Origin of the sequence: Campylobacter sp. RM19073 (genome assembly GCF_024723495.1) — a bacterium.
Lineage (GTDB): Bacteria > Campylobacterota > Campylobacteria > Campylobacterales > Campylobacteraceae > Campylobacter > Campylobacter porcelli.
This window is the reverse complement of sequence record NZ_JANQCT010000006.1, coordinates 1-53,266: the sequence shown is the minus strand read 5'-3', so window position 1 is coordinate 53,266 and position 53,266 is coordinate 1. Positions and strand designations below refer to the sequence as shown.

General features: G+C 34.9%; 74 protein-coding genes, 1 tRNA gene and 2 pseudogenes (1 of these 77 cut by a window edge). 58 read left to right on the top strand and 19 right to left on the bottom strand.

Going from position 1 to position 53,266, the window contains the following annotated elements; genetic code table 11:
* A protein-coding gene (locus tag CSUIS19073_RS03740) for a bifunctional chorismate-binding protein/class IV aminotransferase (RefSeq protein WP_086242395.1) crosses the window boundary here: on the top strand, positions 1–649 show its end. 1,097 nt of this gene lie to the left of the window's left edge; 649 of the gene's 1,746 nt are visible here — the last part of the coding sequence; the start codon falls outside the window, past its left edge; it ends in the stop codon at positions 647–649.
* Positions 646–1,218, top strand: a complete 573-nt coding sequence (locus tag CSUIS19073_RS03735; RefSeq protein WP_086242394.1) for an anthranilate synthase component II — start codon at positions 646–648, stop codon at positions 1,216–1,218. The genes CSUIS19073_RS03740 and CSUIS19073_RS03735 overlap by 4 nt, the downstream gene beginning before the upstream one ends.
* Positions 1,219–1,220: 2 nt before the next feature.
* Here CSUIS19073_RS03735 and CSUIS19073_RS03730 read toward each other — a convergent pair whose 3' ends face one another.
* Both CSUIS19073_RS03730 and thiC read right to left on the bottom strand, forming a co-directional pair.
* The gene (locus CSUIS19073_RS03730) at positions 1,221–2,207 is read right to left on the bottom strand and encodes a YeiH family protein (protein ID WP_086237517.1); all 987 of its coding nucleotides are present in this window, start codon (positions 2,205–2,207) and stop codon (positions 1,221–1,223) included.
* The gene (thiC, locus tag CSUIS19073_RS03725) at positions 2,188–3,552 is read right to left on the bottom strand and encodes a phosphomethylpyrimidine synthase ThiC (protein ID WP_086242393.1); all 1,365 of its coding nucleotides are present in this window, start codon (positions 3,550–3,552) and stop codon (positions 2,188–2,190) included. Before thiC ends, CSUIS19073_RS03730 begins: the two co-directional genes overlap by 20 nt.
* 367 nt (positions 3,553–3,919) lie before the next feature.
* Here thiC and CSUIS19073_RS03720 point away from each other — a divergent pair, with 367 nt between their 5' ends.
* The 9 genes from CSUIS19073_RS03720 to sodB all read left to right on the top strand — a co-directional run bounded on the left by CSUIS19073_RS03720 (position 3,920) and on the right by sodB (position 12,354).
* Positions 3,920–5,035, top strand: a complete 1,116-nt coding sequence (locus CSUIS19073_RS03720; RefSeq protein ID WP_086237515.1) for a bifunctional 2-C-methyl-D-erythritol 4-phosphate cytidylyltransferase/2-C-methyl-D-erythritol 2,4-cyclodiphosphate synthase — start codon at positions 3,920–3,922, stop codon at positions 5,033–5,035.
* Positions 5,032–5,904: a response regulator gene (locus CSUIS19073_RS03715; protein ID WP_086237514.1), complete on the top strand. Its 873-nt coding sequence runs from the start codon at positions 5,032–5,034 to the stop codon at positions 5,902–5,904. Before CSUIS19073_RS03720 ends, CSUIS19073_RS03715 begins: the two co-directional genes overlap by 4 nt.
* Positions 5,882–7,060, top strand: a complete 1,179-nt coding sequence (locus CSUIS19073_RS03710) for a sulfate adenylyltransferase (protein WP_086237513.1) — start codon at positions 5,882–5,884, stop codon at positions 7,058–7,060. Before CSUIS19073_RS03715 ends, CSUIS19073_RS03710 begins: the two co-directional genes overlap by 23 nt.
* Before the next feature lie 8 nt (positions 7,061–7,068).
* Complete coding sequence (locus tag CSUIS19073_RS03705) at positions 7,069–7,563, top strand: phosphatidylglycerophosphatase A family protein (protein WP_086242392.1); 495 nt, start codon at positions 7,069–7,071, stop codon at positions 7,561–7,563.
* 54 nt (positions 7,564–7,617) lie between these two features.
* Entirely contained in the window at positions 7,618–9,117 is a 1,500-nt protein-coding gene (locus tag CSUIS19073_RS03700; RefSeq protein WP_236845285.1) for a nicotinate phosphoribosyltransferase, read from the top strand.
* Positions 9,118–9,176: 59 nt separating this feature from the next.
* The gene (locus tag CSUIS19073_RS03695) at positions 9,177–10,199 is read left to right on the top strand and encodes a ribonucleotide-diphosphate reductase subunit beta (RefSeq protein ID WP_086237511.1); all 1,023 of its coding nucleotides are present in this window, start codon (positions 9,177–9,179) and stop codon (positions 10,197–10,199) included.
* Positions 10,189–10,857, top strand: coding sequence for a carbon-nitrogen hydrolase family protein (locus CSUIS19073_RS03690; protein WP_086237510.1), 669 nt, complete (start codon positions 10,189–10,191; stop codon positions 10,855–10,857). The genes CSUIS19073_RS03695 and CSUIS19073_RS03690 overlap by 11 nt, the downstream gene beginning before the upstream one ends.
* A complete protein-coding gene (locus tag CSUIS19073_RS03685; RefSeq protein WP_086237509.1) occupies positions 10,850–11,485 on the top strand; it encodes a protein-L-isoaspartate(D-aspartate) O-methyltransferase in 636 nt (211 codons plus the stop codon). The genes CSUIS19073_RS03690 and CSUIS19073_RS03685 overlap by 8 nt, the downstream gene beginning before the upstream one ends.
* Positions 11,486–11,697: 212 nt before the next feature.
* Positions 11,698–12,354 carry a superoxide dismutase [Fe] gene (gene sodB, locus CSUIS19073_RS03680; protein ID WP_086237508.1) on the top strand — a complete coding sequence of 219 codons (657 nt, stop codon included), beginning with the start codon at positions 11,698–11,700 and terminating at the stop codon, positions 12,352–12,354.
* Positions 12,355–12,396: 42 nt separating this feature from the next.
* Here sodB and CSUIS19073_RS03675 read toward each other — a convergent pair whose 3' ends face one another.
* Positions 12,397–13,467: a PepSY-associated TM helix domain-containing protein gene (locus tag CSUIS19073_RS03675; protein ID WP_086237507.1), complete on the bottom strand. Its 1,071-nt coding sequence runs from the start codon at positions 13,465–13,467 to the stop codon at positions 12,397–12,399.
* A 188-nt stretch (positions 13,468–13,655) separates the two neighbouring features.
* Here CSUIS19073_RS03675 and CSUIS19073_RS03670 point away from each other — a divergent pair, with 188 nt between their 5' ends.
* From CSUIS19073_RS03670 to CSUIS19073_RS03660, 3 genes are all read left to right on the top strand, one after another.
* Positions 13,656–14,225, top strand: coding sequence for a cytochrome C (locus CSUIS19073_RS03670; protein WP_086237506.1), 570 nt, complete (start codon positions 13,656–13,658; stop codon positions 14,223–14,225).
* Positions 14,222–16,738, top strand: coding sequence for a molybdopterin guanine dinucleotide-containing S/N-oxide reductase (locus CSUIS19073_RS03665; RefSeq protein WP_086237505.1), 2,517 nt, complete (start codon positions 14,222–14,224; stop codon positions 16,736–16,738). Before CSUIS19073_RS03670 ends, CSUIS19073_RS03665 begins: the two co-directional genes overlap by 4 nt.
* A gap of 85 nt (positions 16,739–16,823) precedes the next feature.
* Entirely contained in the window at positions 16,824–17,432 is a 609-nt protein-coding gene (locus CSUIS19073_RS03660) for a Crp/Fnr family transcriptional regulator (protein WP_180379380.1), read from the top strand.
* Between the two features lie 12 nt (positions 17,433–17,444).
* Here the strand turns inward: CSUIS19073_RS03660 and CSUIS19073_RS03655 are convergent, their stop codons facing one another.
* Both CSUIS19073_RS03655 and CSUIS19073_RS03650 read right to left on the bottom strand, forming a co-directional pair.
* Positions 17,445–17,981: a methyltransferase gene (locus CSUIS19073_RS03655; RefSeq protein ID WP_236845284.1), complete on the bottom strand. Its 537-nt coding sequence runs from the start codon at positions 17,979–17,981 to the stop codon at positions 17,445–17,447.
* Positions 17,932–18,135 (bottom strand): hypothetical protein, encoded by a 204-nt coding sequence (locus CSUIS19073_RS03650; protein ID WP_086237503.1) that lies wholly within the window; start codon positions 18,133–18,135, stop codon positions 17,932–17,934. Before CSUIS19073_RS03650 ends, CSUIS19073_RS03655 begins: the two co-directional genes overlap by 50 nt.
* Before the next feature lie 304 nt (positions 18,136–18,439).
* Between CSUIS19073_RS03650 and rpsJ the strand changes: the two genes are divergently transcribed.
* The 42 genes and pseudogenes from rpsJ (at position 18,440) to tkt (ending at position 42,320) form a co-directional block, all read left to right on the top strand.
* Positions 18,440–18,751 (top strand): 30S ribosomal protein S10, encoded by a 312-nt coding sequence (rpsJ, locus tag CSUIS19073_RS03645; RefSeq protein ID WP_002847957.1) that lies wholly within the window; start codon positions 18,440–18,442, stop codon positions 18,749–18,751.
* An 18-nt stretch (positions 18,752–18,769) separates the two neighbouring features.
* Complete coding sequence (gene rplC / locus CSUIS19073_RS03640; protein WP_086237502.1) at positions 18,770–19,348, top strand: 50S ribosomal protein L3; 579 nt, start codon at positions 18,770–18,772, stop codon at positions 19,346–19,348.
* A complete protein-coding gene (rplD, locus tag CSUIS19073_RS03635; RefSeq protein ID WP_086237501.1) occupies positions 19,345–19,959 on the top strand; it encodes a 50S ribosomal protein L4 in 615 nt (204 codons plus the stop codon). The genes rplC and rplD overlap by 4 nt, the downstream gene beginning before the upstream one ends.
* Before the next feature lie 2 nt (positions 19,960–19,961).
* Entirely contained in the window at positions 19,962–20,243 is a 282-nt protein-coding gene (locus CSUIS19073_RS03630) for a 50S ribosomal protein L23 (protein ID WP_086237500.1), read from the top strand.
* A gap of 1 nt (position 20,244) precedes the next feature.
* Complete coding sequence (gene rplB / locus CSUIS19073_RS03625; protein ID WP_086237499.1) at positions 20,245–21,075, top strand: 50S ribosomal protein L2; 831 nt, start codon at positions 20,245–20,247, stop codon at positions 21,073–21,075.
* Between the two features lie 2 nt (positions 21,076–21,077).
* Entirely contained in the window at positions 21,078–21,359 is a 282-nt protein-coding gene (rpsS, locus tag CSUIS19073_RS03620; protein WP_063997500.1) for a 30S ribosomal protein S19, read from the top strand.
* Between the two features lie 9 nt (positions 21,360–21,368).
* Positions 21,369–21,701, top strand: a pseudogene (gene rplV / locus CSUIS19073_RS03615) (50S ribosomal protein L22); the annotation flags it as partial.
* A gap of 7 nt (positions 21,702–21,708) precedes the next feature.
* Complete coding sequence (rpsC, locus tag CSUIS19073_RS03610; protein ID WP_086237497.1) at positions 21,709–22,407, top strand: 30S ribosomal protein S3; 699 nt, start codon at positions 21,709–21,711, stop codon at positions 22,405–22,407.
* Positions 22,407–22,832, top strand: a complete 426-nt coding sequence (gene rplP, locus CSUIS19073_RS03605; RefSeq protein ID WP_086225391.1) for a 50S ribosomal protein L16 — start codon at positions 22,407–22,409, stop codon at positions 22,830–22,832. The genes rpsC and rplP overlap by 1 nt, the downstream gene beginning before the upstream one ends.
* Positions 22,819–23,004, top strand: a complete 186-nt coding sequence (rpmC, locus tag CSUIS19073_RS03600) for a 50S ribosomal protein L29 (protein WP_086225392.1) — start codon at positions 22,819–22,821, stop codon at positions 23,002–23,004. The genes rplP and rpmC overlap by 14 nt, the downstream gene beginning before the upstream one ends.
* A gap of 22 nt (positions 23,005–23,026) precedes the next feature.
* Positions 23,027–23,272 (top strand): 30S ribosomal protein S17, encoded by a 246-nt coding sequence (gene rpsQ, locus CSUIS19073_RS03595; RefSeq protein WP_418229014.1) that lies wholly within the window; start codon positions 23,027–23,029, stop codon positions 23,270–23,272.
* Positions 23,272–23,640 (top strand): 50S ribosomal protein L14, encoded by a 369-nt coding sequence (gene rplN / locus CSUIS19073_RS03590; RefSeq protein WP_086237495.1) that lies wholly within the window; start codon positions 23,272–23,274, stop codon positions 23,638–23,640. Before rpsQ ends, rplN begins: the two co-directional genes overlap by 1 nt.
* On the top strand, positions 23,640–23,873 hold the full coding sequence (rplX, locus tag CSUIS19073_RS03585) for a 50S ribosomal protein L24 (protein ID WP_002847984.1): 234 nt from the start codon (positions 23,640–23,642) through the stop codon (positions 23,871–23,873). The genes rplN and rplX overlap by 1 nt, the downstream gene beginning before the upstream one ends.
* A gap of 2 nt (positions 23,874–23,875) precedes the next feature.
* Positions 23,876–24,418 carry a 50S ribosomal protein L5 gene (gene rplE, locus CSUIS19073_RS03580; protein WP_086242391.1) on the top strand — a complete coding sequence of 181 codons (543 nt, stop codon included), beginning with the start codon at positions 23,876–23,878 and terminating at the stop codon, positions 24,416–24,418.
* 1 nt (position 24,419) lies between these two features.
* Positions 24,420–24,605 carry a type Z 30S ribosomal protein S14 gene (locus tag CSUIS19073_RS03575; RefSeq protein ID WP_038452543.1) on the top strand — a complete coding sequence of 62 codons (186 nt, stop codon included), beginning with the start codon at positions 24,420–24,422 and terminating at the stop codon, positions 24,603–24,605.
* Positions 24,606–24,615: 10 nt separating this feature from the next.
* Positions 24,616–25,011: a 30S ribosomal protein S8 gene (gene rpsH, locus CSUIS19073_RS03570; protein ID WP_086237492.1), complete on the top strand. Its 396-nt coding sequence runs from the start codon at positions 24,616–24,618 to the stop codon at positions 25,009–25,011.
* 106 nt (positions 25,012–25,117) lie between these two features.
* Positions 25,118–25,654, top strand: coding sequence for a 50S ribosomal protein L6 (gene rplF, locus CSUIS19073_RS03565; protein ID WP_086237491.1), 537 nt, complete (start codon positions 25,118–25,120; stop codon positions 25,652–25,654).
* Between the two features lie 9 nt (positions 25,655–25,663).
* Entirely contained in the window at positions 25,664–26,020 is a 357-nt protein-coding gene (rplR, locus tag CSUIS19073_RS03560) for a 50S ribosomal protein L18 (protein WP_086237490.1), read from the top strand.
* A 14-nt stretch (positions 26,021–26,034) separates the two neighbouring features.
* The gene (gene rpsE, locus CSUIS19073_RS03555; RefSeq protein ID WP_086237489.1) at positions 26,035–26,478 is read left to right on the top strand and encodes a 30S ribosomal protein S5; all 444 of its coding nucleotides are present in this window, start codon (positions 26,035–26,037) and stop codon (positions 26,476–26,478) included.
* 9 nt (positions 26,479–26,487) lie between these two features.
* Positions 26,488–26,889, top strand: a complete 402-nt coding sequence (rplO, locus tag CSUIS19073_RS03550) for a 50S ribosomal protein L15 (protein WP_086237488.1) — start codon at positions 26,488–26,490, stop codon at positions 26,887–26,889.
* Positions 26,889–28,151, top strand: coding sequence for a preprotein translocase subunit SecY (gene secY / locus CSUIS19073_RS03545; RefSeq protein WP_086242390.1), 1,263 nt, complete (start codon positions 26,889–26,891; stop codon positions 28,149–28,151). The genes rplO and secY overlap by 1 nt, the downstream gene beginning before the upstream one ends.
* 1 nt (position 28,152) lies before the next feature.
* Entirely contained in the window at positions 28,153–28,914 is a 762-nt protein-coding gene (map, locus tag CSUIS19073_RS03540) for a type I methionyl aminopeptidase (RefSeq protein WP_086242389.1), read from the top strand.
* A 28-nt stretch (positions 28,915–28,942) separates the two neighbouring features.
* Positions 28,943–29,161 carry a translation initiation factor IF-1 gene (gene infA, locus CSUIS19073_RS03535; protein ID WP_009649712.1) on the top strand — a complete coding sequence of 73 codons (219 nt, stop codon included), beginning with the start codon at positions 28,943–28,945 and terminating at the stop codon, positions 29,159–29,161.
* A 3-nt stretch (positions 29,162–29,164) separates the two neighbouring features.
* Positions 29,165–29,776, top strand: coding sequence for a Crp/Fnr family transcriptional regulator (locus CSUIS19073_RS03530; RefSeq protein WP_086237485.1), 612 nt, complete (start codon positions 29,165–29,167; stop codon positions 29,774–29,776).
* A 67-nt stretch (positions 29,777–29,843) separates the two neighbouring features.
* On the top strand, positions 29,844–31,169 hold the full coding sequence (gene hcp / locus CSUIS19073_RS03525) for a hydroxylamine reductase (protein ID WP_086237484.1): 1,326 nt from the start codon (positions 29,844–29,846) through the stop codon (positions 31,167–31,169).
* Between the two features lie 198 nt (positions 31,170–31,367).
* Positions 31,368–31,481, top strand: a complete 114-nt coding sequence (rpmJ, locus tag CSUIS19073_RS03520; protein ID WP_002848032.1) for a 50S ribosomal protein L36 — start codon at positions 31,368–31,370, stop codon at positions 31,479–31,481.
* Positions 31,482–31,484: 3 nt separating this feature from the next.
* Entirely contained in the window at positions 31,485–31,853 is a 369-nt protein-coding gene (rpsM, locus tag CSUIS19073_RS03515) for a 30S ribosomal protein S13 (RefSeq protein ID WP_086237483.1), read from the top strand.
* A 9-nt stretch (positions 31,854–31,862) separates the two neighbouring features.
* Positions 31,863–32,255 carry a 30S ribosomal protein S11 gene (gene rpsK, locus CSUIS19073_RS03510; protein WP_086225407.1) on the top strand — a complete coding sequence of 131 codons (393 nt, stop codon included), beginning with the start codon at positions 31,863–31,865 and terminating at the stop codon, positions 32,253–32,255.
* 27 nt (positions 32,256–32,282) lie between these two features.
* A complete protein-coding gene (rpsD, locus tag CSUIS19073_RS03505; RefSeq protein WP_086237482.1) occupies positions 32,283–32,909 on the top strand; it encodes a 30S ribosomal protein S4 in 627 nt (208 codons plus the stop codon).
* 13 nt (positions 32,910–32,922) lie between these two features.
* Positions 32,923–33,921, top strand: coding sequence for a DNA-directed RNA polymerase subunit alpha (locus CSUIS19073_RS03500; protein ID WP_086237481.1), 999 nt, complete (start codon positions 32,923–32,925; stop codon positions 33,919–33,921).
* Positions 33,922–33,937: 16 nt separating this feature from the next.
* Positions 33,938–34,294, top strand: coding sequence for a 50S ribosomal protein L17 (gene rplQ / locus CSUIS19073_RS03495; protein ID WP_086237480.1), 357 nt, complete (start codon positions 33,938–33,940; stop codon positions 34,292–34,294).
* A 130-nt stretch (positions 34,295–34,424) separates the two neighbouring features.
* Positions 34,425–34,700 (top strand): NifU family protein, encoded by a 276-nt coding sequence (locus CSUIS19073_RS03490; protein WP_086237479.1) that lies wholly within the window; start codon positions 34,425–34,427, stop codon positions 34,698–34,700.
* A gap of 206 nt (positions 34,701–34,906) precedes the next feature.
* A complete protein-coding gene (locus CSUIS19073_RS03485; protein ID WP_257789240.1) occupies positions 34,907–35,035 on the top strand; it encodes a hypothetical protein in 129 nt (42 codons plus the stop codon).
* A gap of 64 nt (positions 35,036–35,099) precedes the next feature.
* A complete protein-coding gene (locus tag CSUIS19073_RS03480; protein WP_180379379.1) occupies positions 35,100–35,621 on the top strand; it encodes an autotransporter outer membrane beta-barrel domain-containing protein in 522 nt (173 codons plus the stop codon).
* A 66-nt stretch (positions 35,622–35,687) separates the two neighbouring features.
* Positions 35,688–35,891, top strand: coding sequence for a transporter (locus tag CSUIS19073_RS03475; RefSeq protein WP_086242387.1), 204 nt, complete (start codon positions 35,688–35,690; stop codon positions 35,889–35,891).
* 114 nt (positions 35,892–36,005) lie between these two features.
* Positions 36,006–36,551, top strand: a complete 546-nt coding sequence (locus tag CSUIS19073_RS03470) for a hypothetical protein (RefSeq protein WP_086242386.1) — start codon at positions 36,006–36,008, stop codon at positions 36,549–36,551.
* A complete protein-coding gene (locus tag CSUIS19073_RS03465; RefSeq protein ID WP_086242385.1) occupies positions 36,532–37,821 on the top strand; it encodes a UDP-N-acetylmuramoyl-L-alanyl-D-glutamate--2,6-diaminopimelate ligase in 1,290 nt (429 codons plus the stop codon). The genes CSUIS19073_RS03470 and CSUIS19073_RS03465 overlap by 20 nt, the downstream gene beginning before the upstream one ends.
* Entirely contained in the window at positions 37,811–38,158 is a 348-nt protein-coding gene (gene panD / locus CSUIS19073_RS03460; protein WP_086242384.1) for an aspartate 1-decarboxylase, read from the top strand. The genes CSUIS19073_RS03465 and panD overlap by 11 nt, the downstream gene beginning before the upstream one ends.
* A 55-nt stretch (positions 38,159–38,213) precedes the next feature.
* Positions 38,214–38,531: a YbaB/EbfC family nucleoid-associated protein gene (locus CSUIS19073_RS03455; RefSeq protein WP_086237474.1), complete on the top strand. Its 318-nt coding sequence runs from the start codon at positions 38,214–38,216 to the stop codon at positions 38,529–38,531.
* On the top strand, positions 38,528–39,589 hold the full coding sequence (locus CSUIS19073_RS03450; protein WP_086242383.1) for a DUF7488 domain-containing protein: 1,062 nt from the start codon (positions 38,528–38,530) through the stop codon (positions 39,587–39,589). Before CSUIS19073_RS03455 ends, CSUIS19073_RS03450 begins: the two co-directional genes overlap by 4 nt.
* Positions 39,586–40,413 (top strand): polyprenyl synthetase family protein, encoded by an 828-nt coding sequence (locus CSUIS19073_RS03445; RefSeq protein ID WP_086242382.1) that lies wholly within the window; start codon positions 39,586–39,588, stop codon positions 40,411–40,413. The genes CSUIS19073_RS03450 and CSUIS19073_RS03445 overlap by 4 nt, the downstream gene beginning before the upstream one ends.
* Before the next feature lie 2 nt (positions 40,414–40,415).
* A complete protein-coding gene (gene tkt, locus CSUIS19073_RS03440) occupies positions 40,416–42,320 on the top strand; it encodes a transketolase (protein ID WP_086242381.1) in 1,905 nt (634 codons plus the stop codon).
* A gap of 7 nt (positions 42,321–42,327) precedes the next feature.
* On the opposite strand, the gene CSUIS19073_RS03435 is transcribed toward tkt, so the two are convergent.
* Entirely contained in the window at positions 42,328–42,594 is a 267-nt protein-coding gene (locus CSUIS19073_RS03435) for an HP0495 family protein (RefSeq protein ID WP_086237470.1), read from the bottom strand.
* Entirely contained in the window at positions 42,578–43,063 is a 486-nt protein-coding gene (gene moaC, locus CSUIS19073_RS03430; protein WP_086237469.1) for a cyclic pyranopterin monophosphate synthase MoaC, read from the bottom strand. The genes CSUIS19073_RS03435 and moaC overlap by 17 nt, the downstream gene beginning before the upstream one ends.
* 186 nt (positions 43,064–43,249) lie before the next feature.
* Here moaC and CSUIS19073_RS03425 point away from each other — a divergent pair.
* Positions 43,250–43,337, top strand: a tRNA-Ser gene (locus CSUIS19073_RS03425).
* 211 nt (positions 43,338–43,548) lie between these two features.
* Here the strand turns inward: CSUIS19073_RS03425 and CSUIS19073_RS03420 are convergent.
* From CSUIS19073_RS03420 to CSUIS19073_RS03365, 12 genes and pseudogenes are all read right to left on the bottom strand, one after another.
* Positions 43,549–44,355 carry an ABC transporter substrate-binding protein gene (locus tag CSUIS19073_RS03420; RefSeq protein WP_086237468.1) on the bottom strand — a complete coding sequence of 269 codons (807 nt, stop codon included), beginning with the start codon at positions 44,353–44,355 and terminating at the stop codon, positions 43,549–43,551.
* A 1-nt stretch (position 44,356) separates the two neighbouring features.
* On the bottom strand, positions 44,357–45,124 hold the full coding sequence (locus CSUIS19073_RS03415) for an ABC transporter ATP-binding protein (RefSeq protein ID WP_086237588.1): 768 nt from the start codon (positions 45,122–45,124) through the stop codon (positions 44,357–44,359).
* A 1-nt stretch (position 45,125) separates the two neighbouring features.
* A pseudogene (locus tag CSUIS19073_RS03410) lies at positions 45,126–46,113 on the bottom strand (FecCD family ABC transporter permease).
* Position 46,114: 1 nt separating this feature from the next.
* Positions 46,115–46,876 carry a HugZ family heme oxygenase gene (locus CSUIS19073_RS03405; protein WP_086237467.1) on the bottom strand — a complete coding sequence of 254 codons (762 nt, stop codon included), beginning with the start codon at positions 46,874–46,876 and terminating at the stop codon, positions 46,115–46,117.
* A 49-nt stretch (positions 46,877–46,925) separates the two neighbouring features.
* Complete coding sequence (locus CSUIS19073_RS03400; RefSeq protein WP_086237466.1) at positions 46,926–47,465, bottom strand: hypothetical protein; 540 nt, start codon at positions 47,463–47,465, stop codon at positions 46,926–46,928.
* The gene (locus tag CSUIS19073_RS03395; RefSeq protein ID WP_180379378.1) at positions 47,452–47,607 is read right to left on the bottom strand and encodes a hypothetical protein; all 156 of its coding nucleotides are present in this window, start codon (positions 47,605–47,607) and stop codon (positions 47,452–47,454) included. Before CSUIS19073_RS03395 ends, CSUIS19073_RS03400 begins: the two co-directional genes overlap by 14 nt.
* Before the next feature lie 9 nt (positions 47,608–47,616).
* Positions 47,617–48,132 carry a flavodoxin family protein gene (locus tag CSUIS19073_RS03390; RefSeq protein WP_086242380.1) on the bottom strand — a complete coding sequence of 172 codons (516 nt, stop codon included), beginning with the start codon at positions 48,130–48,132 and terminating at the stop codon, positions 47,617–47,619.
* A complete protein-coding gene (locus tag CSUIS19073_RS03385; RefSeq protein WP_086237464.1) occupies positions 48,129–48,311 on the bottom strand; it encodes a hypothetical protein in 183 nt (60 codons plus the stop codon). The genes CSUIS19073_RS03390 and CSUIS19073_RS03385 overlap by 4 nt, the downstream gene beginning before the upstream one ends.
* Before the next feature lie 3 nt (positions 48,312–48,314).
* Complete coding sequence (locus CSUIS19073_RS03380; protein ID WP_086237463.1) at positions 48,315–48,992, bottom strand: hypothetical protein; 678 nt, start codon at positions 48,990–48,992, stop codon at positions 48,315–48,317.
* Between the two features lie 8 nt (positions 48,993–49,000).
* Positions 49,001–51,019 (bottom strand): TonB-dependent receptor, encoded by a 2,019-nt coding sequence (locus CSUIS19073_RS03375; protein WP_086292847.1) that lies wholly within the window; start codon positions 51,017–51,019, stop codon positions 49,001–49,003.
* Positions 51,020–51,040: 21 nt separating this feature from the next.
* A complete protein-coding gene (locus CSUIS19073_RS03370; RefSeq protein ID WP_086237461.1) occupies positions 51,041–51,454 on the bottom strand; it encodes an ExbD/TolR family protein in 414 nt (137 codons plus the stop codon).
* The gene (locus CSUIS19073_RS03365) at positions 51,451–52,053 is read right to left on the bottom strand and encodes a MotA/TolQ/ExbB proton channel family protein (RefSeq protein ID WP_086242379.1); all 603 of its coding nucleotides are present in this window, start codon (positions 52,051–52,053) and stop codon (positions 51,451–51,453) included. The genes CSUIS19073_RS03370 and CSUIS19073_RS03365 overlap by 4 nt, the downstream gene beginning before the upstream one ends.
* Before the next feature lie 327 nt (positions 52,054–52,380).
* On the opposite strand from CSUIS19073_RS03365, the gene CSUIS19073_RS03360 reads away from it, so the two are divergent.
* Positions 52,381–52,893: a hypothetical protein gene (locus tag CSUIS19073_RS03360; RefSeq protein WP_180379376.1), complete on the top strand. Its 513-nt coding sequence runs from the start codon at positions 52,381–52,383 to the stop codon at positions 52,891–52,893.
* Positions 52,894–53,266 lie beyond the last annotated feature (373 nt).

Below are 53,266 nucleotides of genomic sequence, written 5' to 3'. Positions count from 1 at the left end.
TTTGCGTGATGATGGGATTTTTTTACTTCAAAGGCATTTGGGGAGAATTTTAAATAGTGCTAAATTACTAGGCTTTAAAATACCAAAAGAGCTTGATATGGAGTTTAAAAAAGATGATAGCAAGATTGAATTAAGCGATATTATCGGCGTGGTAAGTGGTAAAAATGGGTTTGAGAGTATTGCTGATTTTAAAGAGATTTTTGCTGGGTTAAGCCCTAGTGGCGGTAGTCTTGTGAGATTAAAATTAAGCCAAAATGGAGTATTAAGCCTTACTCAAGCTCAAATCCAACCCATCAATTCTAATAAAATTGCCATTAGCCAAAGGCGTTTAAACTCTCAAAATGATCTATTGTATCACAAAACCACCTTAAGAGATGAGCGAATTATAAGCGATGGGCTTTTTGATATTTTTTATCTAAATGAAAAAGATGAACTTTGCGAAGGAAATCGCTCAAATATCGTGCTAAATTTAAATAATAAACTCTTAACGCCAAGATTACAAAGTGGTATGTTAGCTGGGACTTTACGGGGTAAATTGCTAGATTTAGGCATTATCCAAGAGAGTATTTTGGGCTTAGAAGATCTATATAAAGCTAAGGAAATTTATGCTATAAACTCACTTCGTGGGGCTATAAAGGTAGAGCTATGAGGGTGCTTTTGATAGATAATTATGACTCATTTACTTATAATATAGTCTATTATTTAAAAGAGCTTGGTGCTAAGGTTAAGGTAGTAAAAAATGATTTTGCCAAAGCTAGAAAAGCCATAAAATACGCAAAAAAATTTGATAGAATTATCATCTCGCCTGGATTTGGCACGCCTGATGATTCTGGAGTTTGTATGGATATTATAAAAGCTCTTGGGGATAAAAAGAAAATTTTAGGCATTTGTCTAGGTCAGCAGTGTATAGCCAAAGCTTTTGGTGCTGATATTATCCGTATGCCTCGCCCTTTTCACGGTGTAAAAGTGGAGTGTGAATTTAAAAAATCCCCACTTTTTAAAGGGGTGAAAAAGCCACTAAAAATCGCTTTGTATAACTCCTTATGCGTAGAAAACATATCTGAATTTGATACCTTAGCGTATATAAAAGCGGAGAATAAAAGGGTTATTATGGCTATAAAACATAAAAAATATAGTTGTTATGGAGTGCAGTTTCACCCTGAGTCTATATTACAAGAGCAGGGCAAAAGGATACTAAAAAATTTTTTAGATATTTAGGGTTAAAATAGCAAATTTGCTAAAACAAAAGCCAAAATAATAAGCCATAAAAATATCAAGCTAGAGGCTATAAATACCTTTAAATTCGCATTTTTCAGTGCTTTTTTGGTGATTGTAAGTCCTAGTGCGCTCATAGCAACGCTAAGTAAGAAATTATCAACCAAAGATATAAATTCCTTAATTTGCGGATTTATAAATCCAGAACAAAACAGAGCTACAAAAAACCATAGAGCAAAATATGGAAAATTCGATTTTACACTAGATTTTTCTCCTAAGAAAAAGCCGCTTGCAAGGCTTAAGATTATCAAAAATGGGGCTAACATAAGCACTCTTAGCATTTTGATGATTATTGCGTTATTGGCAGCTACTACATCATACGCACTAGCCCCTGCTACATGTGCTACTTCATGTAAGCTAGCACCGATTATAAAACCAGCCTTTATATTATCAATCCCACTAAGTATAAATGGATAGATAAACATACCCAAACTACCAAATACCACAACCGAGCAAAGTGCGATAGCAACAGCATTTGGCGATGCTTTTACTATGCTTTGAGTAGCCATTAAAGCAGCCGCTCCACAAATGCTAGATCCAGAGCTTATCAATACAGAAAGTTTCTTATCAATGCCAAAAATACGGCATATAAAATATCCAAAAACAAAGCTACTAAAAACAATGATAAAAGCACTCAAAACACCAGCATAACCGATACTAAGCACATCATCAAGGCTGATTTTAAAGCCATATAAGATAATTCCAAGTCTTAGAATTTGCTTTGTAGATATGCCTAAAATACCGCTTCTAGCTACTAAATTTACACTTTTTTTGCTGGTATTGGCTAAAAGCGCTCCTAAAATCACAGCAATTATCAAAGCACTGATACCAAAATCAGCTAAAAAAGTGGCTAAAAAAATTGAGATCGCCGCTAAAATGATTAAGATAGTAGCGGCGTAAATTTTCCTTGTTTTATATATTTTTTGTATCATCTTCTTTTGGATAGCTCTCACAGCTACTTTTGGCTATCTCTTGACTTATTTTATAAGCGCAAAATTTCGGCCCACACATAGAGCAAAACTCAGCTTCTTTAAAGACATCTTGAGGCAAACTCTCATCGTGAAGTTCTCTTGCTTTATCTGGATCAAGTGCTAACTCAAACTGTTTATTCCACTCAAATTTATATCTAGCGTCGCTCATAGCGTGATCTCTATCTATTGCCCCTGGTCTATTCAGGGCTATATCGGCTGAGTGGGCAGCGATTTTGTGAGCTATGATACCATCTCTTACATCTTTGGCATTTGGCAGACCTAAATGCTCTTTTGGTGTTACATAGCATAGCATACTAGCGCCGTGATACGCAGCCATAGTCCCACCAATAGCACTTGTGATATGATCATATCCAGCACCTATATCAGTTGGAAGCGGCCCAAGGATATAAAATGGAGCGTCGTCGCAAAGCCTTTGCTCCTTTTTCATATTAAATTCAATCTGATTAAATGGCACATGACCAGGGCCTTCTACCATTACTTGGACATTTTTAGCCCATGCTCTTCTAGTTAGGTTTCCAAGCTCTTTAAGCTCTGCCATTTGTGCTGCGTCACTTGCATCAGCTAAACAACCAGGACGCAAACTATCGCCTAAGGATAAAGAGACATCGTATTTAGCACATATATCGCATATATCATCAAAGGCGGTGTGGAATGGATTTTCTTTATGATGTTTCATCATCCAGCTAGCCATCAAGCTTCCACCACGACTGACAATCCCCATTTTTCGTTTAGCCACTAATGGCATAAACTCAAGCAAAAATCCAGCGTGAATAGTGAAGTAGCTTACGCCTTGTTTGGCTTGTTTTTCGATACAATCAAGCATAATTTGCGGTGTGAGATTGTCTAAATCTTTAATATCGTGAATGATTTGGTATATTGGCACAGTGCCAATTGGAACGGTTGAATTTGCTATTATAGCTTTTCTGATAGCATCTAAATCCCCGCCAGTGCTTAGATCCATAACGGTATCGGCTCCATATTTTAAGCATACATTTAGCTTTTCTATCTCTTCGTTTATATTGCTAATTATCGCACTTGAGCCGATATTGGCGTTGATTTTACAAGTTACGGCTCTACCTATTGCCATTGGGATTAGATGATGATGATTGATATTAGCTGGGATTATGAGTTTTCCACTTGCGACTAGATCTCTAACCTTACTAGCTTCGAGCCTCTCTATTTTTGCTACATACTCCATCTCTTTGGTGATTATGCCGTTTTTAGCATAATACATCTGTGTTGGAGTAGGGTCATTTTGGCGTTCTTGACACCACTCTTTTCTCATTTTTTATCCTTTTTAAGCTTTTGAAAGTGAAATTTTACAATATATAATTAAATACAAAACAACTCTTAAATATATTTATTTAAATTTTCTTTATTTTAGTTTGCTATTTTAATCTAAGTGTTACAAATTTATCCTTAAGAGTATAGACTGGGAAGAGATTACACATTTCAAAGCGTTAAATTTAATATATCTTAAACATATCTTTTAAGTAAGATATATAAGCAAATTTAACCTATTTATAGATGATAATATCTAAATTTTGGCTATTAAATGGCTAAATTTGGATTAAATTTTCTTCTCATTTCAGTCAAATGAAATTAAAAAAAATGTATAATTTCGTAACATAATTTTAAATTTAGGATCTATTTTGATTGATATATCTTTAATAATGCTAGGTGCGGGAGGCTCTACAAGGTTTGGACTGCCTGTTAAAAAGCAGTGGCTACGCAGCGGCGATACCCCATTGTGGCTAAAAGCGACTAGAAACATAAGCTCAAATTATAATTTCAAAGAGATTATTGTAGTTAGTAATGAGTGCGAATATATGTCCAAATTCGCTACTAATATTAAATTCATCCAAGGTGGCGCCACTAGGCAAGAGAGCCTTAAAAACGCTCTTAATCATATAAATAGCGATTATGTTATGGTAAGTGATATAGCTAGAGTGGATATAAGCCAAGCTTTGATAAAGCGGTTGATAGATAATGCGAATTTGGCTGATTGTATCGTGCCAGTTCTAAAAGTCAGCGACACAGTTGCTTATGGTAGTGAGTATATAAATAGAGATGAGTTAAAGCGAATTCAAACCCCGCAACTTTCTAAAACCAAGCTATTAAAACAGGCTTTAAATAGCGATAAAATTTACACAGATGATAGCTCAGCTATAGCTGCTATTGGCGGTAAGGTTTGGTATGTTAGTGGTGATGAGAGAGCTAGAAAGCTTACTTATAAAGATGATTTGAAGCTTATTAATCTTAAGCCGCCTTCACCTGATATTTTTTGCGGAAATGGCTTTGATGTGCATGCTTTTTGCGATGGGGATTATTTGAGTTTAGGTGGGATTAAGGTGCCATTTAATAAGGCTTTTAAGGCTCATAGCGATGGCGATGTGGCTATCCACGCACTTTGTGATGCGATTTTAGGGGCGGCTAGTGCGCCTGATATTGGTCAGCTCTTTCCAGATAATGATATGAAATTTAAAGGCATTGACTCTAAAATTTTGCTTGAGCGTAGCGTGGAGTTTGTGCGTTCTGTTGGATTTGATATTGTAAATGTGGATTTGACTATTATTTGCGAACAACCTAAAATATCGCCATATAAAGATGAGATGGCAAAAATTTTAGCAGATGTGATGAAACTAAGCAGATTTAGAGTAAATATCAAAGCCACTACAAGCGAGAAATTAGGATTTACAGGGCGTGGAGAGGGTGTAGCAGTCATAGCAAATGCGAATTTAAAATATTTTGATTGGACTAGACTATGAGAGTTTTAATAGTAGAAAATGAGATTTATCTAGCTCAAAGTATCGCCAGTAAGCTATCTGAATTTGGCTATAGCTGTGAGATTGCTACTCATACCTTTGAGGCATTAAGAGAAGATAGATATGATGTGGTATTGCTATCAGCAAGCTTTAACTCAAATGAATTTTATAAAGTTATAGAAAATCACAAAAGCTCAATTATAATTTTATTAATTAGCTATATTAGCTCTGATACTGTATCTAATCCTATTAAGGCTGGGGTGAGTGATTATATCCAAAAGCCATTTATGATAGAAGAGTTAGTTAGAAAGATTAAATTTTTTGAATCATTTAAGCGTTATGAGATGCTAAATCAAACCTATGATATTATGCTAGAATCCGCAATGCTAAGCAATAAACCAGCAAATTTGGATTATAAAAAGATAAAGCTCCCACTAATTATTAGCTCTAGTAAAATTCAAATTAGCGATGGATTTGCCTTTTCATATGCTAAGGAGAGTGGGTTTAATTGTAAGATTGTAGATGCTAGGGTTGGATTTGATGTTAAGACCTTGTTGCCAAAGAGCTTTTTATATATTAGAAATATAGATGAACTTGATATAAAACTTCAAGAGAGCTTACTTGATTACTTTAAAAACTCGCCAGTTATTATCCATGGCAAAAAGGAGTATGCAGGATATAATTTTATGGTATTAAGCCACTCTAGAGCTGCTACTATGAGTGATATTTTATCAATTGATGAGTATGTTAAGCAGATGATTTTATTATATCAAGATATATTGCCAGATACTGAAATTTCAAAAAAGCTTGGAATATCACGCAAATCAATATGGGAAAGAAGAAAAAAGCATGGTATCTATAGACAAAAATAACATTATAAATATAAATCAAGATACATATGGCACACTAAGCCTAATCAAAAACCAAATTCTAGGCAAATTCAAAAGGCTTATGGATGAAAATGAGGCTAAAATCGTCCATCAAACGGGTTATTTTAGAGGTGAGCCTATGCCGTATGCTTATACATTTGCACCATTTGGCAGACGCAATCAAGCTATAATTAGATCAGTTAAGCAAGGTCAAAAGCTAGAATTTGCTCTAAATGGTAATATAGTGGGGCATATGATAGTCTCATCAGTTTATAAGCTAGAAAATTCGCATAATAGCATCTTTGCTGCTAGGGAGATTGAGTTTAGCGATGATAATAAAACAGGCAAATATGCTATAAGTGGGGAATTTGAAATTTATGATAACTCACTAGCTAATATTAAACAAAGAGTTCTAGATACCATAAAAGAGAAGAATTATCAAAAGGTAACGGCTCTAATGCTCACAGCAGATCCATTTAATAGACTTCATGAAAGATTAGTTAGAATGACTATTGATAAGGCGGATATTACTATAATTTTCTTAATTTGCACGCTTGAAAATAGGCGAAATTTGGATTTTAAATTAAGGCTAAAGACGCTAGAGTATTTTATAAGCAACTTCTTGCCTAGTGAGCGTGTTATAGTGGTGCCATTTGAAAATACATATCTATTTAGCAATCATATAAATCCGGTTTTAGAGTGCTTAGCTGCTTATAATTTTGGTGCGACAAAGCTAGTAGTAGGGCAAAATCATGGCGGTATTGGAATGTTTTATGACCATAATCAGCCAAATACAATCTTAGATAGCGTAACAAAAAATTTAGATATAGAGCTTATAGTTATGCCTGAATTAGTCTATTGTAACCAGTGTCGCACGATTGTAAGCACTAAGACTTGTCCGCATGGTCAGCACCACCATATTAAGTATAAATCCGATACTTTAAAAGAGCTTTTATTTAGTGGGATTTTGCCTCCTGCTATTTTAATGCGAAAGGAGATTTCAGCTATGATATTAAGCACCTTATTTCCAAATAGATTTGAAAATTTCCAAAAAATTTGTAATGATCTATTCCCAAATGTTGGGCTATTAGAAGAGCGCACCCAAAATGATTTTTATCTAGATCTAATGGGATTATATCAGACAACTTCACTTACATAAGGATGAAAATGCAAAAGCTATTTGTAACATTTTTTTACTCTGGATTGTTGCGGCCAGCACCTGGGACTTGGGGGAGCTTAGCTGGGGCTATAGTTGGAGTGGCGATATATTATTATATTGGGCTTGAGACGCTATTTTTAGCTAGTATATTGCTATTTTTAGCTAGTATTAGCATAATTGACTCTTATGAGGCTAAAAGTGGCACCCACGATGATAGCTCTATAGTCATTGATGAGGTTGCTGGGGTATGGGTGGCTATATCTATAGCCTTATCTAGCTGGGAGCAGTTTGAGATAGATAAATTTGGCTGGATTAGCGTGGTTTTGGCTTTTGTGTTTTTTCGAATTTTAGATATTACTAAGCCTAGTATCATCGGCAGGCTAGATCGCAATCTCAAAGGCGGCCTTGGTGTAATGAGCGATGATATGGTCGCTGGTGGATTTGCTGGGCTTATCGCTGCTGCTTGCGTGGCTATTTTGGTTAAATTTGGCTTGATTATTTAACTAGCCTTAGCTAAAAGCTTTTAGCATATTTTAAGCTTTATTGCTAAGGCTCTTTTGAGTAGCAAATTTGATTTAGCTCATTTAGAAGCTTGGTATGACTACTTTCATTTGTTTAAATTTGTGCTGATTATACCTAAAATTAAAATTAAATTTGATAAAATACTAGATAAATTTATTAAAAGAGTAGATATGAATCCAATATTAAATACCGATAGTTACAAGATTTCGCACTATTTGCAATATCCAAAAGATATTAAATTTATCAGCTCATATATAGAGTCTCGTGGTGGGCGGTGGAATCGCTTGCTTTTTTATGGATTGCAGATATTTTTGATGGAGTATCTAAGCCAAAAGATAAGCTATGATGATATAGATGAGGCTGATGAGTTCATCAAAGCACACGGAATGAAATTTAATAAAGATGGCTGGAAATATATAGTAGAGCATCATGGCGGAGCCTTGCCTTTAGAGATAGAAGCAGTCGCTGAAGGTAGTATTATCCAAACCGAAAATGTCCTTTTACAGATTAAAAATACAGATCCGAATTTAGCGTGGCTTGTGGGGTATTTTGAAACGGCGATTTTACGCTCGATTTGGTATCCGGTGGCTGTAGCGACTAATAGCTATTTTTGTAAGCAAAATATCTTACATTTTCTAAAAGAGAGCGGAACGCCTGAGAATATTGACTTTGCCTTACATGATTTTGGCGCTAGGGGGGTTAGTAGCTTTGAGAGTGCTGGGATTGGTGGTAGCGCTCATATGGTGAATTTCAAAGGCTCAGATACCATCACTGGCGCACTCTTTGCCAAAAAATATTATGGTGCGGATATGGCAGCTTTTAGCATACCAGCTAGTGAGCATAGCACGATGACTTCGTGGGGGAGAGATGGGGAATTTCAAGCTTATGAAAATATGGTTAAAAGCTATGGCGATGGGACTTTTGCTTGTGTGATAGATAGCTATGATACGCTAAATGCCATTGATCTATGGGGAAGGCTCTTTGATAAGGTCAAAAAGCAAGGCGGTAAAGTGGTGCTTCGCCCAGATAGCGGTAATCCAGTAACAATGGCTAGTGAGTGTATTGAGAAGATGATGAGCCTAGCTGGATATAGTATAAATTCCAAAGGCTATAAGGTCTTGCCAGATCATATAAGGCTAATTTATGGAGATGGGATAAATCCACAAAGCATAGAAGATATATTAAATGAGCTTAAATTTAGAAAAATTAGTAGTGATAATATAGTTTTTGGTATGGGTGGGGCGTTACTTCAGCACTTAAATAGAGATACTTTAAGATTTGCGATGAAAGTAAATGCCGTAAGTAGCGATGGTATAAGCTGGAGAGATGTGTATAAAAATCCAGCTACAGATCCTAAAAAACGCTCAAAATCTGGTCGCTTAGCCTTAATTAAAGAGAATGAGCTTTATAAAACTATAAGGCTTGATGAGCTAAATGGTAGGCAAAATTGGCTAACTAAGGTATTTAAAGATGGTAAGATTTTGCGTAAATTTAGCTTTGATGATATTAGATCTAGGGCTAAAGAGTATGATTAATCTATTAATTCTTGAACCTATTTTAGATAAATTTACACTTTCAAATTAAAGGATATGAAATGTATAGAAAAAAGATATATAATCCAGCTTCAAATGAGACGCTAAATGAGCGAAAAGTTTTTAATGGCAATCCGCATGGAATTTTAAATTTCACAAAGGCCAAATACACTTGGGCGCTTAAACTTTGGGATCTTATGGAGGCAAATACTTGGTTTCCAAAAGAGGTTGATACCACTGATGATGTGCGTGACTATGCTTGTAATCTCACAGCAGCTGAAAAGCGTATGTATGATCTAGTATGGAGCCAACTAATCTCAATGGATAGCTTTCAGACAAATAACCTAGCTGATAATATAAATCCATATATCACAGCTCCAGAGATAAATGCGGTTTTAGCTCGTCAAGCCTACGAAGAGGCAAATCATAGTAAATCATACGCAGTAATGGTAGAAGCGATTTGCGATAATACAGATTTGATCTATGAGATGGAAAAGCACGATGAGGTCTTAAGACGCAAAAATGACTATATCTCAAGCGTGTATGAGGAGCTTGCTGGGGATGTAACTGATGAAAAATTGCTTTTAGCAATGGTGGCAAATCAAATTTTAGAAGGCGTATATTTTTATAGTGGATTTACAGCGATTTACGCATTAGCAAGGGCTGGGAAAATGCTAGGAAGCGCTCAGATGATACGCTTTATCCAGCGTGATGAGATAACTCATTTGCTTTTATTTCAAAATATGATAAATTCAGTCCGCAAGGAGCGTCCAGATCTCTTTACAAGTGAGATTGAAGCTAAAATTTATGAGATGTTTCAAAAGGCTGGCGAGCTAGAGATTGAGTGGGGAAAATATATCACGCAAAATCAAATAATGGGCTTTACAGATGATATTATAGACCAATATATCAAATATTTAATCGATGATAGGCTAACTTCAATTGGGTTAAAAAAATTATATAATGTCTCTCATCCGATAAAATGGGTTGATGATTTTGCTAAATTTAACGATCAAAAGAGCAACTTTTTTGAAAGTAAAGTTACAAATTATAGCAAAGGTAGCCTAAGCTTTGATGATTTCTAATCTCATAGCTCACAATCTTAGCTCTATTGGTGCTATTAATAGGGCTAGTGAGTTGTGCGATTTTGCTACCTCTTTAAAAGATGGGGATTTAGCGCTTTGTTCTGAGCTTTGTGTTGGTGGATATGAGAGGCTTGGAGATGAATTTGAGCAGGATTTAGAAAGAAATTTAATCAGCTCTTTAAAGAGTGGTGCTTATCTTGGATTTAGTAGAATTTTTAATGATTATAATGAGTTTATTTTGCTTAGCTCCAAAGGCGTGGAATTTAAGCAAAATAAATATAGACTATTTAAGCCAAATAACGAGGATAAAATCACTCTTAGCGGTAGCTTAGATGGGATTAAAATTCATAATATAAATGGGGTTAAAATCGGAGTTTTAATCTGCTTTGAGCTTCGTTTTATTAAGCTTTGGGATAGATTAAAGGGGGCGAATATAATCTTAGTTCCAGCTATGTGGGGTAATGCTAGAAAGGCTCATTATAAGGTGCTTTGCCAAGCCTTAGCCTTACAAAATAGAGCCTATGTAATTGCGTGTAGCGATATGGATTTGAGATTTAAATCCATATTTGCTCCAGATGGCAAAAGGAGCGAAAATATGAAATTTGATATAAATTTAATAGATAAATTTAAAAAATCACTTGGGATAGATGATGGATAATTTAGAAAGTACAAAATGTCAAACAATGAGCGATGAGATAGCTAGTTTAGTTCAGCTTAGTCCTATGGTCTATAAAGCGTTTATTAATACGCCAAGGACGCCATTTGTGCCAGTATCTATAAATGCTTTTAAGCTTGATGCGCATCCGATAGGATCTAATCAATGGATAAGCTCTCCGCTAACTGTGGCTAAGATGACAATGGCGTTAGAGGCTGAAAATTGCGATAATATACTTGAAGTTGGCTGTGGCAGTGGGTATCAAGCGGCGATTTTGGCTAAGGTCGCAAGGCGAGTTTTTAGCGTGGAAAGAATCGAAGCGTTAGCCAATTCAGCAAAATCTTTAATGAAAAATTTAGGGATAAATAATGTATTTATACGATTTGATGATGGCAATCTAGGCTGGAGAAGCTACGCCCCATATGATAGGATTATCCTTAGTTGCTTTTGTAAAAGTGTGCCAGATAGGCTATTTTCTCAGCTTAAAGATGATGGAATTTTAGTAGCTCCAGTTGAGAAAGATGGCAAGCAATACATAACTCAATATAAAAAATCAAATAATCAAATTAGCAGTAAAATCATAGATGAATGCGTATTTGTCCCGCTACTTGATGGGACAGAGCAAAGATAGCCAAAGGAGCAGTATGCCATCTTTAAATTTGGATAGGAAAGGATAAGGTGATAAACTACAATCCGCCTTATCACACGCTAGAGAAAAAATATACATTTAATGCTGAAAATATTAAATTTAACAATATTTGTAAATTTGTTTAAGAGTTTTATACTCTTATTTAATATTTTAGGCTATAATTGACGTCTATAAATTTCATTAAAGGATATGATATGTTAGAGTTAAGAAATCTACCATTTGACCCAAATTCCAACGCAGTAGTGAGTAAAGAAGCCTGTGATTATCACCACGGCAAACACCACCAAACATATGTAAATAACTACAACAACCTAACAAAAGATAGCGAACTAGCTAATGCTAGTTTGTATGATGTGCTTGTAAGCTCTCAAGGCGGATTATTTAATAACGCCGCTCAAGTATATAATCACGATTTTTACTGGGATTGTATAGCTAAAAAAAGTGATAAAAGCAGTGAGCTTGAAGCGGCTTTAAAAAGCGATTTTAAAGACTTTAAAGCTGAATTTATAAGCTCAGCTACAACTCTATTTGGCGCTGGCTGGACTTGGCTAGTTTATAACCCAAACACAAGCAAACTAGAGATCAAAAACACCTCAAACGCAGCTACACCAGTAACTGATGGCTTAGTGCCACTTTTAGTAGTTGATGTGTGGGAGCACGCTTACTATATAGATAGTCGTAATGCTCGTCCGGCGTATTTAGAAAAATTCTATGAAAATATCAACTGGGATTTTGTAAGCACAGCTTATGAATGGGCGAAAAAAGAGGGGCTAAAATCTGTTAAATTCTACATTGATGAACTTCACCCAGTGGCTGGTTGCTGTGGCGCTGGATGTGGCTGCAGCCATTAAATTCCCAGCTCAAACTCTAAGAAATTTAGAGTTTGATTATACTTAGATTTTATTTTTAGCACTTTTTGGCTTTATTCTAGCGTATGTTATGATGAAGCCAAGGATTGCTATCACTCCTCCTATAAAAGAAGCTACGCAAAATACAAACTCACCCAAATAGCCAAAAGCTCTACCAGAGTGTAAATCTAAAACTTTTCTAGCTAGATTTTTATTTTGCGATGCGTCTGTTTGTGTTAGTAAATTTGGATTATCTATGTCAATTGTTACTACCCTTTGCTCATTTGCTTTTTTAATGTTAAATGTATAGTGTTTAGGTTTGCTTTGCGAAATGGATATGCTATCAAAGTTGGTGAAATTTGGCATTATGGCTATTAATGCGGTTTTAAGCTCATCATTATTAAATCTATTTTCTATTATGGCAGTTTTATTGCCACCTTTTGGTCTTTGCTGGATTTCTACGCCATAAGCCCACGCAAATGCCTTTTTGACGCTATCATATGGCCAAAATAGCCCTGTAAAACTCATTGTTAGAAATATAATGCCAAATATCACTCCAAGTGCGGTATGAGACTTATAGGCTAACATTAGCTTTTTAGATTTAAAGCTAATAGTAAGTGCTTTAATGAAATTATTTTTTAACGCTGGTAAATAGAGATATATTCCGCTTAAAGTAAGAATTATAAACCCAATAGCCGATATTGCGACAATTTGCCTACCAATAGTGGTGCTATCAAATTTGCTAAAGAGTAGCCATCTATGTAACGAGCGGATTGTTCGCATAAATTGAGTTCCATTATCGCTACTTAAAATTACGCCATCGTCATTAACTAAATAGCTAATATTTTTGCCATTTTGACTAGTGGATATTGTATAGTAGCGACTATTAGCTTCATAGGAGATGCTTGATATATTAAGCGATGGATTTTGGGCTTTAAATTTGCTTGTCAAATCAGCAAAATCTGGATTTAAAATCTTATTAGAATTTGGCGTGATGATGGTATTTATGGCATTTGCTATTGGCTTATCATATGAAAGCATAGCTCCGCTAATACATATTATAAATAGCGGAATTATCACTATCATAGCGATTATTAAGTGAATATAAATATCCACTTTTTCTTTTTTAATAGCATATTTGCTCCTTAAATTTAATTGTAATAGTCAATTCTAATATCGATTTGTTAAGTAGTTGTGAAATTTATAATCTTTATCAAATATAGCAGATATGTCATATTTGTGACAAATCCGAATTTGCATTTATTATATAATCTAAATAAATTTATTTTTATGAAAGGATGAGAATGAGTAAAATCATATTGGTTAGTCTGATTTTAGCTGGGTGTTTAAATGCTAAAACCCTATACTCAACTGCGGTAAAATCAGTCTATTTAGATGATAATTCCAAAGATGTAGCTGGTAAGCTCTTGCCTACAAATGCTATAGAGATTCTACAAAAATCTGGCGATAGAGTTAAATTTGCCCTAAAAGGCTATGTAAATCCATCTTCGCCAAATGTGATATATTACAGCAATGGGGATCGCATTATAGCCTTATCATTTGCTAAGACTAAAACTCCTAAATATGAGATAATCCAAAAAGCAAAAGATGGTAAATTTGATGAGGTAAGGGTGGTTGCTTACACTACAGATGATGAACTAGAAAATGAGTTAAAACCTATGATAGATAGGGCTAAACAGACATATCAAGAGAGTTGCTCGATTTGTCATCAGCTCCATAAAGAGAGCCAATACAATCCAAATCAATGGCCTTCTCTATTTAGGTCAATGCTATCTAGAACGCCAATTGATAAAAAAGATGAGTGGCTAATAATACAGTATCTACAAAAAGCTTCAAAAGGAGATATAAAATGAAAACAAATAGAAGAGAATTTTTAAAATTAGGTGCGGCATTAAGCCTTGCTCCAATGCTACCAAGTAATATATTTGCTAATAATATTGATACTAAGCTTATCAAAGATGGAGAGGTATTTACAGCGGCTCACTGGGGTATGCTAAAAGCAACTATAAAAGATGGTAAGATCATAAGCTCAAAGCCATATCAAGAGTTATCTAAAATTTCAAATCCACTTCAAAATACAATGACAGATTTAGTCTATAAAACCAGAATTGCCGCCCCAATGGTAAGAAAGAGCTATTTAGAAAACCCAGATAGCCCAAAACCTGAATTAAGAGGGGTTGATGAGTGGGTAGAAGTAAAATATGAAGATGCCATTAAATTAGTCGCAAGAGAGCTTAAAAAGACTAGAGAGCAAAAGGGTATGCAAAGCGTATTTGCTGGAAGTTATGGATGGTATAGTAGTGGCAAACTTCACAATCCTAGAATTTTATTACATAGATTTATGAATTTAAGTGGCGGATTTACTGGTAGTTTAGGGGATTACTCTACTGGTGCTAGTCAGGTTATTATGCCTTATGTGGTTGGTAGTATAGAAGTTTATGAGCAACAAACCAGTTGGCCTGTAGTCTTAGAGCATTCAAAAGTAGTAGTTTTATGGGGTATGAATCCTATATCTACTCTAAGAATTGCTTGGAGTGCTACAGATGACCAAGGGCTAAAATATTTCGAGCAATTAAAAGATAGCAGCAAAGAGATTATCATAATTGATCCATTGTGGAGCGAAACTGGCAAATTCTTTGGCGATAAAGCTAGATGGATAGCACCTAGACCAAATACAGATGTTGCTATGATGCTTGGTATGGCTTACTATCTATATACAAGCGGTAAATATGATAAAGATTTTATAGCTAATTATACTACTGGATTTGATAAATTCTTGCCATATTTACTAGGAAAAAGCGATAAAATCCCAAAAACAATCAAATGGGCATCTAAAATTTGTGGTGTAAAAGAGAGTGTGATTAAAAATTTAGCTGATACCATTTATGCTAATAGAACAATGCTAATGAGTGGCTGGGGAATGCAAAGAGCGCACCACGGAGAGCAGCCACACTGGATGCTAGTTACTCTAGCTTCTATGCTAGGACAAATTGGCTTGCCTGGTGGGGGATTTGGTCTTAGCTATCACTATAGTAATGGCGGGGCTCCTACTTGCGTAGGTGGAGTTTTAGGCGGTATAAATGCCGCTAGCGTAGGAGTTATCAAAGATGGGAAATATCAAGGCTTGGCTAGTCAAGCAAGTGGCGATGAAGCAGCTCAAAGCTGGTTAAATGCTGGGACTGATTATGCCTTCCCTGTAGCTAGAATAGCCGATGCCTTGCTAAATCCTGGCAAAATTTTAGAGCATAATGGGACTAAAATCACATATCCTGATATAGACTTTATCTACTGGGCTGGTGGTAATCCTATAACCCAACATCAAGATACAAATACAAATTTAAAGGCTTGGAGACGCCCAAGAACAATAGTCGTAAATGAAATTTACTGGACTCCTACAGCTAAGATGGCTGATATAGTATTTCCAGTAACTACGCAGTATGAGAGAAATGACCTTACAATGACAGGAGACTACTCAAACCAAAATATCTGTCCGATGAAGCAAGTAGTAGAAAGACAGCACTTTGCTAAGAATGATTATGAGATATTTAGCGATCTATGTAAGGCTTATGCTGATGGCTTAGTGGAGGCATTTACTGAAGGTGGCAAAACGGAGATGGATTGGCTAGAGGAGTTTTATAATGTAGTAGCAAATGCGGTAAATGCTAACACAGCTCTTGGTATCACTATGCCTAAATTTAATGAGTGGTGGAACAAGAATGAGCCAACTACATTTGTGCCAACTCTAGAGAGCGAGAGTTGGGTAAGAATGGCTGACTTTAGAGAAGATCCGATCTTAAACGCGCTTGGGACGCCATCTGGATTAATCGAAATTTATAGCCAAGCAATTGAGAATATGAATTATGATGATTGTGCAGCTCATCCAAAGTGGTTTGAACCAGCTGAATGGCTAGGTATGAAGAATAAACCAGCTAAATTCCATCTCATCACAGCTCATCCTACAGATAGACTTCACTCACAGCAAAATAATACATCTTTAAGAGATAATTATGCTATAGCAGGTCGTGAGCCAGTGCTGATTAACGCTAAAGATGCAGCCAAATTGGGTATCAAACAAGGCGATTTGGTAAGAGTGTTTAATAGGCGTGGCGAAGTGCTAGCTGGTGCAGAAGTTAGCAATGATATTATCCCAGGCGTTGTAAGGCTTAGAGAGGGTGCGTGGTATGATGGATTTGGCGATGGACTATGTAAAAATGGTTGTGCTAATGTCCTAACTCTAGATATTCCAACAAGCAAATTATCAAATGGCAATATCTCTCACACAGGACTTGTCAATATAGAAAAATATCAAGGCAATGCTCCTAAACTTGAAGCATTTAACGCTCCAAAAGGTGTAAAAAATATCTAATATTCTAATCCCTTCGTTGGCGAAGGGGTTAAATTTAAAATTAATCAAATTTATGTTAAATTTAAAAAATTTATGGTGGCGTGCGATGAATATTAGTAGATTTAATCAAGATAGTTATAATGATTTTGAGCTATTAAGCAATGAGGATTTGTCGCTATTTCGTCAAGAAAAATATAGCAAATCTGAGCTAATTTACGCACAAAATATCAAATTTATAATCCTAAAAAGCGGTCAAGCAAAGCTTAGCTATATCAGTGGAACAAATGAATTTATCATAAATTTCATAAATAAAGGCTCAATTGTATTAGTTGATAAAGATAGTGTTTTAGAGTTTATGAGCGACTCTTTAACAATGGAGTTAAATCTTTGTGATATAAAAGAGCTTTTTGAAAATGAGAAATTTAGTATGGCGATGGTAAATTCGCTCATTCGCACCACGATAATGACACGTCAGATTGTCGCTGATATAGTATTTGGAAGTTTAGAAAGTAGAATTGTAAGTTTTTTACATAGCTTAGCTGATGAGCAGCATATGATGGTGCGGGATAAAAAGGTAGTTCAAATTCCATTTTCTATTGCTACCTTATCAAATCTTTTAGGTGCTCAACGCCAAAGCGTCTCAACCATATTTAACAAGCTTATTAAAAGTGGCAAACTCATAAAATATGGCAAGAGTAGCTATATAATAAGCTAATTTTAGATGTAATTACTTTTGACCTATGTAGATATAGTGCTCTACGCTACCTTCGTAATTATATAAATTCATCAACTCATAATCTCCCCAAAATAGCGGTTTAAACGGCCTAAAATCCTCTTTTAATTGCTCAATGCTATGAGTGTATCTGATATATGATGAGCCTTTTATCCTACCAGTTGGACAACCTTTTACCTCGCAAAGCCCATTTGGCATAATCTCACCTCTTTGATACTGACTATAGCCTTTGTCGCTCATCATCGTAGCAAAGATTATCGCACCATCATTACACATATTGTAAAATTCATTAATTGTCTCTTTGAAGCTGGAATTCGTAAGATAGTATAAACTTTGATTGGCAAATATAAAATCCATTTTTACACAAAATAGATCTTTTATACTTGAATTTGGTTTTATTATGTGGAAGTTTTTAGGGTTAATTGTCTGATTATTGTCCCAAACCTCTCTTAAGCTAGGCACAATATCAACGCCATAAGGCTCAATACCCCCCCCCAGTAATATCCTTGAAATATTGTGAGTGAATGCCATTTCCACAGCCAAAATCTAGTAAATTCCCGCTAGTTTTATGGAGTTCAAATTTAAGAATTCTCTCATAAAATCTAATCACATGACCATCTGGATATTGAAGTCCGTAGCCTTCCTTATCATACTTTTGAGTGTATGCCTCTAAAGAGTTATCCATAAAAATCCTTTATATTAAATTTAGGCTAAGCCTACAAGAAGTATTGTATCAAAAAATAGTTAATTGCTTGATATTAAAATTATTAACACTATTATTTTATTCCTAATAAAAAGGAAAAAAATATTATAAAATTTAGAAAAATATCGGTAAAATTTGATTTTAAAACTTATTTTGGATATAATTCGCGTCTTTTGATGAGAAGCGTAAGCTTTGCTTGTATGCTTGAAGTTTGGTTATAAGCCTCTGCAAGAGCACTATATCAAAAGGTCGCAAGTTGGCGACAAGTTATTTTAAAGGAAAAAATATGGAAAGAATTAGGCTTAAGCTAAAAGCTTATGACCACAGAGTTCTAGACCGCACAGTTGCAGCCATAGTAGAAGCTGTCAAACGCACTGGTGCCGATGTTCGTGGGCCAGTACCAATGCCTACAAAGATTAAACGCTATACAGTGTTAAAATCTCCACATGTAAATAAAGATTCTCGTGAGCAATTTGAGATGAGAATTCACGCTCGTATGCTAGATATTGTAGCAGCTACACCTGATACAGTTGATAGTCTAACAAAGCTTGACCTTGCCCCTGAGGTAAATGTCGAAGTTCGTGCTATGGGCAAGTAAGTATAAAAGGAAGAGATGATGGAATATATCGTAGAAAAAATAGGTATGAGCAGAACTATCTCAAACCCAAGTACTCCTGTTACATTGCTTAGACTTTTACCAGCTAAAGTGTGCGAAGTAGGTGAAAATAGCAGAGCTATCGTAGCTTATGCTTATACAAAAGCAAACAACAAAGCTATAAAAGGTCAGCAAAAAAAATATGGTTTAAGTAGCGAATTTAACCAATTTGCAACTTTAAGCGTGGCAAATAGCGAAGCTGGTGATTTAGATACAACTCCACTAAATGAGGCTAAAGTTTTAAAAGTTAGCTTTAATACAAAAGGTAGAGGCTTTCAAGGTGTTATTAAAAGACATGGTTTCTCAGGTGGTCCAGCAAGTCATGGTTCAAGATTTCACCGCAGACCAGGCTCTATAGGTAACTGCGAATGGCCAGGTCGTGTCCAACCAGGTAGAAAGATGGCAGGACACTATGGTAATGAAAAAACTACCGTTAAAAACGAAGTTGTAAGCTTTGATAGTGCTAATGGAATTTTAGTATTAAAAGGCTCAGTTCCAGGATTTAATGGTGCTATGGGCAGAGTAAGGATAGTTAAATGAGTAAAATAGCAGTTTTAAACGATAAATTTGAAAAAACAAGTGAATTAGAGCTTCCAGCAAGCTATGCTGAGGTAAATTCACACAATTTATATCTATATGTTAAAAGCTACCTTGCTAGTATGAGAGCAAACTCCGCCCACACAAAAGGTCGCTCAGATGTAAGCGGTGGTGGTAAAAAACCTTGGCGTCAAAAAGGCCGTGGTGGTGCAAGGGCTGGTTCAACAAGAACGAATGTTTGGGTTGGCGGTGCTGTGGCATTTGGTCCTAAAAATAATAGAAATTATAATCAAAAAGTTAATAAAAAACAAAAAAGATTAGCGCTTGAATTTGCTCTAAATGAGAAAGTTTCAAATGGCAAATTCTATGCAGTAGATAGTATCGCTATTGAGAGTGGTAAGACAAAAGATGCGGCAGCTATTATCAAAAAACTTGGTATTAGAGATGCGTTAATCATTAAAAATGAGCTTGATGCTAAGACACTTTTAGCATTTAGAAATCTAGCAAATTGCTATGTGGTAGATGCTAGCGAAGTAAATGCTTATTTAGTATCAGTCTATAGTGCAGTTATAGCTGAAAAATCAGCACTACAATCAATAGTAAAAGAGGGCTAAAAATGGCAGATATAACAGATATTAAAACTATAGTATATACAGAAAAAACTCTTGGCCTTCAAGAACAAGGTGTAGTAGTAATCCAAACTTCACCAAAAATGACTAAAAATGGTCTAAAAGAGGTATTAAAAGAGTATTTTGGTGTAACACCACTTAGAGTAAATTCACTTAGAATAGATGGCAAAGTTAAGCGTTTTAGAGGTAGAGTTGGCGTAAGAAATGATTACAAAAAATTCTATGTCAAACTACCAGATGGCGTAAGCCTAGCAAGTCAGGAGGCATAAGATGGCAATAAAAAGTTTTAAACCTTATACTCCAAGTAGAAGATTTATGACTAGTCTTAGCAGTGAAGATATCACAGCTAAAGCTAGCGTAAGAAGCCTACTTGTGAAAATTCCTGCCGCAGCTGGTAGAAATAATAATGGTAGAATTACAAGCCGCCATAAAGAGGCTGGTGCGAAAAAACTATATCGTATTATTGATTTTAAGCGTCGTAAATTTGGAATTCCAGGCAAAGTTGAAGCTATAGAGTATGATCCAAATAGAAATTGCCGTATCGCTCTTATATCTTATCTTGATGGAGAAAAAAGATATATAATCCGCCCTAGCGGCTTAAATGTAGGCGATGTTATCAGTGCAGCTGAAGCTGGTCTTGATATAAAACCAGGCAATGCTATGAAATTAAAAAGCATTCCAGTTGGTACAATAGTGCATAATATAGAGCTTAAACCTGGTAAAGGTGCTCAAATGGCTAGAAGTGCTGGTGGTTACGCTCAACTTATGGGTAAAGAAGAGAAGTATGTAATACTAAGACTTCCAAGTGGTGAGATGAGGCAAGTTTTAGCTGAGTGTATGGCTACAGTTGGCGTAGTTGGTAATGAGGATTGGGCAAATGTAACTATCGGTAAAGCAGGACGCAATCGCTATAGAGGTATTCGCCCTCAAACTAGAGGTAGTGCTATGAACCCAGTAGATCACCCACACGGCGGTGGTGAAGGCAAGAAAAACTCAGGTCGCCATCCAGTTACTCCATGGGGCAAACCAACTAAGGGTGCTAAAACTCGCCGTAAAAAAGCTAGTGATAGGCTTATAATATCAAGAAGGAAAGGTAAATAACGATGGCTAGATCGCTAAAAAAAGGTCCTTTTGTAGATGACCATGTAATGAAAAAAGTCATCGCTGCAAAAGCCGCTAATGATAACAAACCAATTAAAACTTGGTCAAGAAGAAGCACAATCACACCTGAAATGATAGGTTTGACATTTAATGTGCATAATGGCAAAAGCTTTATTCCTGTATATGTAACAGAAAATCATATAGGTTATAAACTAGGCGAATTTGCACCAACAAGAACATTCAAGGGTCATAAAGGCTCTGTTCAGAAAAAAATAGGTAAATAAGGGGAAGTTATGAGTAAAGCTATTATTAAATTCATAAGACTATCTCCAACAAAAGCTAGATTAATAGCTAATGAAGTTCAAGGAATGAATGCCGAATTAGCATTAGCAAGCCTTAGCTTTATGCCAAATCGTGGAGCAAAGTATATCGCAAATGCTATAAGTTCAGCTGTAGCTAATGGCGGATTTGAGCCTGAAGAGGTAGTTGTGAAAAGTTGTAGAGTAGATGCAGGTCCTGTATTAAAAAGATTCCGCCCAAGAGCAAGAGGAAGTGCAAGTAGAATTCGCAAACCTACTAGCCATATCTTAGTAGAAGTAGCTAAAGCAGCAAAAACAGAGAAGGAAGCATAAAATGGGACAAAAAGTTAATCCAATAGGTCTTAGACTAGGTATAAATAGAAACTGGGAGTCTAGATGGTTTCCATCAAAAGCAACACTTCCAGAAAACATAGGCGAAGACTATAAAATAAGAAAATTCCTAAAAGCTAAGCTATATTATGCTGGTGTTAGCCAAATTTTAGTTGAAAGAACAGCTAAAAAACTAAGAGTAACAGTAGTTGCTGCTCGCCCTGGTATCATCATCGGCAAAAAAGGTGGCGAAGTAGAAAATTTAAGATTAGAAGTTGCTAAATTAGTCAATAAAGATGTAGCTATCAATATCAAAGAAGAGCGTAAAGCTGGTAGCTCAGCTCAATTAGCAGCAGAAAATGTAGCTATGCAACTTGAGCGTCGTGTGGCATTCCGCCGTGCTATGAAAAAAGTCATTCAAGGTGCTCAAAAAGCTGGTGGCAAAGGTATTAAAGTAAGCGTATCAGGTCGCTTAGGTGGTGCTGAAATGGCTAGAACTGAGTGGTATCTTGAGGGTCGTGTGCCTTTACATACTTTAAGGGCTAGAATAGACTATGGCTTTGCTGAAGCTCATACAACTTATGGTAATATAGGTGTAAAAGTATGGATATTTAAAGGCGAAGTGTTACAAAAAGGTATCCAAGCTGAAAAGAGCGAAGAGACAGCTCCTAAAAAAGCAAAACGCGCTAGAAGGGGTAAATAATGTTATTACCAAAAAGAACGAAATATCGTAAAATGATGAAAGGCCGCAATCGTGGCTATGCAACTCGCGGTACAGCTTTAGCGCTTGGCGAATTTGGATTAAAAGCTGTAGAAGCTGGTAGAATCAACTCTCGCCAAATAGAGTCAGCTCGTCAAGCATATACTCGTCATGTAAAAAGACAAGCTAAAACTTGGATTAGAGTATTCCCAGATAAACCTATTACTAAAAAACCTTTAGAAACTCGTATGGGTAAAGGTAAAGGTGGAGTTGAAGAGTGGGTTATGAATATCAAACCAGGTAGAATAATATTTGAGATGGCTGGAGTATCTGAAGAGCTTGCTAGAGAGGCTCTGACATTAGCTATGCACAAACTACCATTTAAAACTAAGTTTGTAACAAGAGAGAGCGAAAATGAAATATACTGATATAAGTGGGAAAAATTTAAGCGAACTTAACGCTTTATTAAAAGAGAAAAAGGTGCTTTTATTTACACTTAGACAAAAGCTAAAAACTATGCAGCTAACTAACCCTAATGAGATCCGTGAAGCTAAAAAAGATATAGCTAGGATCAATACTGCAATTAGTGCTGCGAAGTAAGGGGTGAATGATGGCAGTAGAAATGAAAAGAGAAATTCAAGGTGTCGTAGTAGCCATAGCTGGGAATAAAACTGCAACTGTATTGGTTGAAAGAAGAGTTATGCACCCAAGATACCATAAATTTGTAAAACGCTTTAAAAAGTATCTAGTTCATGATGAGAAAAATGAGCTAAAAGTGGGAGATACTATATCAGCTGTTGAGTGCAGACCGCTAAGTGCTAGAAAGAAATTCCGCTTACAATCAGTTTTGAAAACAGGAGTTGAATAATGATACAAAGTTTTACAAGACTAGCAGTAGCAGATAATAGTGGCGCAAAAGAGCTTATGTGTATAAAAGTTTTAGGTGGTAGTAAAAGACGATATGCAAGCCTTGGCGATGTTATCGTTTGCTCAGTTAAGAAAGCTCTACCAAATGGCAAAATTAAAAAAGGTCAAGTTGTAAAAGCAGTAGTAGTAAGGACTAAAAAAGAGGTTCAAAGAGGCAATGGCTCTCTAATCCGCTTTGATGAGAATGCTGCTGTTATCCTTGATAATAAAAGAGAGCCAGTAGGTACTCGTATATTTGGCCCAGTGGGTAGAGAAGTAAGATATGCGAATTTTATGAAAATCGTATCTCTTGCACCGGAGGTTCTATAATGGCAGTTAAATATAAAATTAAAAAAGGCGATGAAGTAAAAGTAATCGCAGGTGATGATAAAGGTAAAGTTGCAAAAGTTATTGCGGTTTTGCCAAAAAAAGGTCAGGTAATAGTTGAGGGTGTTAAGGTTGCTAAAAAGGCGGTTAAACCGACCGAGAAAAATCCAAATGGTGGATTTATTAGCAAAGAGATGCCTATTGACATTTCAAATGTTGCAAAAGTTGAGGGTTAAATATGAGATTAAAAGCAAAATATAATGAGAGTATTAAACCAGCTCTAGTAAAAGAATTTGATATTAAAAACCCTATGCTTATTCCAGCAATTGAAAAGATCGTAATTAGCGTTGGAGCTGGAGAGAGTGCTAAAGATCAAAAATTGCTTCAAAATATGGCTGATACAATATCTTTGATAGCAGGACAAAAAGCAGTTGTTACAAATGCTAAAAAGTCAGTTGCTGGCTTTAAAGTTCGTGAAGGCTTCCCAGTAGGTATAAAAGTAACATTAAGAAAAGAGCAAATGTATGCTTTCTTAGATAAGTTAATTAGCATTGCGCTTCCTAGGGTAAAAGACTTCCGTGGTTTGCCTAGAGATGGATTTGATGGTCGTGGTAATTATAACTTTGGTTTAAATGAGCAACTAATGTTTCCAGAAGTTGTATATGATCAAATTCTAAGAACACATGGTATGAATATAACTATAGTTACAACAGCTAACGATGACAAACAAGCGTTCAAGCTACTTGAACTCTTTGGTATTCCATTTGCAAAAGGAAAGTAATATGGCAAAAAAATCAATGATAGCAAAAGCAGCGCGCAAACCTAAATTTAGCGTGCGTGGATACACTAGATGTCAAATTTGTGGTCGCCCACACTCTGTTTATAAAGATTTTGGAATTTGCCGTGTGTGCCTAAGAAAAATGGCTAACGAAGGACTAATACCAGGTCTTAAAAAAGCAAGTTGGTAAGGGAAATAATATGATAAATGATTTAATTTCAGATGGACTAACACGCATTAGAAATGCGGCTATGAGAAGACTAGAGACTACTCAACTTCTACACTCAAATGTTGTTGAGGCGACTTTAAAAATTCTAGCACAAAAAGGCTATATTGAGAGCTATAATGTAATTGAAGAGAATAATAAAAAATTCATTAATGTAGTTCTAAAATATGATGAACGAGGTGCAAGTGTAATAAATGAATTAAAAAGAGTTTCAAAGCCAGGTCGTAGAGTTTATCAAGGTAAAGATGAGATCAAAAGATTTAAAAATGGCTATGGGACAATTATAGTTAGCACTAGCAAAGGCGTTTTAAGCAATGATGAAGCACATAAAGCTGGTGTTGGTGGCGAAGTGCTTTGTACAGTTTGGTAGTAGTTGAATTAGCTATTGAGTGCATTGCTCAAGGCTAATCTTTTTATGGTATTGGGTATCCATTCGCACGGCGTAGAAATACCCTAGACAAGTAAAAAGGAAAGATATGTCAAGAATTGGAAAACAGCCAATATCTATTCCAAGTGGTTTAGATGTTAGTTTAAATGGTTCGGTTTTAGTGTTTAAAAAAGGTAACGCTACTAAAGAGTTAGACACTAAAGGCAATGTTAATGTAGAAGTTAAAGATGGCATCATCACATTTACTAGTAAGGGTGATGATAGACAAAGCAGAGCCTACTGGGGCACATATCGTGCTTTAGCAAATAATATAGTAATTGGCTTAACAGCTGGATTTACTAGACAACTAGAGATTAATGGTGTTGGTTATAAAGCTGCAGCAAAAGGTAAGGTATTAGAGTTAGCTTTAGGCTTTTCACATCCTATTAACTATGAACTTCCTGAAGGCGTAGAAGTAAGCGTTGAAAAAAACATTATCACTATCAAAGGTAGCGATAAACAATTAGTAGGTCAAGTAGCAGCTGAAGTAAGAGGCTTTAGACCGCCAGAGCCATATAAAGGCAAAGGTGTCAAATATGTCGAAGAACGCATAATCCGCAAAGCCGGTAAAACATCTAAGAAATAAGGGTAAGCAATGGTAGCAAATGTATTAAAAAGAAAATTATCTCTAAGAATTAAGAGAAAAAGAAGAATTAGAGCTAAAATCAGCGGTACCGCGTCTTGCCCTAGAATTTCTATATTTAAATCCAATAGAACTCTATATGTCCAAGCGATAGAAGATATTAACGCTACTACTCTTTGTGCTAGTGATGGTAGAAAGCTAGGCATTAAAGCAAATAAAGCTGGTGCGGTGATTCTTGCCAAAGATATTGCTAGCAAATTAGAAAAAGCTGGAATCAAAGAAGCGGTATTTGATAGAAATGGCTATCTATACCATGGTGTAGTTGCAGCATTTGCTGAAGCTCTAAGAGAAAATGGCATTAAGCTATAACGCAAGGATTATTGATGGAAAAGTATAATAGAGAAGAATTTGAAGAAGTAATCGTTGATATTGGTCGTGTTACTAAGGTTGTAAAAGGCGGTAGAAGATTTAGATTTACAGCTCTTGTTGTTGTAGGTGATAAAAAAGGTCGTGTTGGATTTGGATTTGGTAAAGCCAAAGAGGTGCCAGATGCGATGAGAAAAGCTACTGATGATGCCTTTAAAAATATCGTAGAGGTAAAACTCAAAGGTAGCACCATTCCACATGATGTTGAAGTTAAATATAACGCAAGTAGAATCTTGCTAAAACCAGCTAGCGAAGGTACCGGAGTTATCGCTGGTGGTGGTGCTCGTCCAGTTGTAGAGTTGGCAGGTATCAAAAATATACTTACTAAATCTCTTGGTTCAAACAACTCTGCAAATGTCGTTCGTGCTACAATTAAAGCATTAAGTATGCTAAAAGGTTAAGGAGAGAGCATGGGACTAGAAAATTTACAAAAAGCTGCAGGCTCAACTCGCAATACTAAAAGAATTGGTCGTGGTCAAGGTAGTGGCTGGGGCAAAACCGCTACAAAAGGTGGTAAAGGTCAAACAGCTAGAAAAGGCTATAATGAAAAAAGAGGGTTTGAAGGTGGTCAGCAACCACTTCAAAGAAGACTACCAAAAGTAGGCTTTACTTCTAAATTTGAAAAACCATACGCAATTAGCGTTGATAAAAATCCTGCTATTAAAGAGTTAAGCGAGATTACACTAGATACTCTTAAAACAGTACATAAATTCTCAAATAGCATCAAAAAAGTTAAACTTATAGGTGCTGGGGCTAAAGATCTACTTAGCAAGATAAAAGATGAGAATATAAAGGTAACTGGAAATAACTAATGAATAGAGCATTAATCAACAAGATATTAATTACGCTTGGATTTTTGTTTGCTTACAGGGTGCTGGCTTATGTGCCAGTCCCTGGTGTAAATATTGATGTTATTAGGGAATTCTTTACTTCAAATAGTTCAAATGCACTTGGTATGTTTAATATGTTTAGTGGTGGCGCTGCTGAGCGTTTAAGCATTATCTCATTAGGTATTATGCCATATATCACAGCTTCGATTATTATGGAGCTTTTAGCAGCTACATTTCCAAATTTAGGCAAGATGAAAAAAGAGCGTGATGGTATGCAAAAATATATGCAAATTATCCGCTATGCGACTATCGTTATTACCATTATACAAGCAATTGGGGTAAGTATAGGCTTACAAAGCTTAACTGGCAAAGATGGCGCAAGTGCTATAATGATAGATATGAATTTATTTATCGCTATTAGCTGCGTATCTATGCTAACTGGGACAATGCTACTTATGTGGATAGGTGAGCAAATCACTCAAAGAGGTATTGGAAATGGTATTAGCCTTATAATATTTGCTGGTATTGTAAGTGGTATTCCAAGTGCTATTGGCGGGACAATTGATTTGGTAAATACTGGAGAGTTAAATTTCTTAGTAGTTATCGCAATTGCTTTGGTTATTCTAATCACTGTAGGCGTGGTAATATATGTAGAAATGGGCGAAAGAAGGGTGCCAATCTCATATTCTCGCAAAACAGTTATGCAAAATCAAAATAAGAGAATAATGAATTATATCCCTATAAAAGTAAATTTAAGTGGTGTTATTCCGCCGATTTTTGCTAGTGCTATTTTGATGTTTCCTGGGACAATTTTACAAGCAAGCACAAATGAGTTTATAGTAGCGATAAATGATTTTTTAAATCCAAATAGCTACTTTTTTAACATCTTAACATTTTTGTTTATTCTATTTTTTGCATATTTTTATGCCTCCATTACATTTAATGCAAAAGATATAAGCGAAAATTTAAAAAGACAAGGCGGATTTATCCCTGGTGTCAGACCTGGTGAGAGCACGGCTAATTTCTTAAACGAAGTAGCTAGTAGGCTTACCTTGACTGGTTCTATATACCTTGGTCTTATATCTACTTTGCCTTGGGTTTTAGTTAAATTTATGGGAGTGCCATTCTACTTTGGTGGTACATCTGTATTGATTGTGGTGCAAGTAGCACTTGATACGATGAGAAAGATAGAAGCTCAAGTTTATATGAGTAAATATCAAACTCTAAGTGCAGTTGGACTATAAGATGGCTATAGGAATTAAAACCCCAAAAGAGATAGAGAGTATGCGTGCGGCTAATAGAATAGTCGCAGCTACTCTAGATCATCTTCATACGATTATTAAGCCTGGAATTTCACTTCTTGAAATTGATAAAATTTGCGAAGATATGATTAAAGCTGCTGGAGCTAAACCAGCTTTTAAAGGGCTTTATGGCTTTCCAAATACTGCTTGTATCAGTGTAAATGAGGTTGTAATCCACGGAATTCCAAATGGCTATATCTTACAAGATGGCGATATAGTATCAGTTGATATTGGATCAAATTTAAATGGCTTTTTTGGCGATAGTGCTAGAACTTACCCAGTAGGCAATATCTCAAAAAGCGATGAATCTTTGATTGCGTGCAGCAAAGATGCTTTGTATTATGCCATTGATGAGATTAGGGCTGGTATGCATTTTAAAGAGCTTTGTTATAAGCTTGAGCAGTTTATCTTAGGGCGTGGATATGTGCCATTAAAGGGATTTTGCGGTCATGGAATAGGTCGCAAGCCGCACGAAGAGCCTGAAATTCCAAACTACTTAGAAGGGACAATGCCAAAAGCTGGACCAAAAATTAGAAATGGTATGGTTTTTTGCATTGAGCCAATGATTTGTCAAAAAGATGGCACACCAAAGATTGCTGCTGATAAATGGACCGTTACTAGCGTAGATGGCTTAAGAACTAGCCACTATGAGCATTGCGTAGCAGTGATTAATGGCAAGGCTGAGATACTTAGTGTAGTTGATTGAAATTTAAGTTTATTTAAGGAGATAAAATTTGGCAAAAGATGATGTTATAGAGATTGATGGCAATGTGGTCGAGGCTCTACCTAATGCTACCTTTAAAGTAGAATTAGATAATAAGCATGTAATTTTATGCCATATTGCTGGTAAGATGAGAATGCACTACATCAAGATTATGCCAGGCGATAGGGTTAAGGTCGAGCTAACTCCATATAGCTTAGACAAGGGTAGGATTACATATCGTTATAAATAATATATGATAGATGCCTTAAAAGATAAGCTCAAAAGATTTGGCGTAGCTTCGCAAGATTTAGATAGGATAGAAAAATTTTTACAAATTAGAAAATTTAGCGATGGTAAGCTACTTACAAAGAGTCATTATGGACTTTTGATAATTGGCTCTGGGGCTCTTAGAGTTTATACTATTTTTGGCTCTCAAGAAAAGACAATTCTCACCCTTGAAAAGGGTGATGAGTGGGTAATATGCCAAATTTGTACTCAAAAATCACTTGAGCTAGAGTTAAATCTCCAAGCGCTTGGTGATTTAGAAATCATTATAATTCCAGATAATATTTTTAGAGATTTAAGACAGAAGTATCCTAAGCTTAGTGAGTATATTTTAACTATTTTTGCTAAGCAATTTGCTAAGAGCATAGAGGTGGCTTCAAAAAGTAAAACCATACCATTTCGTGATAGATTGGTTGAATTTATCAGAAAAAATGCTATAAATAATGGCATAAAAATAACTCATCAGCAAATAGCAAATCATCTAGGAGTAACAAGAGAGTGTGTATCTAAAAATCTTAAACAACTAGAAAAAAATGGACTTTTAACCTTATCAAGGGGTAAAATTTATTTAGAAATGTGAAGTGATTACATACAAAAATATAAAAATTCTATAAAATCCAAATTTAATTTATTTTTAAAGGATTTTTATGGATTTAGAGATGTTTTGTCATCAATGTGAGATGAGTGCTAATGATGGGTGTGGCTCTAAAGGGCAAAGTATGGGGACTTGCGGTAAAGATGCTACACTAGCAAGGCTGCAAGATATGATGATATTTGCCCTAAAGGGTTTAAGCGCATATCGCCACCATGCAAATGAACTAGGAGCCAATACAAAAAATGTAGATGATATAATGGCTCAAACTCTATATTTTACACTTACAAATATGAATTTTAATTTCGATCAGCATATCGAGCAATTGCTAAAAGTAGGCAAGGCTGGAGTAGAGGTTATGGATATTTTAAGCAATGCCCACACTAGTAAATTTGGTATCCCAACTCCTGTAAAAATCACTCAAAACAAAGCAAGTGGCAAAGCTATTTTAGTAAGCGGTCATAATCTTCACGCACTAAAAGAGCTATTAGAGCAGACCAAAGATAAAGGGATTAATATCTACACCCACTCTGAGATGCTTCCAGCTCATGGCTATCCAGAGCTTAAAAAGTATCCACATTTAAAAGGAAATTTGGGTAAAGCATGGTTTGACCAAACTGAGCTTTTTAATAAATTTGGTGGAGCTATTTTGATGACTACAAATTGTATCGTTCCACTTCGCAAAAGTGCTAGATATAGCGATAGATTGTTTGGATATGATATCGCAAGCACCCAAGGCATAGCTCATATTAATGGCGATGATTTTACTCCACTAATCAATAAGGCTTTAGAGCTTGATGATGTAAGTGGCTTTGATAGCGATGAAGTAATCAGCACGGGTCATCATTATAAGGCTATTTTGCCTATGGCTAGTGAGATTTTAGATGCGATTAAAAGCGGTAAAATTCGTAGATTTTTTGTTATAGCAGGATGTGATGCCCCAGGTAAAGGCAGGGAGTATTATAGGGAGTTAGCCCTTAGTGTGCCAAAAGATTGCGTGATTTTAACTTCAAGTTGTGGTAAATTTAGATTTAACGATATAGATTTTGGTTTAATAGAAGGGACAAATATTCCAAGATATTTAGATTTGGGTCAGTGCAATGATAGTAATGGTGGAGTAAAAATAGCTATGGCTCTAAGTGAGGCTACAGGGATAGCCATCAATGATTTGCCGCTTTCAATAGTGTTAATGTGGATGGAACAAAAAGCTATAATAATATTAGTAGCACTATTATATTTGGGTGTAAAAAATATCCATATTGGCCCTAGTTTGCCAAAATTTTTAAATAGCGAAATATTAAATTTCTTAGTAGAAAAATATAATTTATCGCTAATTAGCTCAGATCCAAAGGCGGATTTAGAAAAATTCTTAAATTCTTAAGTTTTTAACAGAGTTACGGCTCTGTTAAATTTATAAAAATTAAAGCCAATTTTAGATACAATTCCAAGCTTTGCATCCAAACTGGATAAAGAAGTATTTTCAAAGTGTGCCACTTGTTTTGAAAATAGTTGGTTTAGGCGTGTTCTTAGACCTAAGTGCAGTCTAGTAAAAGTGGTAAATAATTTTTAGGAGACTCAGATGAAAGTTCGTCCTTCTGTAAAGAAGATGTGTGACAAATGCAAAATTGTCAAACGCAAAGGCATAGTTCATGTTATTTGCGAAAACCCAAAACATAAACAAAGACAAGGATAAGGTATGGCTCGTATTGCAGGTGTTGATTTACCAAAGAAAAAAAGAGTAGAGTATGGCCTTACATATATCTATGGTATAGGTCTATATACTTCAAGAAGAATTCTTGATGCTGTAGGTATCTCTTATGATAAGAGAGTTTATGAGTTAAGCGAAGATGAAGCTGCTGCTATCCGTAAAGAGATTCAAGAGCATTACATGGTCGAAGGTGATTTAAGAAAAAGCGTGGCTATGGATATAAAAGCTTTGATGGATTTAGGTAGCTTTAGAGGATTAAGACATAGAAAAGGTCTGCCAGTGCGTGGTCAAAAAACAAAAACCAACGCAAGAACTAGAAAGGGCAGAAGAAAAACCGTTGGCGCTGCTACTAAATAAGGATAAGATATGGCAAAAAGAAAAGTAATTAAGAAAAAAGTAGTTAAAAAAAATATAGCTAGAGGTATCGTGTATGTCTCTGCTACATTTAATAATACAATGGTTACAGTAACTGATGAGATGGGTAATGCTATAGCGTGGAGTAGTGCTGGTGGCTTAGGCTTTAAAGGTAGCAAAAAATCAACCCCATACGCAGCTCAACAAGCTGTAGAAGATGCATTAAATAAAGCTAAAGAGCATGGCATTAAAGAAGTAGGCATCAAAGTCCAAGGCCCAGGTAGTGGTAGAGAAACAGCAGTTAAAAGTATCGGCGCAGTAGAAGGAATTAAGGTGCTATATCTAAAAGATATAACTCCTCTAGCTCACAATGGCTGCAGACCACCAAAACGCCGCCGCGTGTAATTGTAGATAGAATTTAGGAGAATTATAATGGCAAGATATAGAGGACCAGTTGAAAAATTAGAAAGACGCCTAGGTGTATCTCTTGCACTTAAAGGCGAAAGAAGACTAGCTGGCAAGAGCGCATTGGAAAAACGACCATACGCTCCAGGCCAACACGGACAAAGAAAAGCAAAAATTAGTGAATATGGCTTACAATTAAGAGAGAAACAAAAAGCTAAATTTATGTATGGCGTGAGCGAAAAACAATTTAGAAGATTATTTGCTGAAGCTGCAAGAAGAGAAGGCAATACAGGAGCACTTCTTATCTCTTTATTAGAGCAAAGACTTGATAATGTGGTTTATAGAATGGGTTTTGCATCGACTAGAAGATTTGCAAGACAGTTAGTAACTCATGGCCATATCTTAGTAAATGGTAAAAGAGTGGATATCCCATCATACAGAGTAAGAGCCGGTCAAAAAATAGAGATTGTTGAAAAAAGCAAAGAGAATCCACAAATCGTTCGTGCTATCGAGCTTACTAATCAAACAGGTATAGTAGCTTGGGTTGATGTAGAAAAAGATAAAAAATATGGAATTTTCACAAGAATTCCAGAACGCGAAGAGATTGTCATTCCAGTTGAGGAAAGATATATAGTCGAGCTTTACTCTAAATAATAAGGAGATTATGATGAGAAAGATAACAACATCAGCTTACATGCCTACTGACATAGAGGTTACCCCAATAAGTGAAAATGTGGCTAAAATAGTAGCGTATCCTTTTGAAACCGGCTATGCAGTTACTCTAGCTCATCCGCTTCGCAGACTACTTTATACAAGCACAGTTGGATTTGCTCCAACTGCTGTTAAAATCGAAGGCGTCTCTCATGAATTTGATAGTATGCGAGGAATGCTAGAGGATGTAACGCTATTTATCATAAATCTCAAAAATTTACGCTTTAAGCTTAAAAATGATTCAGAGCATGAGGTTATTGAGTATAGCTTTAAAGGTCCAAAAGAGATTACCGGTGCAGATCTATGTAATGATATTGTCGAGATAGTAAATCCTGATGCGTATCTAGCTACTATTAATGAAGATGCCGAGCTAACTTTCTCTTTGGTTATAGAAAAAGGTATTGGCTATGTGCCTAGCGAAGAGATTAGAGAGAGCGTAGAGAGTGGATATATCGCACTTGATGCATTTTTTACACCTGTTAAACATGCAGTTTATGAGATAGAAAATGTTTTGGTTGAAGATAATCCAGACTATGAAAAAATCGTTTTAACGATAACTACAGATGGTCAGGTCTCTCCTTTAGAGGCGTTTAAAAACTCAATTGAAGCTATGTATAAGCAGATGTCTATATTTAATAATATCCTAAATATAGATGTAAATATGGCTATGGCGTCATCTAAAGGCTCTAGCGAGCACTCAAAACTTTTAGAGAGTATTGAGAATTTAAATTTATCAGCTAGAAGCTTTAATTGCTTAGATAAGGCTGATGTTAAATTTATTGGTGAGCTTGCTTTGATGGAAGAGAGTGAGCTAAAAGATCTTAAAAATTTAGGTAAAAAATCTCTTGATGAGATTAAGGCTGTAATGGCTGAAATAGGCTATCCATTTGGTGAAAATAAGCTAGGTGATAGCAAAGAATCGCTCAGAAAAAAGATAGCTGAGTTAAAATCATAAAAGCGAAGGAAATATAATGAGACATAATCACGGATATAGAAAACTAGGCCGCACTAGCTCTCATCGTGCTGCTTTGCTTAAAAACCTTACGATCGCAATCGTTAAGGCTGGTAAGATAGAAACTACTTTACCAAAAGCAAAAGAGCTAAGAAGCTATATAGAAAAATTAATCACAAGAGCTAGAAAAGGCGATTTTAACGCCCATAAATATGTATTTGCATATTTACAAGATAAAGAAGCAACTAATAAATTAGTTACACAAATCGCCCCAAAATATGTAAATAGAAATGGCGGCTATACTAGAATCATCAAAACACGAGTTAGAAAAGGCGATGCTTCTGAGATGGCCTATATAGAACTAGTATCTGAATGATATTTGCTAGGAGAGATCCTAGCAAATTTAGCTTATCTAATTTATAATCTTTATAATCTAATTTCTAAAATATTATTTAATCTAAGTTTTTTATATTTGTATATAATTGCTAAAAATATAAAGGATATTTATGATACCATTTAGCGATGAAGAGCTTTATGAGCCAGTTTTAGAAAGTCTTAATGTTGTATTGCCTATGCTCCAAAGAGATGGTGGTGGTATGGAGCTTTTGGGTATTAAAAACGGAGTTGTTTATGTGCGTTTAACCGGTCATTGCCACGGCTGTGCCGCAAGCTCTCAAACGCTAAAATTTGGCGTTGAAAAGCAAATTCGAAATGATATTCATCCAGAATTAATAGTGGTAAATATCCCAATTGGTCAAGAATTTGATCTAGAAAAGGTATAGATTTTATCTGAAAATTTATTAGTTGGACTGGACATAAAATTTAGAGTATTAAAAAATATTGGCATTAGTTTTATAACAATATTTTTTCTGTTAGGCTGTGGTGGCGGCTCAGATAAATCTGCTGAGCAAACCATCAAAACTACTCAAGAGATCCCTACAAACACTCAAGAGATTGCCGTAAATAGGGAAGTTTGATAGCACAACCAATGAATAATCATAGTGTAGTAGCATATCCGAGTTTGGCTAAAAATTTAGCTAATACATTTAACTCTCTTACCACAACACATATAAATAAACGCTTATCTAGCCGAGCTATAATCACGCAAGATAGCTAGTTTTATCAAATCTCTCCAAGGGGAGAAATTCGCTAGTGTAAATAATGAGATTTTTGCTTTTATGATGGCTGATGAGATGGATGATTTTTTAAATTCATTCTATTTTAATACCCTAGCAGGCGATTTTAAAGATGGGACAAATCCTAGGCTTTATGGCGGAATTTTTGGTTATGATAGATTTGTAGATGATTTATTGATAGGCACTTACTTTTCATATGCAAACTCAAAAAGTTATAATGTAGAGCTTAAGAGTAATATATATGAGCTTGGATTTTATACTAGATATTTTATGGATAGTAATGAATTGGACTTTAATTTAGCTGGTGGTTATGGCAATTTAGAGCAAAATCTAGATAGATATTTTAACTCTAAATTTGATATTGGTTATATGAGCTTTGGATTGGGTTATGGATATAGAGTATCTTTAAATGAAAAAACATCTATAAAGCCATATATTGGTGCGGATTATCTCTATTTTAAAAGCGAAGATTATATATTAAAAGATAAAAACTCATATGAAACTCAAAAAGTTCAAAGCAACACAGCTAAGAATTTAAAAGCCAAAATTGGTCTTGAGACTATATAAGAATTTAATGATTTTAGTCTATATACAGATTTAAAAATTAAAAGAGATTTAATAGTAGATGATGGCGTGATAAGAAGTTCATTTACTAGCAGCAATGCTGGATTTATAATAGACAGCAAGGATAAAAAGCATACAAATTTCGCAATTGATACAGGTGTTTTATATATAGTTAATAAAAATTTAAGTATCAATTTAAATCTAGGTGCTGATATAAATAGCGATGATAAGCTATATAGTGCAAATTTTGGCTTATCGTATAGATTTAATTAATTATTATTAGATAAGCCTAGAAATCGGTGCTATTTAATCTAAATTTTTTATATTTTGTGTATAATTAGCCATAAATTCTAATCCATATCGTAAATTTGCAATCAGAGGAAATAGATGGGGCAAAACTACAAAGATATTGCAATAAAGCTATTTAAACAAGGGAAATTTGAACTAGCTAAGATGAGCTTTAATATCGCTTATAATAGATCTCCAAGCGATGAGATACTTGCTTTTATAGAGCTTTGTGACACGGCAAAAGATAATCCAAGCGACACTCTTTCATTATTTGAGATATATTTTGATCCAGCTCAAAAGGATAATACTCAAACTATTCTTGAAATTATCGAGCTTATACAAAATGCAAACGATGAGAGCGCTATAATGCTAGAGAGCCAAAATGCCATCACCTACGCAGATTTTAAAAATTTATTAAATGATAATGATTTTAAAGAGTTATTTGAGAGTATTTTATTTTCTACCAAAATTATTATTACGCATAAAGATGAGTTATTTGATCTTGTTAATTCTCTTGTAGATAATGGATTTAGCGATATTGGGCTGAAGTATTTAGAGAGTTCGGTTAAAATGTTTATGGGCGATGAGAGAGTGGCTATGGTGCTACAAAAGATTAGGGATAAAGATGAAAATAGCCTTAAATAGCGGATTTATTACTGATAATTCTAAAGAAGTTAAGAGTGGTTGCTATTTTGTGCTTTCTAATTCAAATTCCAAATACTCCGCTCAAGCCTTAGATCTTGGGGCAAAATTGATTAGCCCAAGCGAGGCTATAGAGCTTTTAGGGCTTAAAAACCGAATTAAAATTATAGGTATTACTGGCACAAATGGCAAGACCACAACCGCATTTTTACTAGCTCATACCTTAGCAAATTTGGGCTATAAAAGTGCAGTTAGCGGGACTTGTGGCTCATTTATCGGCGATAGACAAATAGCCAAAAAGGGGCTAACAACAAGCCAAATTCTAGAGAGTATTAGCTATATTAAAGAGGCCGTTGATAGCGGGTGCGAATATTTTATTATGGAGGTTAGCTCGCACGCCATAGCACAAAATCGCATTGAAGGCTTGGAATTTAGCTTAAAGATTTTTACAAATTTAAGCCAAGATCATCTAGATTATCATAAAAGCTTTAGCGAATACGCAAGGGTAAAATCTAGCTTTTTAAATGATGAGTGCGATAAGATTATAAACGCTGATTGTAAAGAGATTAGCTATAATCCTATAAATTCACTCACATATTCAACTAATCACGCTGATATTTATGCTGATAAAATTAATTTAGAAAATGGCATAAACGCAACTATTATAAATGGCGATGAGAAGGCGGATTTATCCCTTAATTTACATGGCAAATTTAATCTATATAACGCTCTTAGCGTGATCGCTGCTACAAAAAAGCTATTAAATTTGGATTTACAATCCATATGCGATGGGCTTAAGGACTTTAAGGGCGTGGCTGGTAGAATGGAGATTGTATCGCATTTGCCGACTATTATTGTGGATTTTGCTCATACTCCTGATGGGATACAAAAGGTATTAAGCTCTATGTATGATAAAGAGCTGATTGTAGTATTTGGTGCTGGTGGAGATAGAGATAAAAGCAAACGCCCTATAATGGGGCAAATCGTCGCTAAATATGCTAAAATCGCAATTGTAACAAGCGATAATCCAAGGAGTGAAGATCCAGATGAGATAATAGAGCAAGTTGCTGCTTTAATGCCTAAAAATACGATTAAAATTCAAAACCGCAAAGAGGCAATCGCAAAGGCTATGGATATACAAAATGATGAGGTATTATTGATTTTAGGCAAGGGAGATGAGAGTTATCAAGAGATAAATGGGGTTAAATATTCATTTAGCGACCAAGAAGTTGTAAAAGATATATTAGATAAAAAGGATAAAAATGAAAATTGAGATGCTATCTAGCAAAATTCACAGAGCCACTGTAACTGATGCAAATTTAAACTATATTGGCTCAATCACCATAGATGAAAAGCTCATGAAAGCAGCAAATTTGCTTGAGTTTCAAAAGGTAGAGATACTTGATGTAAATAATGGCGAGAGATTTGCTACTTATGTTATTAAAGGCGATAAAGATGGGGAAATTTGCCTAAATGGTGCAGCAGCTAGAAAGGTATGCGTAGGCGATATAATCATCATTGTAAGCTACGCTTCAATGAGCCTTAAAAAGGCTAAGAAATTTCAACCTACAATTATCCATGTGGATTCAAATAATAAAATAGATGGCTAAAAAGCAAGATTTAAAGGCACTTTTGCTATAATCGCCAAAATTTAAAGGTAAATAGATGTTTAAAGATTTTGATTTTTCAAAGATGACGCAAATGCTATCTCAAGCTCAGCAAAAAGCAGATGAATTCCAAGCCCAGCTCGCACAAAAGGAGTTTTGTAGTAAGTCTGGTGGGGGATTAATAAGTGTAAAAATTAATGGTAAATCTGAAATTTTAGATATTAGCATAGATGATTCTTTGCTTGAAGATAAGGATAGTTTGCAAATTCTATTAATTTCAGCCATAAATGACGCTATAAATTTAGCCAATGAAGAGAAGCAAAAAGCGGCTTCATCGCTACTTGGCGGATTTGGTGCTTTTGGGGGTGGATTATGATTAGGATTTTTGTTGCTATCTTAATGCTTGGGGCGATTTTAAATGCGGCTCCAGAGCCTACAATAGCCGATAGAGCTGCCATATATGAGAAGATGAGAGAGTCGCAATTTAACTATAAAGATAATATCGCAATCGCTCTAAATGGCGAGTATGCAGCTGTAGTGTATGATAAGAGTAATCCGCTAAATAAGGCAGATTATATCAAATTTGATCCATATCTTGGGCTATATCTTATCAAGCCTGGATTTACTTTGCGTGGGGCATTTATGCTTGATGAACTTGATAGTAGGCAAGATATGTGGGTTATGACCTTAGAAGAAAATATCGTAAATATGGGGCATATAAAGAGTTTTGGTAGTGAGCTTGGACAGCTTGATGAGCTTAGCTTTAGCACGGGCAAGGCTGGAATGCTAGTTTGTGATTGTGCTTCGATGGTTGGGATCAGCCTTGGAGAATATAGATTTATACCAAATAGATATTTAAAGCATTTTATGCGTTATGATGATGTGTATTATGGGGATATTGGGGTTAAATTTAATGAAAACAATACCACTATAAAAGTAGTAAGTGCAAATCCATTTGGTGCTGGAAAAGAGCTTAGAAGTGGTGATGAAATTCTCTCAGTCAATGGTAAAAAGCCTACAAGTTTAAGAGAGATAAATGAGATGGTGCTATTTGCCGATAAGGGCTCTTTGCTTAAATTTGAGATTAAGCGTGGTTCGCAGATTTTAAATTATGATATTAAAATGTCAAATATAACAGCTAAAAATATTATAGATGATAATAAAACCGCTGAGGTTAAAAAGATTCCGCCAAAGCCAAAATTTCTACCTGAATTTGGACTAAATGTGGATAAAACAATGACAATTACTAGCGTAAAAGCAAATTCCAAAGCTAGTAAGCTAGGTTTAAAAGTTGGAGATAAAATTATGCAAATAGATGGCGTTGCTATTAAAAGTGCCATTGAAGTGGATAATATTATGAAAAATAAAAATGTTCAAGCATACTATCTAATCTCAAGAGATGATTTTCAGTTTTTTGTGCGAGTAAATAAATGAGTTTTTTGGAGTATTTAGAGTCAAATTTACCCAAAACAGATAGCTTTCATCCGCATTTTAACGAGGCAATTGAGTGGATTTTAAAAGCAGGTGGTAAGCATTTTCGTGCTCAATTATTAATCGGCACCGCTAAAGCCATAAATCCATCGTGTGATCCATATCCAGCGGCTTTAGCAGTGGAGCTACTACACGCGTATTCACTCATTCACGATGACCTTCCAGCGATGGATAATTCTAATCTTCGCCGTGGTGTGGCTACCTTGCATGTCAAATATGATGAGGCCACAGCTATTTTGGTTGGCGATGCTTTAAATACTGAAGCTTTTAGGGTTTTGGCTAATTCAAATTTGCCAGCGGATATAGCTATTAAATCCATTCAGATACTTAGTAAAAATGGCGGTCTTAATGGTATGGTAATTGGTCAAGCCATTGATTGCTATTTTGAAAATAAAAAATTAAATTTAGATGAGTTAAAATTCCTACACCTACACAAAACTGGCGCTCTCATCGCAGCTAGTATACAAATTGGCGCAGTAATTGCCGGAGCTAGTGATAAAGAGTGTGATAAGATATATGAAGCTGGGCTAAAGCTTGGATTAGCATTTCAAATTCACGATGATATAATAGATGCCACTAGCAACGCTCAAATCGCTGGGAAACCCACAAATAACGATACTTTTAAAAATTCATTTACCAATTTACTTGGCGTAGATGAGGCAAAACGCATTAGAGATGAGCTAGAAGTTAAGATAGTAGATCAAATTCAAAATATCAAAGTAAAAGAGCTAATCTTGGATCTAATAAACAGATATTTAAAAGGATGAAAATGTATAAAAAGCAAGCTGATACGATAAGATTTCTATGTGCTGATATGGTACAAAAGGCAAATTCAGGTCACCCAGGTGCTCCGATGGGGTTAGCTGATATAGTTGCGGTTTTAAGCACTCATTTAAATCACAATCCCAAAAATCCAACTTGGCTAAACCGCGATAGATTAGTATTTAGTGGTGGTCATGCTAGTAGCTTGGTTTATAGCTTTTTACATCTTAGTGGGTATGATATTAGCATAGATGATTTAAAGGCTTTTCGTCAGCTTAACTCTAAAACTCCAGGTCATCCAGAGATCGAGACTCCTGGCGTGGAGATTGCTACTGGACCGCTTGGTCAAGGCGTTGCAAATGCTGTTGGCTTTGCGATGGCGGCTAAATCAGCTGAGAATTTATTGGGTAGTGATATTATTAATCATAAGGTCTATTGCTTATGTGGGGATGGAGATTTACAAGAGGGGATTAGCTATGAGGCTTGCGCCTTAGCTGGTAAGCATAATTTGGATAATTTAGTAATAATTTATGATAGCAATGAGATTACTATAGAGGGCGATACGGCTATAGCGTGGTCTGAGGATGTTAAGGTAAGGTTTGAGGCGGCGGGATTTGAGGTGGCTAAGATTGATGGACATAGCTATGATGAGATTGAATTTGCTCTAAATGAGGCCAAAAACAAGACAAAACCATACTTAATAATTGCTAAAACAAAGATCGCCAAAGGTGCTGGTAAGCTAGAAGGAAGCCATCACGCACATGGTGCTCCGCTTGGTGAAGAGGTGATAGCTAAGGCTAAGGAGGCGGCGGGATTTGATCCGAATTTAACTTTTTTTGTTGATGATGATGTGAAATTTTGGTTTAATCTCGCACTTGAAAGGGGCGATTTGGCAAATGCTGTGTGGGATAAGAGGGTAAGTGAGCTAGATAAAGAGAAAAAAGAGCTTTTAAATTTGCTTTTAAATCCTGATTTTAGCAAGATTGAATTCCCTGTATTAAAAGGTCAAAAGATGGCAACAAGGGATAGCAATGGTAAAATTTTAAATGCTATTGCCGCTGCTTTACCTGGATTTATCGGTGGTAGTGCTGATCTAGCTCCAAGCAATAAAACCGAGCTAAAAGGATTTGGCGATTATCCAAATGGCAAAAATTTGCATTTTGGCATTAGAGAGCACGCCATGGCGGCGATTTGTAACGCGTATGCTAGATATGGGATTTTTATCCCTTTTAGTGCGACATTTTTTATATTTAGTGATTATCTTAAGGCTGGGGCTAGACTAGCAGCACTTATGGGGCTTAGGCACTATTTTATCTGGACGCATGATAGTATAGGCGTTGGAGAAGATGGCCCAACACATGAGCCAATCGAGCAGCTTAGCACATTTAGAGCTATGCCAAATTTCTATACTTTTCGTCCTGCTGATGGTGCTGAAAATGTGGAGTGCTGGAAGATCGCCCTTAAGCTAAATGCTCCTTGTGGTTTTGTCTGCTCAAGACAGGGGCTAAATCCATTAGATGAGCCTAAATTTGGTAGCGTGGAAAATGGTGCATATCTAATCAAAGAGAGCCAAAATCCGCAAATAACACTTGTAGCTAGCGGTAGCGAGGTTGGATTATGCCTTGAAGCATCTAGATTGCTAGAAAATAGCGGTATTGGTGTAAATGTCGTCTCAGCTCCTTGCTTTGAGCTTTTATGCAAGCAAGATGGTAGCTATATCGAGCGTGTATTTTTGCCTAATACTAAGGTTTTAGCCGTAGAGGCTGCAAGTGCGCTTGAGTGGTATAAATTTGCTGATAATGTGCTTGGAATGAGCTCTTTTGGAGCCTCAGCCCCAGCTGATGAGTTATTTAAGCATTTTGGATTTAGTGCTACAAATATAGTAAATGTAGCCAAAGAGATGATTAAATAAAGTCAATTTATAATACAAATTTAGAGTATTTTTTAAGCAAGGTAAATAGCTCCAAACGCTCAGTATCGCTATTTACCAATACGCTTAGATTGAAGCTTTTAAATTTACCATTTTTGCTTGTGTGAGAGATTTTAAGCTTATGCTTTCTATCTCCTACGCACTCTTTGATTATGCTTTTTTCATCGCTTGAGCTATCAAAAATTATCTTATATTCCCAAAATGTTGGGTAGATTATTTCTGGTTTTTTACCATTTATTTCACAAATGTAAGCCATCTTCTCTCCTATATTCTCCGCTTTTTCCGCCACTTTTTGACTCTAGTTTTATATCGCTTATTATCATTGATTTATCAATCGCTTTTATCATATCATAGATGGTAAGAAGCCCCACACTAACAGCACTAAGCGCCTCCATCTCTACGCCAGTTTTGCCTTGAGTTGCCACCTTGGCAATGAGCTTAAATCCTAGCAATTCTTGCATATCTACTATATCTATATCAACTGAATTTATAGCAAGTGGATGGCACATTGGGATTAGATCGCTAGTGCGTTTAGCACCCATCACAGCAGCAACCACAGCAGTTTGCAAGACCGGACCCTTCTTGGCGGTATTATTCTTGATAGCTGTGTAGGCATCTTTAGACATTGTGATTACTCCACTAGCAATTGCTATGCGTTTGGTTATATCTTTATTGCTTACATCTACCATCTTTGGCATATTTTTTTCATTTAAATGAGTTAGCATTTTTATCCTTTTTATTATGATTATATCAAATTTTGTCTTAATAATTTTTACTTTAGTTTATATTTATTATATGTTAAAGAATTAATTATATAATCAAAATTCCTAAACAAATAACCTCCTTTTTGTAAAGACACTTGCTCTTTTGAGCTTGTGTTTTATTTAATCATTTTAATTTTTTGTTGTTTTGGGCAGATGTCCGAGTGGTTGAAGGAGCACGCCTGGAACGCGTGTAAGGTGAAAGCCTTCGGGGGTTCAAATCCCTCTCTGTCCGCCACTGAAAATCATAGCTAAGCCAAATATCCTAGTAGTAAAGGTGTATAACTTTAAAAATTATGAAAATAAATAGCATAACATCATGTAAAATTTACGCCTTTTGAGTGTTTATTTATGATTTGAATTAGACTTTTATAGCTAAAATATTATTTTATGTTTTCTTAGCAAATTTTTATTAAGAAAACAGATTATGCTATATTTGGTTTATTACTCTATCTCATCTCTTTTAGCAGAATTTGAATTCCCTTTTCTATTCTAGGCGTTCCTCTTAATAAAAGCGATGAAGGAATGGATATGATTTTTCCATTTTTTGCAGCTTTTACTCCTTTTAGTGCTGGATATGTTTTTATCAAGCTATTTTTTTGCTCATTATCTCCGATAACTACGATAAAATCAGGATTTGCAGTAAGTAGCATCTCTATTGGCAAAATGGGTGATTTTGCTTTTGTATCAGTTACTATGTTTTCTAATCCAAGCTTTGAGATAATATCGCTTGGCAAAGTTTGGTTATTAAATGCCATAATTGGATTTGTTGAAAACAAAATCGCAACCTTTTTTCCTTTTAGATTATCAGAGTTTATAGCATTATTTAATGAGTTTTTTAGCGAAGAAATAATTTCTTTAGCTTTAGAGCTCTTTTGGACTATTTCTCCGATTTTTTCTATATTTGAGTATATATTTTCAAGGCTATTAGCCTCAAAGATTGTGGCATTTATGTCGAATTTTTTAAGCTCACTTATTGTATTGATGGAGTGAAAACTAGCAATCACAAGATCTGGCTTTAGCTCGATAATTTTTTCTAAATTTGGCTTAGTGTAAGTGCCAACGCTAGTGAGATTTTGCGTTAGATTTTCGGGCCAAATTTTTGAAGTTGTCGGCTGTGCGATAGCGACAATTTCATCTTGAGCTTCAAGCATGTAAAGCATCTCAATAATGGCTGGATCAAGTATAACAAGGCGTTTAGCATTTAAATTTAAAGCAAAAAACGCAACTAAAATTAATATAATAAATTTTTTCATTTTAATCCTTTGAAGCTATAACAAAAAATGAGCCATTATATTCGATAATTTCGCAATCTAGGCAATAGATTTCTTTCAAAATTTCCTTCTTAAAAAGCTCTCTTGGAGCACCACTATAGCAAATTTTGCCATCTTTTAGCATAATTAATCTATCACAAAACATACTAGCAAGATTTAAATCATGAATTACCATTAAGCTTAGTAAATTTAACTTTTTTGTTAGATTTTTGCAAATTTTCATCATCTCTACAGCATAGTGTAAATCAAGCGCACTTGTTGGTTCGTCTAAAAATAGGGCTTTTGGCTCACTAATTAGTGCTCTTGCAAGTAACACTCTTTGAAATTCGCCACCGCTTAATGAGTTTGCTATTCTATCTTTAAATTTAGAAATTTTTAGCAGATCCATAATCTCATTGACCTTTTTTATATCCATATTTGAGTAGTTTTCAAAGCTATTTTTTAGATATGAAAATCTACCCATCAAGAGAATATCAAAAACGCTTAAAGGCATAGATATAGCCGATTTTTGCGGGACAAAACCAATGGTTTGTGCAAGCTCTTTTAGTGTGTATTTTTTTAGTGGTTTATCATTGATTTTGATAATACCGCTTTTTGGCTCGATTAATCTTAAAAGATTTTTTAAAAGTGTGCTTTTTCCAGAACCATTTGCACCTAAAATTCCAATAAATTCGCCACTTTTAGCACTTAAATTTATATTTTCTAAAATAAGGCTTTTATCATAGCCAAAGCTTAGATCTTTTACGCAAATTTCACCCACTAGCTTTTCCTTGTTTTATTGCTAAAAATAGAAAAAATGGAGCACCGAAAAATGCCGTAACAACGCCTATTGGAATTTCTATTGGAGATAAAATACTTTTGCTTAAGTTATCACAAAATAGTAAGAATAAAGCTCCCACAATTAATGAAGCTGGAATTAGAGTTGCATTACTTGAAGTTTTAAGAATTAATCTTAGTGTATGTGGAATTATGAGTCCTACAAATCCTATCATTCCTGTAAATGCCACGCTAAAAGCAGTTGCGAGACTTGCTATTATAAGCAGTATTTTCTTACTCTTTTGAACATTCACGCCAAGGGTTTTTGCCTCATCATCTCCGCTTAAAAGCACATTTAATTCATGTCTTTTAAAGTAAAAATACATTGTAGAAAAAATCACTGGAACTATCAAAATAGCCACTTTCTCCCAAGTTGCTCCACTTAAAAACCCCATCATCCAAGCAACTATCTTAAAGCTATCTTCGCCAATCAAATATGTAGCAAAGCTCGTAAATGCTCCTAAAAAAGAGCTAAAGGCGATACCAATTATTAGCAAGGTAGCTATACTTTTCCCTTTTTTATACAGGCTAAAAATCACTAAAGATAGTGCTGAGGCTACAAAAAAAGCAAAAACCCCATAATAAATATCTGGGAGTTTTAAGAAGTATGCAATAACCGCACCAAATGTCGCACTTGCTACAATTCCTATAATATATGGATCAGCAAGTGGATTTAAAAATACGCTTTGTACTACTACGCCACTACTTGCTAAAAGCATTCCAATCAATAATGCCATAATAAGTCTTGGAAGTCTTATTTCAAGTAAAATTGTTTTTTTTCGCCTCATCTATACTATTTGGGTCGCTAAATAATTTTAAAATATCGCCAAAACTTATATCTGCCCCACCAACACTTAGCGAATAGATTACCAAAAAAATGCATAAAGCTATAAAAAATAAATTTGTCCGCCAAGCTTTTTGCATATTATTTTCCGTGTTTGTGAGGCATATTGTGAGGATTTACGCCATCGGCTTGGGATAAAATCTTAAACCCAACCATATCGTAAGCCGCACCAAAACCACGCACAAATCTACCATTTGTTAGACTAAATCTAATAACTTCAAAATCGCTCATTTCTCTTATAAAATTTGCCGCTTGATCTTGTGGAAATTTTTTGGTTATTTCGTCAAAGAAAAATTCTCTTAATTGGCTATTTTTATCAAAATTTGCCTTTGCTTCCCAGCTAGCCCTAATTCGTGCAAATATCGTGTTTGCCTTGCTTTCATCTTGTAAGAAAAGAATTGAAACCTTATCTGGATTTGATATTAAATTTTTATAGTGAGGTGCTACTGATGAGATTAAAGCTAAAATTTCATCATCTTTTCTCATAGCTGGTGCATAAGATGAAAATGGCATACCATTTTTTAGGCTAGAAATTATGACGCTATTATTGCTATCTATAAATTCAATTAATTGAGCTGAAATCTTTACAAGCTTATCACCGCTTGGCTTTAAATCTTTACAAATTTCCATTATCGCATCTTTGTATCCTTCGCCATTTTGATTGGCTTTTTTAGCAAATGGAACTCTTATTAAATTTCCATCAACATCAATATCCAAACCATCTTCATCAATATCTACTATTTTTGCATCTTTGGCATTTTGTAGTGAGCCAAATTTTATCGCCATTGCCTCGACTATATCGCCGTGCTCCTCATTCATATGCTTAATTGCATTATTTTTCATTTTTTCTCCTTAAAATTAAAGTTTAGCTCAAGCTGCATTACAATCTGAGCTAAATCTTAATCTTTTCATTTTTTATCTCATAAATTTTTTGTGCAGCATAAAAATATCTACCATCATGACTAATTAATATAATAGTAAATCCAAGTGAGTTTAGATAAGGTAAAATTTCATTATAAAAAATGGCTTTAAAGTTTGGATCTTGATTAGTCGCCCACTCATCAAGAAGCAATAAACTTCTATTTTCTAAAAGAGCATTTATAAGAGCTAAACGCTTTTTTTGGCCTTCAATACACTCAGAATAATCCTTATAAAGTGTGTTTTTGCCAAGTCTATGTCTGCTAAAATATGTATAAGTTCTTTTCATAAAATAAAAACTTATAACAATCATAACAGCTAGGCAAAGCATAACCAAAATCCCAATACCAGGTGATAGATATGCTATATAGCCAAGCGTGGAAATTAAAATAAAAGCTCCTTGTAAAGCCTCAGGAATTGAACCAAAACCCATACTGATGCTTGTTATATCGCTAGTTAATGATGCTAAGAGCTTGTTTTTTGGAATTTTATTTATGCTTTCAAAATTTTGCATTTAATATCTCTTTTACGATTTTTAAGCGAATATTATATACAAAATTATGCCCTAAATGCGTGATAATAGCTCTAGATATAACGGCAAAAATTAAGAATAAAATCAAGATAAGCTCAAATGTAGATTTTAAATAGAATTTCACTTTTTACCTCTAAATTTTCAGTGCTAAAAATGCGTTTTTTGCATTTTCTAAGTCAGTTTTATCAGGATGGGTGCTTGCTTGTAGCCATCTAGCTTCTTTTTCTGGCGTGATTTTATAGCGTTTATCATTTGGATAAATTTTTGCCATTTCTCGCATTTTTTCTATAATTTTTGGATCGATCGCGCCTTGGGAATAAAAAGTAACTAAAATCTCATTTCCTTGCGAAATAAATTTAGCCTTAAATCCATCTATAGCATTTTTTGCATATTCGCTATTTGTATCTCCGCCCATTGTTATAAAAAGCCCTATTTTTTTAGAGCGAATTTGGCTTGTAAAGCCCTTAAAATCACTATCCATATCGCCTTTGTCTATGTAAAATCCTATAGCTATAAAATCATAATTTTCTAACTCTTGTAATGAGATTTGGGTATAATTTATGCTTTTACAATTTAACGCACTAGCAATGCTATTTGCGACTTTTTTTGTATTTCCTGTAAGTGATGAAAAAATGACAATTTTTTTCACGCCAAATCCTTTTTAAATAAGCTTACTATATTTGCGATACTATTTTTCCAAAAAATATCAAATTTATGGTATTTTAGTATTTCTCTTTTAATGCTTAAGCATCCATCTATTTTACAAAATTCTACTATTTGCGATCTATTAAGGCTTGGCATTTTGTGGCATTTTATCTCTATAAGCACCTTTTATCCTTTAAATTTAAATTCATATGGTTTTATAATTTTACAATTACTAATACCATCTTTAAGTACCTTGATATCCAGCTTTTGGGTTAATATTTTAGCTTGGTCATTAAAAATTTCACTCTTTCCATTGACTTTTAGAATTTTAATACTTCCATCTTTGTTTATTTGAAATTCAACTTCAACTATAAAAGTATCTCTAAGCTTTAATAAAAGTGCTTTTTTAGGGTAGGTTGGTTCTATTTTATTTGTGATTATAAAGCCAACCCCTTCTAGGCAGACATCTTCGCTTTTTTTAAACTCATTAACTATATTTTGAGTTGTTTTATTTGAAATTTGTGATTTATCAAATTGATTTTGAATTGAAATTTCGCTTATTTGCTCTATTTTTTCTACTTTGTGTATATCTTTAAGCACTTTTTTTGGTTTTGGCTGTGGTTTGGATTTTTGAGCTTCTTTTATAGGCTCATCTTTTGCCTTTTCGATTTTTGTTAATTCCTCTACTAGATCTTGTTTTATCTCCTCTTTTTTTGGTTTTGGCTCGATTTTTGGAGTTTCTTGCCCCTTTGTTTCATTTAATTTTATAGTGATCTTTTTTGGGGTAGTTATTGCTTCATCTGAGTGCAGTGGCAAAAATAATATCACCAAATTTATAATGAGAGAGAGCAAGAAATATCTCATTTTATGCCTTAAAATGTGTATTTAAACTCAGCATAAAAATTTCTCTCAGGTGCTGGAATATAGCTATTTTGTTTTTTATTTTGATATGTGTTATACCTTTCATTAAATAGATTTTTTATTCCAGCTGACATTGAGATATTTTTTGCAAAGTCATATTTTGTGCCAATATCAACGATAAAACGATCTTTTATCTTATCATAGTTGCTATCAACCGTGCTATCAAAATATTTAAAATTACTTAAAATTGTAAGCTTTTTAATTGGCAGATAATCAACTCCTAGCACAAATTTAGTTCTTGGGACAAGTGGCACTCTTTTTCCATTATCTTTGCCCTCTTTTATCTGTGCATTAATATATGAGAATGTTTGACTTAGTTTTAATTGGTCAAATAGCCATTGCTCTGAATATAGCTCAATTCCATAACGGCGAGTTTTTGAGAGATTATAATATCTCCAAGCTTGAGCGTGGCGACCACCACCAAGCTCTTCATAAACAATCTCATCAGTTGTATCTGTTTTAAAGATTGTAGCACTTGAGAATTGACCAAAAATTAAATCTTTTATACCAACTTCATATGTCCTAAATATCTCTGGCTTTAAATTATTAAATGAGTAGCCTTTGATTTGATCTTTATCTGTTAATTGAACTGGACTTGGCGATATAAAGCCACGCTCAAATTTTAAATAAACATTCCCAGTATCTGAATATTTGAAATTTGGCGTAATTTCAAATGCATAAGTATTAATATCAGTGTTATTTTGTATGCTATCTGTGGTATTTATAGGTCTAGGTGGCATTCCATTTGTTGTCATATTCACATTTGTAGTTCTGCTATTTGTATAATCAGCCCACTCATATCTTGCCCCAGCACCTAAAGAAAACCAGCTATTAAACTCATGCCTTTGAAGTGCGTATATAGAGTGAGTATTTTTTGTTATATCTACATTTATATCATTATGATAGCGCCCCCCCCCTGTTGGCATATTCATATCCATAATAGAGCTTCTTGCTCCATCATTTTTCTCATATTCGTATCCAGCTACAAATTCGCCACTACCATAATCATATCTACCTTTTGTTTTTACGCCCTTTTTTTCATCTTCGAAAAGACCATAAGTAACATATGATGAGAAAATATCTGGTGTCATTTTTATTTTTTGATAATATGGCATTATTCGAATTTCGAGCTCATCAACTGGCTTAATAGAGTAGTCTAGGCTAATATCGAGTTGTCTATCTTTTTGGAATGTTTTATCACTTCCTGCTGCTTTTCTATTATTATTAAGCTCATCTTTTGTTATTGAGCTTGTTGTGTCTATTTTTGAGCTATAGTAGTTTGTATTTAGTGTTATGTTTTGAGTATCTGTTATCTGATAGATAGCTGATCCGCTTGTATAATATCCTCTATTTCTTTCATTATATCTATAGCCATTTTCGCTGAAGGCTTTTGCGTTAAATTTTAAATATAAATCATCGGTTGCTTTTACCCCTAGAGCTAAATTTGTAGATCTGTGAGAGTATGAGCCAAATTTAGCTGAAATATTAGCAAAAAAATCCTCAGGCTTTTGCTTTGTAATTATGTTTATAACGCCACCTGCAGTACCTCCACCATAAAGCACACTTCCTCCGCCTGGGATTACCTCAATTCTTTCTATATCATCGACATTTATCATATTGATTGGAACTACAGCATGAGCAGTGTCTAGCATATTTAACCCAATTCCGTTAATCAATACTTTTACAGATGTATTGGCTTTGCTTCCTTGACCTCTAAGATCTACCGTATCGCCAAATCCAGGATTGACGAAGGTTACACTTGGAACTTTTTCTAAGATCTCTTGGACGCTAGCATACCCTCGCCCTTGGATCTCATCAGCTGTGATGATAGAAACATTTCTAGTTTCATCTTTTAAGGGACTCTCAAAGCCTGTAGCCGTGATGACTGTGGTATCAAGCTTGGTATCAGCGGCATTAAGAGCGATAGCTGATGTGGCGCATAGACTAAAAATAGCAAATTTGTTTATCATTTTAACTCCTAAATTATTGGTTTAATTTTTTCTTATATTTAACTCTACATTATTGACATTTGCATCTTTTAAAATAGAAATAAGATCGATAATTTTCTTATATTCAAGCCCTTCATCGGCGCTTATTTTGATACTATTTTTATGATTTTCATCCAAATTCGAGATGAAATTTTTTAATGCGTCTATACTTAAAATTTGCTCTATTTCGCCAATTTTTAATGTAATTTTTTCATTTATTTCATAAAATAATTCTACTGGTAAGTTATTATCTTTTTCAAATTCAGTAGTAGTCTGCGGTAAATTTACATTAAAATGAGTAAGTTTGTTAAATGTTGTTGTTAGCATAAAAAATAGCAACAAAACAAAGATAACATCGATCAAATTTAGCATAGAAATTCTGCCGATTTTATTTTGTTCTCTTCTTACAAATTTCATGCAATTCTCCTGCTAAAAAGCCCAATTGTTCTATTTAAGTCATTTAAAATATAATCTATTTTCTTGTTTATCATTAGATGAATTATTAAGCAAGGAATTGCTACTATTAGACCGGCTGCTGTGGTGTAGAGTGCTTCTGAAATTCCTATGGCTACCTCTGGTGCATTTGCTCCGCCACTTAATCCAGCAAATGATCTAATCATTCCAGTAATTGTGCCTAAAAGCCCAAGTTGCGGAGCTACGCTTGCACACATTCTAAGAATCCAGTTATGTTTTTCCAAATTTACAATTTTATCATTTATAGCCTCTTCAATAATGTAGTCTATTTGCGATTTTGTATCTAGTTTAAAATTTACACTTTCAAGCACAAAAATAGTAGTTTTAGCAATTGTATTTTTATATTTTTGGCATAAAATTTTTACCTCTTCATCTTTGTTGCTGTTGATTAGAGTTGCTAACTTCATCTTAAATTTTGCCGTGGCATCTAGTTCGTAAATCAGAAAGTAACAGAGCTTTTCAAGTATTACCCCAAATGACAAAACAAAAAGGAAAAATATAGGCCACATAAATGGACCGCCAGTATAAAAATATGCTAACATTAAATTCTCCGTAAATAAAGATAAATTTACTCCTAAATATTATATTTTGATATTGCTTATCAAAAACTAAATGGAATTGTAGCAACAAATTACTTAAATGATAATTAAAATCAATATTTTTTATCTATGGTAAATATATAAAGATAAAATTTTTATTTTTTAACTTTATCTGAAGCTAAAAAAGAGATAAGAGGCATCCACAATGTAACTTATAATGATAAAAAAGCAACTTATATCAAGACTGATTTAGAAAATGTAGATAGTGCGATAAGATATGCCAATACTAACAGGGATAAAGGTGCTAAACATATTAAAATAAGACATTTAATGGATGAAACTAAACCAGGATATATAACCAATCAAGAGCTTTTAAATTTAGGCAACTCCTTAAGAGAGTATATAAAAACATACAAAGAGCCTTTTATAGATAAAAATGGAGCTAGAATTTACGAATGGGAAAATAAAGAAGGGGTTAAATTTAGGGTTGTTGTTGATAGTAGCCGTAGGGACATGACGACCGCCGAATTACCACAACCTACGGTTACTGATGATATTATAACATTTTATTTTGATAGAAATATAAAAGATAAAATGATTTTTAGAAATCCAAAACTGAATAAAGATAAAAGAAAGCCAAATTCACAAGTTAAAGGCGATACCGCGAACTTGTCCGCTTATAGCGGTAAATTTAAGGGTGATATAGTATGGGGTGGGGACACGCTCTCTACTTTAAACGCCCCACAAATAGCTAAACAAGAAGTAGAAGCTATGGGTGAAACTATACCAAATCAAAGCATAAAAAAGCTGAAACTAGAGCCAAGCAATACGCTAAATTTCTAGCTGAAGCTAACGAGCCAACACAAGATGAGCTTTATCAAGTTTATAAAAAGGCTAAAAAGATATAGAAAAACCAACCAAAAAAATCCGCATTTGTCGGATGGATAACTTTCTCAAAGATAGTTCAAAGCACAAGAGGTGGGTCAAGGGAGTGTGGCTCCTTGTCGCAAAGTGGGGCTTAGCTCGTGCGGCGAAGTTAAAATAGGGGTAACCCTACGAAGTAGGGGCTTTAGTGCGTTTCCAAAACCAGCGAATGCGACACCTTTAGGGGTGGTTTCCTTGAAAACCAGCGAATGCGACACCTTTAGGGGTGGTTTCCTTGAAAACCAGCGAATGCGACACCTTTAGGGGTGGTTTCCTTGAAAACCAGCGAATG

What these genes read in the sequence shown, in the direction of transcription:
- CSUIS19073_RS03735 (WP_086242394.1), top strand. Translation starts at nt 646, where the DNA reads ATGAGGGTGCTTTTGATAGATAATTATGACTCATTTACTTATAATATA.
- CSUIS19073_RS03730 (WP_086237517.1), bottom strand. Translation starts at nt 2,207, where the DNA reads ATGATACAAAAAATATATAAAACAAGGAAAATTTACGCCGCTACTATC.
- thiC (WP_086242393.1), bottom strand. Translation starts at nt 3,552, where the DNA reads ATGAGAAAAGAGTGGTGTCAAGAACGCCAAAATGACCCTACTCCAACA.
- CSUIS19073_RS03715 (WP_086237514.1), top strand. Translation starts at nt 5,032, where the DNA reads ATGAGAGTTTTAATAGTAGAAAATGAGATTTATCTAGCTCAAAGTATC.
- CSUIS19073_RS03710 (WP_086237513.1), top strand. Translation starts at nt 5,882, where the DNA reads ATGGTATCTATAGACAAAAATAACATTATAAATATAAATCAAGATACA.
- CSUIS19073_RS03705 (WP_086242392.1), top strand. Translation starts at nt 7,069, where the DNA reads ATGCAAAAGCTATTTGTAACATTTTTTTACTCTGGATTGTTGCGGCCA.
- CSUIS19073_RS03695 (WP_086237511.1), top strand. Translation starts at nt 9,177, where the DNA reads ATGTATAGAAAAAAGATATATAATCCAGCTTCAAATGAGACGCTAAAT.
- CSUIS19073_RS03690 (WP_086237510.1), top strand. Translation starts at nt 10,189, where the DNA reads ATGATTTCTAATCTCATAGCTCACAATCTTAGCTCTATTGGTGCTATT.
- CSUIS19073_RS03685 (WP_086237509.1), top strand. Translation starts at nt 10,850, where the DNA reads ATGGATAATTTAGAAAGTACAAAATGTCAAACAATGAGCGATGAGATA.
- sodB (WP_086237508.1), top strand. Translation starts at nt 11,698, where the DNA reads ATGTTAGAGTTAAGAAATCTACCATTTGACCCAAATTCCAACGCAGTA.
- CSUIS19073_RS03670 (WP_086237506.1), top strand. Translation starts at nt 13,656, where the DNA reads ATGAGTAAAATCATATTGGTTAGTCTGATTTTAGCTGGGTGTTTAAAT.
- CSUIS19073_RS03665 (WP_086237505.1), top strand. Translation starts at nt 14,222, where the DNA reads ATGAAAACAAATAGAAGAGAATTTTTAAAATTAGGTGCGGCATTAAGC.
- CSUIS19073_RS03660 (WP_180379380.1), top strand. Translation starts at nt 16,824, where the DNA reads ATGAATATTAGTAGATTTAATCAAGATAGTTATAATGATTTTGAGCTA.
- CSUIS19073_RS03655 (WP_236845284.1), bottom strand. Translation starts at nt 17,981, where the DNA reads ATGGCATTCACTCACAATATTTCAAGGATATTACTGGGGGGGGGTATT.
- CSUIS19073_RS03650 (WP_086237503.1), bottom strand. Translation starts at nt 18,135, where the DNA reads ATGGATAACTCTTTAGAGGCATACACTCAAAAGTATGATAAGGAAGGC.
- rpsJ (WP_002847957.1), top strand. Translation starts at nt 18,440, where the DNA reads ATGGAAAGAATTAGGCTTAAGCTAAAAGCTTATGACCACAGAGTTCTA.
- rplC (WP_086237502.1), top strand. Translation starts at nt 18,770, where the DNA reads ATGGAATATATCGTAGAAAAAATAGGTATGAGCAGAACTATCTCAAAC.
- rplD (WP_086237501.1), top strand. Translation starts at nt 19,345, where the DNA reads ATGAGTAAAATAGCAGTTTTAAACGATAAATTTGAAAAAACAAGTGAA.
- CSUIS19073_RS03630 (WP_086237500.1), top strand. Translation starts at nt 19,962, where the DNA reads ATGGCAGATATAACAGATATTAAAACTATAGTATATACAGAAAAAACT.
- rplB (WP_086237499.1), top strand. Translation starts at nt 20,245, where the DNA reads ATGGCAATAAAAAGTTTTAAACCTTATACTCCAAGTAGAAGATTTATG.
- rpsS (WP_063997500.1), top strand. Translation starts at nt 21,078, where the DNA reads ATGGCTAGATCGCTAAAAAAAGGTCCTTTTGTAGATGACCATGTAATG.
- rpsC (WP_086237497.1), top strand. Translation starts at nt 21,709, where the DNA reads ATGGGACAAAAAGTTAATCCAATAGGTCTTAGACTAGGTATAAATAGA.
- rplP (WP_086225391.1), top strand. Translation starts at nt 22,407, where the DNA reads ATGTTATTACCAAAAAGAACGAAATATCGTAAAATGATGAAAGGCCGC.
- rpmC (WP_086225392.1), top strand. Translation starts at nt 22,819, where the DNA reads ATGAAATATACTGATATAAGTGGGAAAAATTTAAGCGAACTTAACGCT.
- rpsQ (WP_418229014.1), top strand. Translation starts at nt 23,027, where the DNA reads ATGAAAAGAGAAATTCAAGGTGTCGTAGTAGCCATAGCTGGGAATAAA.
- rplN (WP_086237495.1), top strand. Translation starts at nt 23,272, where the DNA reads ATGATACAAAGTTTTACAAGACTAGCAGTAGCAGATAATAGTGGCGCA.
- rplX (WP_002847984.1), top strand. Translation starts at nt 23,640, where the DNA reads ATGGCAGTTAAATATAAAATTAAAAAAGGCGATGAAGTAAAAGTAATC.
- rplE (WP_086242391.1), top strand. Translation starts at nt 23,876, where the DNA reads ATGAGATTAAAAGCAAAATATAATGAGAGTATTAAACCAGCTCTAGTA.
- CSUIS19073_RS03575 (WP_038452543.1), top strand. Translation starts at nt 24,420, where the DNA reads ATGGCAAAAAAATCAATGATAGCAAAAGCAGCGCGCAAACCTAAATTT.
- rpsH (WP_086237492.1), top strand. Translation starts at nt 24,616, where the DNA reads ATGATAAATGATTTAATTTCAGATGGACTAACACGCATTAGAAATGCG.
- rplF (WP_086237491.1), top strand. Translation starts at nt 25,118, where the DNA reads ATGTCAAGAATTGGAAAACAGCCAATATCTATTCCAAGTGGTTTAGAT.
- rplR (WP_086237490.1), top strand. Translation starts at nt 25,664, where the DNA reads ATGGTAGCAAATGTATTAAAAAGAAAATTATCTCTAAGAATTAAGAGA.
- rpsE (WP_086237489.1), top strand. Translation starts at nt 26,035, where the DNA reads ATGGAAAAGTATAATAGAGAAGAATTTGAAGAAGTAATCGTTGATATT.
- rplO (WP_086237488.1), top strand. Translation starts at nt 26,488, where the DNA reads ATGGGACTAGAAAATTTACAAAAAGCTGCAGGCTCAACTCGCAATACT.
- secY (WP_086242390.1), top strand. Translation starts at nt 26,889, where the DNA reads ATGAATAGAGCATTAATCAACAAGATATTAATTACGCTTGGATTTTTG.
- map (WP_086242389.1), top strand. Translation starts at nt 28,153, where the DNA reads ATGGCTATAGGAATTAAAACCCCAAAAGAGATAGAGAGTATGCGTGCG.
- CSUIS19073_RS03530 (WP_086237485.1), top strand. Translation starts at nt 29,165, where the DNA reads ATGATAGATGCCTTAAAAGATAAGCTCAAAAGATTTGGCGTAGCTTCG.
- hcp (WP_086237484.1), top strand. Translation starts at nt 29,844, where the DNA reads ATGGATTTAGAGATGTTTTGTCATCAATGTGAGATGAGTGCTAATGAT.
- rpmJ (WP_002848032.1), top strand. Translation starts at nt 31,368, where the DNA reads ATGAAAGTTCGTCCTTCTGTAAAGAAGATGTGTGACAAATGCAAAATT.
- rpsM (WP_086237483.1), top strand. Translation starts at nt 31,485, where the DNA reads ATGGCTCGTATTGCAGGTGTTGATTTACCAAAGAAAAAAAGAGTAGAG.
- rpsK (WP_086225407.1), top strand. Translation starts at nt 31,863, where the DNA reads ATGGCAAAAAGAAAAGTAATTAAGAAAAAAGTAGTTAAAAAAAATATA.
- rpsD (WP_086237482.1), top strand. Translation starts at nt 32,283, where the DNA reads ATGGCAAGATATAGAGGACCAGTTGAAAAATTAGAAAGACGCCTAGGT.
- CSUIS19073_RS03500 (WP_086237481.1), top strand. Translation starts at nt 32,923, where the DNA reads ATGAGAAAGATAACAACATCAGCTTACATGCCTACTGACATAGAGGTT.
- rplQ (WP_086237480.1), top strand. Translation starts at nt 33,938, where the DNA reads ATGAGACATAATCACGGATATAGAAAACTAGGCCGCACTAGCTCTCAT.
- CSUIS19073_RS03490 (WP_086237479.1), top strand. Translation starts at nt 34,425, where the DNA reads ATGATACCATTTAGCGATGAAGAGCTTTATGAGCCAGTTTTAGAAAGT.
- CSUIS19073_RS03485 (WP_257789240.1), top strand. Translation starts at nt 34,907, where the DNA reads ATGAATAATCATAGTGTAGTAGCATATCCGAGTTTGGCTAAAAATTTA.
- CSUIS19073_RS03480 (WP_180379379.1), top strand. Translation starts at nt 35,100, where the DNA reads ATGGCTGATGAGATGGATGATTTTTTAAATTCATTCTATTTTAATACC.
- CSUIS19073_RS03470 (WP_086242386.1), top strand. Translation starts at nt 36,006, where the DNA reads ATGGGGCAAAACTACAAAGATATTGCAATAAAGCTATTTAAACAAGGG.
- CSUIS19073_RS03465 (WP_086242385.1), top strand. Translation starts at nt 36,532, where the DNA reads ATGAAAATAGCCTTAAATAGCGGATTTATTACTGATAATTCTAAAGAA.
- panD (WP_086242384.1), top strand. Translation starts at nt 37,811, where the DNA reads ATGAAAATTGAGATGCTATCTAGCAAAATTCACAGAGCCACTGTAACT.
- CSUIS19073_RS03455 (WP_086237474.1), top strand. Translation starts at nt 38,214, where the DNA reads ATGTTTAAAGATTTTGATTTTTCAAAGATGACGCAAATGCTATCTCAA.
- CSUIS19073_RS03450 (WP_086242383.1), top strand. Translation starts at nt 38,528, where the DNA reads ATGATTAGGATTTTTGTTGCTATCTTAATGCTTGGGGCGATTTTAAAT.
- CSUIS19073_RS03445 (WP_086242382.1), top strand. Translation starts at nt 39,586, where the DNA reads ATGAGTTTTTTGGAGTATTTAGAGTCAAATTTACCCAAAACAGATAGC.
- tkt (WP_086242381.1), top strand. Translation starts at nt 40,416, where the DNA reads ATGTATAAAAAGCAAGCTGATACGATAAGATTTCTATGTGCTGATATG.
- CSUIS19073_RS03435 (WP_086237470.1), bottom strand. Translation starts at nt 42,594, where the DNA reads ATGGCTTACATTTGTGAAATAAATGGTAAAAAACCAGAAATAATCTAC.
- moaC (WP_086237469.1), bottom strand. Translation starts at nt 43,063, where the DNA reads ATGCTAACTCATTTAAATGAAAAAAATATGCCAAAGATGGTAGATGTA.
- CSUIS19073_RS03420 (WP_086237468.1), bottom strand. Translation starts at nt 44,355, where the DNA reads ATGAAAAAATTTATTATATTAATTTTAGTTGCGTTTTTTGCTTTAAAT.
- CSUIS19073_RS03405 (WP_086237467.1), bottom strand. Translation starts at nt 46,876, where the DNA reads ATGAAAAATAATGCAATTAAGCATATGAATGAGGAGCACGGCGATATA.
- CSUIS19073_RS03400 (WP_086237466.1), bottom strand. Translation starts at nt 47,465, where the DNA reads ATGCAAAATTTTGAAAGCATAAATAAAATTCCAAAAAACAAGCTCTTA.
- CSUIS19073_RS03380 (WP_086237463.1), bottom strand. Translation starts at nt 48,992, where the DNA reads ATGAGATATTTCTTGCTCTCTCTCATTATAAATTTGGTGATATTATTT.
- CSUIS19073_RS03375 (WP_086292847.1), bottom strand. Translation starts at nt 51,019, where the DNA reads ATGATAAACAAATTTGCTATTTTTAGTCTATGCGCCACATCAGCTATC.
- CSUIS19073_RS03370 (WP_086237461.1), bottom strand. Translation starts at nt 51,454, where the DNA reads ATGAAATTTGTAAGAAGAGAACAAAATAAAATCGGCAGAATTTCTATG.
- CSUIS19073_RS03365 (WP_086242379.1), bottom strand. Translation starts at nt 52,053, where the DNA reads ATGTTAGCATATTTTTATACTGGCGGTCCATTTATGTGGCCTATATTT.
- CSUIS19073_RS03360 (WP_180379376.1), top strand. Translation starts at nt 52,381, where the DNA reads ATGGATGAAACTAAACCAGGATATATAACCAATCAAGAGCTTTTAAAT.